Here is a 57671-nt window from a genome sequence, read left to right as displayed (position 1 = left end):
CGAGTTTTTCAATATTTAAAGCTAATTATTCTGCCATCATCGTTTCTGCAACCTTTTTATAGGTGCCATTTTCTAGTTTTTCTCGAATAGCAGAAAATGCTATTATCGTTTCATTTACATCTTCTATAGTATGTCTTGCTGTCGGAATTAATCTTAAAATAATTAACCCTTTTGGTATTACAGGATATACAACTATTGAACAAAATACTCCGTGATTTTCTCTTAAATCATGAACCATTGCCATCGCTTCCGGAATTTCACCTTTTAGATATACTGGTGTTATACACGTTTGAGTTGTACCTAAATCAAATCCTGCATTTTTTAATCCAGATTGAAGAGCATTTGTAATTTCCCACAACTTATCTTTTAATTCTGGCATAGTACGAATCATATCTAAACGTTTCAAAGCTCCTTTTACCATTGGCATTGGTAATGACTTCGCAAACATTTGCGATCTCATATTATATTGTAAATATTGCACTACATCTTTATCACCTGCAAAGAACGCTCCGATTCCTGCCATAGATTTCGCGAAGGTTGCAAAATACACATCTATACCATCTTGAACTCCTTGTTCAAAACCAGTTCCTCTTCCTCCTTCTCCTAAAGTACCAAAACCATGCGCATCATCAACTAATAAACGAAAATTGTATTTTTCTTTTAAAGCTACAATCTCTTTTAATCGACCTTGTTCGCCTCGCATACCAAAAACACCTTCAGAAACTAATAAGATTCCTCCGCCTGTTTTTTCTGCCATTTTAGTAGCTCTCATCAAATTCTTCTCACAACTTTCAATATCGTTATGACGGTACACAAAACGCTTACCTGCATGTAACCGAACACCGTCTATAATACAGGCATGTGTATCCATGTCATATACAATAATATCGTCTTTATTTACCAAAGCGTCAATCGCAGATACCATTCCTTGATAACCAAAGTTTACTAAATATGCAGCTTCTTTATCTACAAACTCTGCGCACTCACGTTCTAATTGTTCATGAAAACTCGTGTGACCAGACATCATACGTGCTCCCATTGGATATGCTAAACCGTCTGAAGCTGCAGATTCTCCATCTACTTTTAAAACTTCAGGATGGTTTGCTAAACCTAAATAATCATTAATACTCCAAGTAACTACTTTCTTCCCATTGAAAGTCATTCGATTGGAAATTGGTCCTTCTAACTTAGGAAACACATAATACCCTTCTGCCTTATCTGCCCATTTACCTAATGGCCCTTTATCTCCTTTAATTCTTTCAAATAAATCTTTTATCATTTGTTACTATGTTTTAAGGTGGCGAAAATACTATTTTTTACAGAGTAAATCAAATTGATTATTTTAATATTATAATTAAATCATCTGTATTTACTAAGGCCCCACTTTTTAATTGAATTTTGTCTATTACTCCTTTTTTTACTGCTGTTACAGTCGTTTCCATTTTCATGGCTTCAATAATAAATAAAGGTTGATTTTCCTTCACCTCTTCACCTTTTTTAACCAACACATTCGACAACAAACCTTGTAAAGGAGCTCCTATTTGTTTATCATTTAAAACATCAACTTTTACATTTTCCTTTTTATCAACTTTGATAGAAGTATCTTTTACTAATACATTTCGCATTTGACCATTGATTTTGAAGAAAATACTCACATTTCCATCTTCATTAGGATCACTTTTTTGCATTAATGAAATTAACACTCTCTTACCCGGTTCTAAATCGATCATAATTTCCTCGCCAACTTCCATTCCGAAGAAGAAATTTTTAGTCGGAATATTCATCACATTTCCGTACTTAATGTGATTATTATAAGCATCGGTAAATACTTTTGGGTAGAGTTTGTACGATAAGAAATCTGTAATTTCTAAATCACGTCCCATTCCTTTTGAAAATTCCTTTTTGAATTCCTGAAATTCTTTATCAAAGTCGATTGGTGCTAAATGAGCATTGGGTCTATCTGTATAAGGTTTTTGATTTTTTAATACAATTTTTTGTAATTTTTTCGGAAATCCACCAACAGGTTGCCCTAAATCTCCTTTAAAAAAACTAATTACCGATTGTGGAAACGAAATTGTTTCTCCTCGTTCCATCACATCTTCGACAGATAAATTATTGCTAATCATATATTGCGCCATATCTCCTACTACTTTAGAACTTGGTGTCACTTTAACAATATCGCCAAACATTTCGTTTACCTTACCATACATTTTGGTTACTTCAGGAAATTTATCTTCTAACCCAAGTGCAATTGCCTGTCCTTTTAAATTAGAATACTGTCCTCCTGGAATTTCGTGATTATACACCTCTCCTGTTCCAGATTTTAATCCGCTTTCGAAAGGATAGTAATAATTACGAACAGTTTCCCAATAATCTGAATACTCTGCTAACTTTTCTGTATTCATTTTATTTTCTCGCTCATGAAATTTTAACATCTCCACAATTGAGTTAAAATTAGGTTGTGATGTTAGTCCCGATAATCCTCCTAAAGCCACATCTATTACATCTACTTCTGCTTCTATCGCTTTTAAATACATCGCTGATTGCACAGAAGATGTGTCGTGTGTATGTAAATGAATTGGAATATTAATTTCAGATTTTAACGCAGAAATCAACTCATAAGCAGCGTTTGGTTTTAATAAACCAGCCATATCTTTTACTCCAAGAATATGTGCTCCCGCGTTTTCAATATCTTTAGCAAGTTGTACATAATATTCTAATGAATATTTTGTTTTCTTCGGATTTAAAATATCTCCCGTATAACAAATTGAAGCCTCTGCTAAACCTTTGGTTCTATTTCGAACATGTTCTATACAAGGAGCAATGGATTTCATCCAGTTTAAAGAATCGAAAATTCTAAAAATATCAACGCCTGTTTCCCAAGATTTCTCTACAAATTTTTCAATTAAATTATCTGGATACGCAGTATACCCTACTCCGTTAGACCCACGAATTAACATTTGTAATAACACATTGGGCATCGCTTTTCTTAACAATGCTAAACGCTCCCATGGGTTTTCTTGTAAAAAACGTAAACAAACATCAAACGTTGCTCCTCCCCAAACTTCCATACTAAAGATTTCTGGATTGTTTTTAGCATATCCTTCTGCAACTTTTAGCATATCAACAGTTCGCATTCGAGTGGCTAATAAACTTTGATGTGCATCTCGCATTGTCGTATCTGTAAAATGGACTTTTTTCTCATTCTTTAACCACGCCGCAAATTTTTCTGATCCTAATTCGGTTAACAAATCTTTAGTTCCCTTCGGATAATTGTCCATTACAGGAAAACTTGGAACTTTTGGTTTTACAAATGTTTGATTTGGTATAATTTTCTTTACATCAGGATTTCCGTTAACAATGGTTTCTCCCAAGAAATTAATCAATTTATTCGCACGATTTCTTGGTTCAACGAACTTAAATAATGAAGGTTCGTTTTTAATAAAGTTTACTGTTACTTTTCCTTCTCTAAAAGTAGGATGCAGTAAAATATTATCTACAAAAGCGATATTCGTTTTTACCCCTCGAATTCTAAATTCAGCCAAAGCCCTTCTCACCTTTCTACAGGCTCCATCTAAAGTTCTACTTTGCCCAGAAACTTTTACTAACATTGAGTCAAAAAACGGAGAAATAGTAACGCCTTGGTAAATACTACCTGCGTCTAATCTAATTCCGAAGCCAGAAGCACTTCTATAAGTGGTAACTGTACCATAATCTGGTTTAAAATCATTAGCAGGGTCTTCAGTTGTTACTCGACACTGCAACGCATAACCAGTTATTTTAACGGACTCTTGATTTGGTATTTTGATTTGAGTATCCGATAATTTATATCCTCCTGCAATAAATAATTGTGCTTTTACCAAATCGATATTTGTTATCATTTCGGTAACTGTATGTTCTACTTGAATTCTTGGGTTTACTTCAATAAAATAAATACTTACATCGTCATCTACCAAAAATTCTACAGTCCCAATATTATTATAATCCACTGCCTTACAAATAGCAATCGCATATTTATATAAACTATTTTTTATCTCTTCGGATAACCCAAACGACGGAGCAAATTCGATTACTTTTTGATAGCGTCTTTGCACCGAACAATCTCGTTCGAATAAATGGACAATATTTCCATGTGTATCGGCTACAATTTGTATTTCGATATGTTTTGGATTTTCAACAAACTTTTCTAAAAACACAGTATCATCGCCAAAAGCATTTAATGCTTCTCTACGTGCTTCTGGAAATGCTTTTTGTAAATCTTTATCACTTCTGATTACTCGCATACCTCTTCCGCCACCACCTGATGCTGCTTTTAGCATAATAGGATATCCTATTTTTTTAGCCTCGATAAGCGCTATATTCATTGAAGTTAAATCTTCCTGACTACTTTGAATAATAGGAATGTTATTAGCTACTGCAACTTCTTTTGCTGTAATTTTATCTCCTAACGCTTTTAAAACCGAAACTTTCGGACCTATAAAAATGATTCCATTATCCTCACACTTTTGAGCAAATTCTGCATTTTCTGATAAAAATCCATAACCAGGATGTATTGCATCTACATTATTATCTTTAGCAACTTTTATAATTGCATCTATATTTAAATACGGTTTTAATGGGGCATTATCCTCTCCTATTTGATAACATTCATCAGCTTTATAACGATGTAAAGAATAACGATCTTCATAGGTATAAATTCCTACTGTTTTAATTCCGATTTCTACACAGGCTCTGAATACGCGAATAGCAATTTCTCCTCGATTCGCAACGAGTACTTTTTTAATTTTCATTGATAGTTTGTATGTGTTGTTAAAAATACTATGCGCGCATAGTATTTCTCAAAAATAAGAATAATTAACAATTATTTATTATAAATGATTATATAATAATAAATCTTTTAAAAAATAATCAATTTTATAATTTTATTGTTTAAAATAAAAAAAGCACTCAAAAAGAGTGCTTCTAATTTTTATCCTTCTATTTTTTCTGAATTTAAATATTTTTCAAAAGGTTGATGGTATAATCGTTTTCCTATAGCTTTATGGATCGCATTCGCTACTGCACCAGCAGCAGGAGGTAAACCAGGTTCTCCTAATCCGGATGGTGATAATTCATTTTGAATAAAATGTACCTCAACTTTTGGAGTTTCATTGATTCTAATCAACCTATAAGTATCAAAATTTTTATTGATAGGTTTTCCTCCTTCAAAGGAAAAATCACCATACATTGCGTGACCAATTCCGTCCAGCACTCCCCCTTGAACTTGATTGATAGCACCTGTTGGATTAACTACAATACCACAATCTACAGCAGCTACTACCTTAGTTACCACTGGTAAACCATCTTTCAATTCAACCTCAGCAACTTCTGCGACATGAGTGTTATGACTATAATATGCTGAAAAACCTTGATAAACTCCTTCTTTAGCATTTCCCCAATTCCCTTTTTCAGCAGCAAGCTTGATAGTGTTTTCCATTCGCTCGCCTGAATATTGAATTCTCTCATCTGTAGTTCCTTTTACATATTGTAATAATTCTAACCGAAGTTGAACCGGATCTTTTCGTAATTCTTCAGCAAGCTCATCAAAGAAACTTTGTTCTGCATAACCTAAAAAGTTAGTATACGGTGCTCTCCACGCTCCCGTAGTAACGTCACTTTTATAATTTTGAGTAGAAACTTTAAAGTTTGGAATACATCCTGCAGGAAAAAAGTGTGGAATCAACCCATACATATTATCATTTATTGCAGCTTCTTTTAAATGATACCCTGTAATTTTCCCATCTTTTATAGATGCAGCAATTCGATATTTTATAGCTGGACGATAAATACCTGTTGTCATATCATCTTCTCTAGTTGATATCACTTTTACAGGCTTTTTGAGCTTATCCGAAATTTCTGCAGCTTCATAAACAAAATCTCCATATAATCGACGACCAAATCCGCCGCCCATCCTCGTCATATCAACTTGAATTTCATTTATATCCCGCTCTAACATATCTGCAACAACAATAGCTGCATATTCTGGAGTTTGCACTGGTCCTGCTAAATGAACTTTTTCATCAGTAACATTAGCGTAAAAATTCATTGGTTCTAAACAGTTGTGTGGTAAAAAAGGAGAATGATACGTTCTTTCAATCACTTTATCTGCTTGAGCAAATGCTTTTTTTACATTACCATCTTCTCTACGTATATCAAACTTATTTCCATCCAAAATTTTATTTAAAACATCATTTTGATATTCTGTATTTTCTAACTCTTTATTTGATTTCCATTTAGCTTGTATTGCTTTTTTACCTTTAATTGCAGCCCAAGTATTTTCTGCTACTACAACTACTTTATCTGTTCCAGAAAGCTTAAAAGTCCAATTAGACTTCCCTTTATCTAAAAAACTTCTTACTTTATCTCCAATAGTAATTACATCTATAACACCTTGTACTTTTTTAGCTTCTGAAGCATCAAACGATTCTAAAATTTGTCCAAATGCTGGTGGTCTTAAAACCGAAGCATACAACATTCCTTCTTCTTTATAGTCTAATCCGAAGAGAGGTTTACCTGTTACTATTTCATCTAAATCTACATTTATAGCATTTGTTCCTATGATTGAAAACTCAGAAGGCTTTTTTAACGTTGCATTTTCAGGAATTTCAAGTGATGCTGCTTCTTTAACCACATCTCCATACCCTAGTTTATCTCCATTTTCATTAATTATAACTCCTTGTGAAGCTTTACACGTGGCTGCATCAACTCCCCATTTTACAGCAGCTGCGTTAACAAGCATTTGTTTTGCAGTAGCACCAGTTTGACGCAATGCATCCCACCCTAATCTAATAGATTGACTACCTCCAGCTAATTGTCTTTTATAACTTTTAGTGTCTAATGAAGCTTGTACTACATGAACTTTATCCCACTCAACATCTAATTCTTCAGCAATAATCATTGGCATTGATGTTTTTACTCCTTGACCAATTTCTGGATTTGGAGAATAAATAGTTACATAACCATTATCAGCAATTTTAATGAATGCATTAAAATCATTAAAATTTAAATTTTCAATATCTACAGATGGTTTTACATTAGGTTTACAAGCTGTGAATAAATTAAACCCAATCATTATTCCTCCACCAGCAATAGCAGAAGTTCTTAAAAAATTTCTTCTACTAAACGTATATGTGTTTTTTGTTGTACTCATGACTGTAAATTTTAAGACATTTTTTCCGCAGCTATCGCTACTGCTTTTTCAATTCTGTTGTACGAAGCACATCTACATAAATTACCATGCATTGCTTCTCGAATTTCTTGTTCTGTAGGATTTGGATTGTCTTTTAAAAATGAAGCAGCCGTCATTATTTGTCCTGCTTGACAATATCCGCATTGAGGAACATCAACTTCTTTCCACGCTTGTTGTAGTGGATGATCCCCTTTCTCTGACAATCCTTCTATAGTAGTAATTTCTATGTCTTGTGCCATAGAAACTTGTAGTTGACAACTTCTAATTGCAGTTCCATCAGCATGTACAGTACAAGCTCCACATTGGCTAATTCCACAACCAAACTTGGTACCTACCATGTTAAGTTCATCTCGTAGCACCCATAATAACGGAGTGTCTGCATCGGCAGTTACATTTACCGATTTTTTATTAATTTTTAGTGTGTAAGTTGGCATTTTGAAGTGATTTTAAGAAGTGTATAAGATACGAAAAAAACAAATGCCTATTTTTTTACAACTCTTTTTTTAGAAAAATTTAAACTTCATTACACCTTAAAAAATGTATAAACTCAATATGGATGTTACTTAACCATCGCTTGGTTCTTTGTATCTTTTGGCAATTTCTGTAATTTAATATTACCTTATTTATTATTTACAAATTAATTTTTTCTTGATTATTTTTTAATATTTAAATAATATAAACTTTTAATAGTATCTCTAGTTTTATTCGAATATATAAAGCTATATTAATGTTTTTACAGAAAAAAAATAAAATAATAATTTTTGTTTCATTCTCTGCTATCGTTCTAATTATATTTTCATTTGCCACAAAATCTGAAGTAGATGATTACATTCCTATTTCAAAGCGATTTGAAGCATATAACAAAGAATTTAACCTTGCAGTAATCTCTTTAAATAATACAGCTAATGCTTTTAAAAGAAATGAAATCAGCATCGATTCACTTAAAAACGAAGTTAACAAAACAAGATTGGCTTATAAAAAAATAGAATTTTACTTAGCTTTTTACCATAACGAATATGTAAATGCCCATATAAATGGAGCACCTTTATTGGGTATTGAAAGAACTGGTACTTTACCAGAAATTACAAAGCTTGAAGGATTACAAGTTTTAGATGAATTAATCTATTCTGATGACGTCGAAAAAGAGCGCAATCAAATTTCTTATTTAACTACAAAATTACGCAATAGCAATGGTTTGCTTTATGAAAGTTTAAAAACCCAAAACGTTTTCAATGATTCAGAAATAACAGCAATGTGTTTAGAGCTGGTTAGAATTTTTACTTTAGGCTTAACCGGTTTTGACACACCAGGATCTTTAAACGTTTTGCAAGAGACAGAAACGGCCTTGCAAGCGATGTTGGGTTTTCTTGAAGACAATCAACAAAGAAATAAAAAATCTGCTGTTGCAATAGATTTGTTTAAAGAAGCTATTGTCTATTTAAAGCAGCCTGTCTCTTTTAATGATTTTGATAGACTTACTTTTTTTAAACAATATTTAGATCCTTTATATAAAGAGTTAGGTAAGCTTCAATCTAAACACAAGAATCCAGATTTCCTTAAGTACACATCTGCTTGGAATACCGAGAGTGTTTCCATTTTTTCCAATGATTTTTTAAATCCTTATTATTTTACTGAAATTCAAAAAGAAGAAAACAGCCCAGAAATGACTGCTTTAGGAAAGCAACTTTTTTACGATCCTGTTTTAAGTAATAATGAAAAAATAAGCTGTGCTTCTTGCCATAATCCAGCAAAGGCTTTCACAGATGGTGAGCAGAAATCATTAAGCAATGTTCAAGGAAAAACAGTATTAAGAAATGCACCTACTTTAGTAAATGCTGTTTATGCAGACCGATATTTTTATGATTTAAGAGCGTTTACATTAGAACAACAGGCTGAACACGTTATTTTCAATTCGGCAGAATTTAATACGTCTTACAGTTCTATCTTGAAAAAATTAAACGAAAAGGAAGCCTATAAAAAACAATTTAAAACCGTTTTTAAAGAAGAAGAACTTACAAGAGGAAATCTGTCAAAAGCCTTGGCGTCTTACGTTATTTCTTTAAGTTCTTTTAATAGTTCCTTTGATAAATATGTGCGTGGAGAAACGTCGAGTATAGATGCTGAAATAAAAGATGGATTTAATCTGTTTATGGGAAAAGCTAATTGTGCAACTTGCCATTTTGCACCCACTTTTTCTGGCTTGGTTCCTCCTTTTTATAGTGAAAGCGAAAGCGAAATACTAGGTGTGCTGGAAAACCCTAATGCACAAAACATTAAACTAGATTTAGATGAAGGTCGTATTACGAATCAAATCACAAGTGAAAGTGCTTGGATTTATGAAAAATCATTTAAAACAACAACTGTAAGAAATGCAGAATTAACAGCACCTTATTTTCATAATGGCGCTTACAAAACTTTAGAGGAGGTTATCGATTTTTATAATTATGGAGGAGGAGAAGGCTTAGGACTTACAGTAAAAAATCAAACGTTGCCACCAGATCCATTAGATTTATCAGAGTATGAAAAAACAGCTCTAATTGCATTTATGAGATCATTAACAGATGTTTCTTCTTTAAAATAAGCTTTTTTATAACGCACTAAAAAAATTGAAAAAATGCTACTAAAGAAATTGTCTTTCGTTTTTATCCCTATTCTTTTTACCGTATTGTTTAACATAAATTTTTCGTCTAGAAAACAAACAAATGACTATCAGGACATTCAAGATTTTAAGCAAATAATAGATAACAATATAAATGTATTTAAAAATGAAATAGACCTCTTGAACAGCGACGCTTTAGTATTTCAAAATGACATTAAAAGTATTTCAGAATTACAGTCGCAACTTCTAAAAACACGAAAGGCATATAAAAAAGTAGAATATATTTTAGAATATTTTTACCCAGAACATATTAAAGCATATATAAATGGCGCTCCACTTGCTCATGTAGACCCAAATCCAGTTAAAGAAGAATATAATGTAAAAAGCTACTATACAGCTACACCAAAAGAGTATGGTAAAAATATGCCTCTGGATTATAGGGATAAAAATCATTTTAGAGGTGAAGCAAAAGTGCTTCTTCCTGTGGGCTTACAAGTATTGGACGAACTTATTTTTTCCGATGATATAGCGAATGAAAAAGAAGCGATTTTAAATCTAACTAAACAGCTGGAAACAGATTTTTTTGCTGTTGAAAGTGCCATTAAAAAACGACAATATTTAGAAGACTTTGAAATTATTGAAGCTTCAAGACTTGAATTAATTAGAATTTTCACTTTAGGAATTACTGGTTATGACACGCCGGGTTCTTTAAATGCAATAGAAGAAGCATCAACCTCTTTAGAAGCGCTTCAAGAAGTGTTAAATCCATTATTATTGAAATCTGATTCTTCTAATCGTAAAAGGGTGCATGCTCTTTTTGAAGAAGCTATAATCTATTTAAAAAAGAATACTGATTTCAATACATTTGATAGGCTTACTTTTTTAACCCAATCTATTAATCCACTATACGAAAAGCTGTTGGATGTTCAAAAAGGTCTGAGTATACCATCTTCAGCTGAAAAATATAAAAATCTAGCGTCTTGGAATGCAAGTAGCACTAATCTCTTTTCTGATGATTTCTTAAATCCATACTATTATAGTTTATTAACTGAAGATGACGATAATTCAACGTTACGCCAATTGGGCAAGACCCTTTTTTATGATGAAAATATGAGTAGCAGTGGTACTATGAGTTGTGTAAGCTGTCACAAACCAGAATTGGCATTTACAGATGGACGACCAAAATCTATGGCCAGTATTGATGGCAAAACATTATTAAGAAATTCCCCAACACTTATAAATGCTGTGTTTTCTGATAGGTATTTTTATGATTTACGCGCATACGATTTGGAAGAGCAAGCAGAACACGTTATTGAAAACCATTTAGAGTTTAACACAAACTTTTCAGAAATTGTAAAAAAAATAAATGAAGATGAAACATATTTAAATCTCTTTAAAAAAGCTTTTAATAATGAAGATGAAGAAATAACGAGGTATCAATTTTCTTCAGCATTATCTTCTTATGTACTTTCGTTACAGTCCTTCAATAGTCTTTTTGATCAATTTGTTTTGAGGAAAACAAGCAAACTTTCCAAAAAAGTAAAACGTGGTTTTAATTTGTTTATGGGAAAAGCGAATTGTGCCACTTGTCATTTTGCGCCTACTTTTAGCGGTTTGGTTCCTCCTTTATATCGAGAAAATGAAAGTGAAGTCTTAGGAATATTAAAAACACCAGACGTTTTAGAAGTGGATGCCGATCTTGGTCGTATAGACAATAACATACCACTGGATAATTATAATATCTACAAGAATTCCTTTAAAACCACAACGATTAGAAATGCAAAGCTTACTGCTCCTTACTTTCATAATGGTGCTTATAACACATTAGAGCAGGTTATTGATTTTTATAACCAAGGAGGAGCTGTTGGAATGGGCTTGTCATATGAAGTGACAAATCAAACCTTGCCTCCAGATAAACTGGATTTAAGCAAAAGAGAAATTGAAGATTTAATAGCTTTTATTGAATCGCTTACAGATAATCCTTTTTAGTTAAAAATAGATTTTACAATTAGGTAATTCCTTTTTAATTCTTTCTTTTTCTTTTTGGGAGATTGGGTTTCCTATTAGAATAAGTGTTTTTAAGTTGGTTAAGTTTTTTAAATTATTTGGCAATTGATGTAGTTTATTATTAGACACAATAAGCAATTCTAAGTTTTGTAAATGAGTTACTGTTTCAGGAAGCTCTGTTAGTCTGTTATTGTTTAATATAAGTGTCTTTAGATGTTGAAGCATTTGTATTCTGAAAGGAAATTTTTGAAGTTGATTGTATTCTAAATTCAACACTTCCAAGGCTTCTAATTGTGTCCATTTTTCGTCAACTTCATTAAATTGATTGTAGCCTAAATCTAATACTTTTAGTTTTGAGAGTTTAGAAATAGAAGCAGGCAAATAACTAAGCTGATTATTGTCCAGTTCCAAGACTTCCAACGCTTTACAATTCCCTATTGTTTCAGGAATTGATGTTATTGTATTTATTGAAAGGTGTAAAAATCTAATGTTTTTGAGTTCTCCCAACGTTTTTGGAACATACGATATTTCATTACTTGTGAGATTAAGCCTGACCAGTTTGTTTAAATTTCCCAATTCATCTGGTATATATTTTAAGGCATTCTGTTTTAAATTCAATACCTCAAGTTTTTTCAACGTAAGAATGGAAGCGTCCCATTTCTCTAAATGGTTTCTCATTAAATTTAAAAATTGCAACTCTTTAAGTTTTTCTATTTCTTTTGAAACATAAAACAAATCATGATCTCGTAAATTGAGTTGTCTTGCATTTTTATCTTTTAAAGCCTTTTTAATGCTGCCATAAACGGGAGCGTCTAATGGATTCGCATTTTGTGCTACAGATAGCGGAATTGATAAACTCCAAAAAAAGAGTGATGTTACTACAATCTTATTCATTAAAATCTATTAATAGGCTTCATAATTAACAAAAATAGCCCTTCCTAAAAAAGCTTAGATTAAATTATCATTAAATAAAAAAAGGATTGGTAAATTAATACCAATCCTTTTAAGAGTATAAAAAGTGTAGACTATTTTTTAGTAAGCACTTTAAATTGTTGTGTTTTATTTCCAACTTGTACTTGAAGCAATAAAACTTGATTTCCTCGAACTACAGAGGATAAGTCCAGTGGAATTTGCTGTTGTCCACCTCCAGTAGTTTCCATTCCGGTAAATTGAAGAAGATCTCTTCCCAATAAATCATATACTTTTATAGAAATTTCTTCTCCAGATTGTTGCATATTTAATGACAACGTTACTAATCCATTTGTTGGATTTGGATATAAACTTATTCCATTTTCTACCATTGTAACAGGATCTAATCCTAATGTTCCTAAGTTTTCCTCTAAAGAGAACACTACAGTAGATGATGCATTGAAAGTCACATCATTTTCGGTAGCATCTTGTTGAGGAGCATTACTTCCACTTGGATGTTGAACAGAGAAGAATCCGTATTTGTAATCTGGCGTAAATGTAAGACCAGTTGGCTCAGAACCTGATGGCATTGAAGCGAACAACTTAACATTCGGATTACTTTGTGTATGATCTGGACGAACAACCCAAATGTAGTTGTTACCACCATCTTCGCAAACCCAAAGGTTTCCTTTGTCATCAAACACTAAATTATCATTTCCATCACTCCAAGGCTCAGAAACTGTTCCGCTATTGGTTGTTATATCGTATGATTTTCCTCCAACAAACGTTTCAAATTCAGACACTGTAGTTCCGTTATCTTTAAATCTGTACACACGGTTTCTACCTTTAGCTGCAAAATATATTTTTCCATCATAAGGATTAATTTCACAATCTTCAACACCGTTAAAATTTGTTCCACCTAAAGCTGAAGCTACTGTGTTTAAGTTATTGCGATCAGATTGTGTGTCGTTTGGAACTTCGATCCATTGTGCGGTTGAAGAACTTGGATCGTTACCTGATAATGCTAAATCCAACTTCAATACATATACAGTTCCTGCAGATAAGTTACCAGGAGTGTCCATTATATATTTATAAACACAATGTGTTCCACCGTCTTCACCATAATAAGCTGTAGTTCCATCTGCCGATACGACTACATTTTCGTGGTTCATTCTTCCCATTGCCCATAATTTTTCCTGGCCACTTCCATAATCCATCACTTGAGCAGTAACAGGATCTATTTCTACCAACCAACCCACATCTTCGTAACCATCACTATTCACATCTCCAGAGTTTGTAGATTCCTCAGCAGTAACTACTGTTCCCCAAGGAGTAGTGCCTCCTGAACAGTTTCTAGTTGTTGTTACCAATGCAGCATTATATAAATCTACTGCTTCGCTATCATCTACAACCCAAAGTTTAGCCGTGGTATCTAAATGTAGATCTACAATAGACACTCCTCCTGGTGTATTTTCATGATTTACAGAAAGATGACCAAGTTCACTGCTTCCACTCGTTGGAACATAAGCAGTATAGTCATTGTTTCCAGGTACGTTTCCTGATCCAATTGTATAAGCATCTCCTTCTTTAAAGATTAATTGGAATTGGTGCTCATTAGAAATAATTAAATTATTTGTTTGACCTGTTGGCTCTATTGATGTAAAGCATCCTATATGAGTAGCAGCGCAATCTACTTCTAGATCATCAATGTTTTTGATATACATATCAAAACGAAGATCAGAACTTGTACCCGATTGTTGGTGTATTTCAACAGCAATTCTGTTAACACCACTTACAAATGCCGTTTTAGGAACCTCGGCAATAAAATAGATGTTTTCATCAATACCACCCATAGCAGTTGGAGCTGTTGTTAAATAATCTGTAGCACCATCAGGTAAATTCATTCTGAAAACTTCAACACCATTCACATAAACAATACCAGCATCATCTCTTCTAAGACCAAACTCAACCATATCTGTAAGGTTGCTTACATCTACATTGATGTCTTTTGTAAAGTATGATGTGATATATTTATTATTGGCATCTGGCCCATAAGAAATTTCTGTATTTACAGGATCTCCATATCCAAAAGGAGCAAAACCTCTATCCCAAGTTAAGTTATCGTAAGCTACATCAGACCAACTTTCTGCATCCAAACTTGTGCCTTGATCAAAATAATACCATTCTTGGTCTTTTGGTAAAGGATAATCTGTTACTTCAATAGCAGGTAATTGATAGTCTACTTGCATGTCAAAACGAAGATCAGAACTGTTTCCTCCAGCTTGATGTAACTCAACCGCAATCACATTTTCACCATCTTGTAATAAGTTAGCTGTTGAAATTTCGTTCCAGATTTCTTCATCTGAACCTCCAATTGCTGAAGAAGCATAGGTGTTATATGTAATAGCACCATCTGGCATATTCATTCTGAATGCTTCCGTACCATTCACATATACTACAACACCGTCATCTTTCAACACGCTGAAAAGTAAATTTCCATATTGAGACGCATCGTCTACATCAAAAGTGTGTCTTAAATAATAGGTTGGGTATTTGTTACCCGCATCAGAACCATAATCTAAGGTTGTGCTTTCAATACCATCACCATATCCTAAAATAGCATTTCCGAAAAACCAAGCGCTGTCATCATATGCATTATTTTTCCAATCTGTTCCTAAATCAACTCCTGTATCATTAAACTTCCAAAGACCTTGAGATGCAATTGGGAATGTTCCGTTTTGATATTCAGCAATGTTTTCCCAAGCTAAATACACGATGGTATCTTCTAATGGAATTTCTGTAAAAGTGACAATGTTACTGTCTTTTGTTCCAGTAGCTATAATGTTTAATGTAGTTGAAGGATCTCCTGTTAATAAGAAATAATTTGATGCAATTAGATCGATATCATTAAGATTATCAAATATTTTGGTAAGATCTACTTTAGGTGTTCCGTTTTCAAGGAATAACGGATCAAACTTCCAACGACTATTTAAATATAAGGTGTCATTTTCTTGTTGACCTAAAACGTGTTCTATTGTTCCTGTAACTTCTTTTCCAATTACGACGTTAGTGTTGTAATCTGTAAGTGTTTCACCAATGTACATTCCGTTAGCATTATCATTCATAATACTCCAGTTTCCTCTTACTTCATTTCTAAAAGGAGCTTCTACATCTCTGATTGGACCAGTAGCAGGAATAATACTTGCATTTGTATACGCAACTTCAACTAATGTAGAACCTAAGTTTACTAAAAACCCACTGTCATCCTGATTGAAGGTGTAGTTATATGCTAAATCTGTAGTTGGATCTGTAATATTAAGATACATATTCTCTTGGATTTCTTCCTGAGTTTTAGCAGTTGTCCAAATTCTAAATTCATCTATTGTAGCATCTGTAGGAGCGTTATTGGCAATGTTTTTACCTAAAGCTAAATTATTAGCACATTCATAGAACAATCCAACAGGCATACTATCCATCAATTCACCATTAATATAAAATTTGAATTCTCCATTCGGCACAAAAGTTACCGCCACGTGATTCCATTCGCCCAAATTCCATACGTGAGTAGAATTTAATGAATTCCAACCTCCCGTAGGGCCTTTTCCTGTAATGGTTTGCAAGGTTTGATTGTTTAGGAATTCCATTTCCCATCCAAATTCACCGCCGCCAAAATTGGTGAATCCAACCAATTTAGTATTGCCTCCAGCAGGACTATCTAATCGCGCCCAAAGTTCAATTGTAAAGTCTCCAGAAAGTGCAGCATTAACACCTTCTTTAGGAATATATACTTCGTGGCCATCAGCAAGATTTATAGCTCCACCTTGTTCGTTAATTGCTGCAGCAGTATCTATTTCGTATACTAAATAATAGTTTCCTAAATCTAAAGCAATATCTGTAAAGGTTACTATACCATTAGCTTCTGTTCCTGTACTAACAATTTCGTAGCTAGTTGTTGGGTCTCCTTTAATTAGCATATATTGTGCAACTGTTGAATTAACATAGTCAACATTGTCAAAAATATTTGATAGTACAACATTAATAGATGCCACATCCATATTTTGAGCATTCAAGTGCCATCCACCTGATACATAATACGTGTCTTCTAGGGTACCTAGTGGTAAAACTTCATTATTTATATTATGACCAACAACCGTATTTTCTATAAAACTAGAAATTGAATTGCTGATATATAATCCTCCATCAGTTTCGTTTGTAACACTCCAATTTCCTGTAATAACATCAGAAAAATCTTGGAGGGCTTCACTAACAGGGCTAGTGGCATCTATGATTTGAGCATTGGTGTAGTTTACAATATCTGTGTTGCTTCCAGAATTGATTAATGTTCCATCATCATCTTGGTCAAAAGTATAATTAAAGACTAAATCTGTACCTGATGTAATTGTACTATGCATTTGAGCAACAATTTCTTCTTGCGTTTTAATATGTGACCAAATACGGAATTCATCCATTATTGAATTTGATTCTCCTCCGTAATTGATGCTTTTTCCTAAAGCAAAATCCCAAGTGCTATTAGGAGCGTAAGCATTATATGTACCGGAATTTTTTAATTCTCCATTTACATATAGCTTAATCATATCTCCAGGAGAAGCTGTAACAGCAATATGATTCCATTCTCCTACAATTAAAGCATCTCCAGAATTTATAGCATTCCAAGGCGAACCACCTGTCCCAAATACAGCAGAAACTGAGTTGTTGTCTGGCATCTCTAATGTGAATCCTGTTGAATTACCGTTAATCCTACCGTGATTTGAAACCAAAGGGGCGTTGTTTCCAGGATCTTGAGATAGATCAACCCAAAATTCTAATGTAAAATCCCCAGAGAAGATAGGTTCTATGGTTGATGAAGAAATTTGTGCTTGATGCCCACCAGTAAGTGATAAAGCGCCTCCTCTTCCTGGGACAAAGATTCCTTCTTCCCAAGCTAAATAATAAACCCCTTCTTTTAGATTTGCATTATAGAATGTTACATTTGAACCATCAAACGCCCCGTCTGTTACAACATTAAAATCATTGGTTACCTCATCTTGTTTTAATAAATAATATTGCCCAGCAATATTAGAAATAGAATCGGCTGCTGTTGTTAAGTTTTCTTGTAAATTAATTTTTACCGTTGCAAATGGGCTATTTAAAGGGTCGATTTTCCAGCCACCATTTGCATAAAACATTCCACTTAGACCAGGTACAGCTTCTAAGTCTGTATCTGCTTTTTTACCTATTACAATATTACTGTTATAAGCAGTAATGGCCTCTGGAAATATTAATCCAGTGTTATTTAGATTATTATTTTTACTCCATTTTCCAGAAACTTCTTGTTGATAATCCAAACCAATGTTTCCAATTGGAGATGTTGCTGTTACTAATTCACCGCCATTTAAAGGCATATCATAAGTTACAGAACCTTCACTGATGATGTTAGTATCTGTTTCTGTTACTGGTGTAAAATCGTAATAAACAGCTAAATCAGTCTCATCACCAACTAAAGGGTAATGCATATGTTCAACGATTTCATTAGTAGTTAAAGTACGTTGCCAAATACGAATATCATCTAATTCACCTTGAACAGGGCTATTATAAGATGGACTATATCCAAAACCTAATCCCCAAGAATTTGGGATATAGCCACCATAGGCGCCTTCTGCGATTAAATTTCCATTTTGGTAATATTTAATAGTTCCATTTGTGTTAGACACTACTAAAGCAATATGATTCCATTCCCCAACATTCCAAGGATCACCTTGATCTGAAATAACATTCCATCCAGAACCATTAACTCCAAAAACTACATTTAGTTTATTACTGTCTGGAAACTCAAAAGACAATCCTGTAGAATTTCCATTAACTCTACCATTACTTGACAATATCTTGTAATTCGTTCCAGGGTCTGAATTTAATTTCCCCCAAAACTCTATAGTGAAATCATCACTTAACACAGGATTAATCACATCACCTGGAATAGCCATTTGACTACTTGTAACTTTTAAAACACCTCCTCTGTTGGTTTGAATATCTGCTTCAGCTAAAATATCTTCATCTGAAATTAATCTTCCATAAAGTGATAATTCATCTAAAAGACCAATAAATTGTTTGCCTTCAAAATTGTTTCCTATTGTGATATCTCTACTAGATTCAATTGGAGAAACAACATTTGTCCAGTTCTGAATCAAGAAACCATTATAATATAATGCTAGTTTTCTTTTTACATTGTCATATTTCCAAGTGATATACGACCACGAGTTTTGTAAAAGGCTATAGTTGCTTTCATAAGTTGTTGCTAGAGCATGATCTGTATATGTTAAATGTCCTTCTGACGAAACACCGAATGAAATTCCAGCACCATTCTCACCATTTGATAAAATAGTAGCTCCATTTCCTGAAAGTGTAGTTGGATTTACCCAAAATGTTAAACTAAAAGGACGATTATGAAAGTTTAATGAATTCTCTGTTGGTATTTGTACCGATGTGTTGGTACTAAACACCATTGCTTCGTTAGCTTCATCATTTCTGTTATTTGTAAATGCATAGTTAGATACATTGATTGTATGTGTATAATCTGAAGCATCTACAATATCATTATTGATATTTAAACCCAATTTATATGCATCAGCATTTTGGCTTGTAAGCATATCTTCATGAATAATTTCTTCAAAATATGGTTGCCCTGTTGCATCTACATATTCAACTTTCATTCTTCGATCATCTATATCACCATATACATTAATGCGTAAATAGGTTTGTTTTACACCGTGAAGCACATAGTCATTATCATAGTTAATATTGTAACTGCCATTACCAACATCTGAATTTATATTTCCAGACAGTATATCATATAACGGATATTTGGTATCTGCATCTCGTACCATAAAACGTTGCTCATGAATATCTGCACTCAAAGAAAGAACACCATTGATATTATTATCTTGTATAAAATTAAAAAGCTCCCCTGCTTGATTACTTACACTAAAGTTTCTTCCTCCTACTGGTGTAAATGTTGGCGTACCATTAATAATAACTTTAAAGGTTGCTGTGGAATTTAATAGACCTTGTTTAAGCCATTCTAGTTGCTCAGGTCCAAAATGATCAGCAGTACCATCTCTAAAACTACGATTATCGGTAAGGAAGTATTCAACATCTTTATATACATATGAAGAAAATAAACCTTGTCCTTCGGATGTAGAATTATATTCAGGGTTTGGCCACCATTCCATAAAAACCTCTCTGGTTTTTGCTATAGTAGGCATATTTTTATTGAATTCATTTGGTCCTAAATCATGATTATCAGTAATAGCTAATTGCGGCATTGCCACAGTTAGGCTATCGTGATAATCCCTTTGAAAACGGTACCTATCAAATGCCATATCCTTATTAGCCCAATCATCTACTCCATCTGGGCATTGTCCCATAGCATGCTGTAATCCTAAAAGATATACTGCATCACCTAACCAGACCATCATATCACTGTCTTCATTAGCCATAACATTAAACATCTCTGGAGTTCCATTCACATGAAATTCTGATTCAGGGATATCTATACATCTGGTTAAATCATAAATTCGACCACATCCTCCGGATAGAAATTCAAAATCATCAATAATTTCGTTTTCATTGGTAATAGTAGCAACACGTAATGATGGTGTAGCATTGACTAATAATTTTGCTGAATACATTTCTCCAGGTGTTAACCCTGTATATTCATACGATCGTAAACTATAACCCAACCTGTCATCTGAGTTATAAATTGTTCCTGTTAATTCAGTAGCTGGTGATCCAGCTCCTGTTAAAGATAAAGAGAGAGCATCTCCAGATCCTGTATTGTTCTTAGTAAGCACCCAAGCCCTTACTGAATTGTTGTAAACAGGACTAAACATAGGCCCATACACAAGAGAGTCTCCAGGTATGGTAGTTTGAGCCTGAGTCAAAAAGCTTATGCTTAGAGAAAGCAATAAGCTTAAAAAAAATAATTTTTTAGACATGGTTTATACTGAGTTTATGTTGTTTGTCTAACAAAATTACTTTTTAAAAGGTTCTTAAGAATATTCTAAAGAGTTACTATTTGTTTACTAAAATGTTATGTATGTCAAAAAATTGTTAATTAATATTTCTATAACTATTTTTACTATAACCAATTGATTTTAAAATCACTTTAATTGAATTACTTAAAATTAAAAGTTCTTTTATTGACAATAAATGTGACCTTTTCATAATTATTAATTGATTTTCACAGATAAATAAATCAAATACTTACATCCTATTAACTTTTAAGTCATAATAAATAAAAATAATTTTAACCTTATTAAGCTGTCATTATTTAGAATGAACACAAATGTGTATTTAAGAAAAACTGTACTTTACAAGAGGCCTTAATTATCATTTTCCCCTTTTCATACTCTTCTCTTTAATACGTACATAAATTAATTTCGAACGTCCTTTAGAATCTTCCCTTCTTTCTATTTCAAAGTTTGGAATGGATTTAATTAGTGGCATTAATTTTTGAAATCCGTAGTTTCTAGAATCAAAGTTAGGTTGTTTTTTTTGCAATAAACTTCCTACATCACCCAGAAAAGCCCATCCATCATCATCTGCTAGATCTGAAATAGTATGTGAAATAAATTTAATTTCTTTGGCTGTAATTTTATCAATATTGTCTTTTGAAGAAGGCTTTTCATCTACAGATTCTGACTCGTCTTCTTCTGCTTGATTTTTAAGAATTTCTATATAAATAAATTTATCGCAAGCCACAATAAATGGATTTGGTGTTTTCTTCTCTCCTATACCAAAAACTTGCATACCAGCCTCGCGAAGTCGAGTCGCTAGCCTTGTAAAATCACTATCACTAGAAACCAAACAGAAGCCGTCTACTTTTTGTGAATAGAGAATGTCCATAGCATCAATAATCATTGCAGAGTCTGTCGCATTTTTTCCTTTTGTGTACCCGTATTGCTGTATTGGTGTTATGGCATTTTCTAAAAGTACTACTTTCCATTTTGAAAGGTCTGGCTTCGTCCAATCTCCATAAATACGTTTAATAGTAGGATTACCATATTTTGCGATCTCTTCCATCATCTCTTTTACGTAAGCTGAAGGAATATTATCTCCGTCGATTAATACCGCTAATTTTATATCCATTAATTAATTATTTTTGTTTTGCATTCGTGATTAAGTGTTTGTTGAAACTTCTCATAAAGAGCGACTCATGAAAGTACAACCTTTTGTTTATAAAAAGGAATGCCTAAATATTAAATTTCAATTTTTGCTCCCATGATTTTTAAAAATTCTCTAATAAAGCTTGGATGTGCTGGCCATGCGGGAGAAGTAACCAAATTACCATCTACATAAGCTTCATCTACAGCAATATCTTGAAAATCTCCACCTGCTAAAGTCACTTCTGGTCCCACTGCTGGATAGGCCGTTAGTTTTCTTCCTTTTACAACATTAGCTGCTGTTAATATTTGTATACCGTGACAAATGGCAGCAACGGGTTTATTGGTTTTAAAAAAATGTTTTACTATTTCTATTACTTTAGGATTAAGCCTTAAATATTCTGGTGCTCTTCCTCCTGCTATTACCAATCCGTCATAATTATCAACCTCTACTTGGTTAAAACTATAATTCAATGTGAAATTATGCCCAGGTTTTTCACTATAGGTTTGATCTCCTTCAAAATCGTGAATCGCTGTTTTTATAGTGTCCCCCTTCTTTTTATCCGGACAAACGGCGTGCACTTTGTAACCTACCATTTCTAACATTTGAAATGGTACCATTGTTTCATAATCTTCTGTAAAATCTCCCGTTAAGAATAGTATTTTTTTCATGAGTTTTTATTTTAAAAATTATTAATATTTACCCTTTTCCTTACACCTATTAAATTTACGAAAAAAACTAACATATAACTTAAATTACAAAAACTAAACAATATCATAACATATTGATTTTTAGATTATCCAAATAAAAAAAGCATCCTAAAATTAGGATGCTTTTTTTATTTGTTATGTGCCGTTTACTATAACTCTCTTTTTACAGGAACTAAAGCACTCTTTTTTAATTGAATAAAATTTAATTTATCTAATACAACCATTATATAGTATGTGATATCTATTTCGTACCATCTTACTCCGCCGAAATTAGCTCTACCCCCATGTTTATGGTGATTGTTATGATATCCTTCTCCCATCATTAAAAAATCGAATGGTAATAAATTTTTAGAGGTATCACTTACTTTAAAATTTACGTAGCCATAAATATGAGCAAACCAATTAATAATAACTCCATGAATTGGCGCCATTAAAAAAGCGACTGGTAAAAAAAGCCATTGCCACCAAGCTGTAGCGAATACCACGAAGAAAGCGGTATACAATGCTCCCCAAGCTAATCTAGATAGTTTTGAACTAGCAAAAGCATCAAAACGCTCCCATTGTGGTACGTTTTTGGTGAATTTTTCATCTACTTTAATTCGCTTTTTATTAATGTCTTGATACGTATTTTTAGTACGCCACATCATCGTAAAAATATTACTATCATATTTTGGAGAATGTGGGTCTTTTTCGGTATCGGCATATGCATGATGCAATCTATGCATAACTCCGTAACCATAAGCACTCAAGTAATTTGAGCCTTGAAAAATCCATGTTAAAAAGAAACATACTTTTTCGGCAAATTTTGACATGGTAAATGTTTGATGTGCAGCATATCTATGCAAAAAAAAGGTTTGAAAAAACAACCCTGAATACCACAAGATTATCATTAATACTATTACTTTCATTTTTCTTTACTTTTTTCTACCGCAAAGAACCAATGATTTATACTATTATAAAATGAACTTAAGTTAAGAAATCCGCTTGCGAATTCTACTTAATGCTTGTGCTGTAACTCCAATATAGGATGCAATATATTTTAATGGTATTTCCTTTATTAAATTTGGACGATCGGTAAATAGTTTAAGATACCTTTCTTCTGCAGTATCATTTAATAAAGACTGCTCTCTTTTTGATTTTATTAAAAACAACCTTTCTGTTGAAAGACGTCCAATTACATTACCCACAAAACTCTGGGTATAAACTTCTTGTAAATCGCTATAAGAAATGCTCCACATAGACACATCCGATAAAGCCTCTAGCTGATATAATGATGGTGTTCGTGTTAAAAATGAATCGTAAGCACTTACAAATTCATTCTCAAAACAGAAACCGAAAGTAACTTCTTTTTCTTTGTCTTCTTTTGGTATTAGAAAACGTACAATTCCTTTCTCTATAAAAGAAATATAATTTTCAATTTCACCAATATTTAACAATATGCTTTTTTTAGAAAACACTCTCTTTTTTAATTTAGAAGAAAATAGTTGCCAATCCTTTTCATCTACAGCGATTGTTTTTTCAATATACTCCCTAATTTTTTCCATACTTGCCTCCTATACTACACAAAATTAAGTATTACAATCCACTTTACTCTGTCTTTTCTCTAAGTTGTTTTAGTAAATTCTTTAAAAAGAACAACAAAACTATATTTATTTAGCGCAAAAGATGATATAACTCATAAACTATCTTTCCTTTTTTACATAAATTGCTGTTATGAATACTATTGCTGAACGTATATATGATTTTCTAAAACAGTACCCTCCATTTAGCATGCTCTCTAGAGAGCAGTTGTTATCTATTTGCGAGGCAGTAGATGTTCACTATTTAGAGAAAGGAAATTACCTATTTGAAACAGGAAAATCTGTAAAAGATGAATTTTATGTAGTTAAAGATGGAGCTATAGGTATCTTTAGAACGGAAACCAATACCTTAATTGATGAATGCGACGAAGGTGATATTTTTGGTTTACGTGCTTTAATGAGAAAAGACAGTTACAAGTTAAGTGCTAAAGCAATTGAAGAAAGTATTGTGTATAGTGTTTCATCTTCTTTGTTTGAAAAATATATTACCACCAACCCAGAAGCAAGTTCATTTTTAATGACAAGCTTTGTAACCAATACAAGAAGTTCTTATATAGAATCTAAAGAAATCAAACAAAAAACTACTAAACTACACGATTTTTCAGATGAACAATCTGCCGATTATTCTAAAAACCCAATTCATTGTGAAGCCTATACAAGTATAAAAGCTGCTGCCAAATTAATGACAAAAAACCAAGTAGGATCTATTATTATTACTGAAGATAATAAACCTATAGGTATTATTACAGATAAAGATTTACGTATAAAAATTGCCACAGGAAACATATCTATTAATGAAAATGTTACAAAAGTTATGTCTTCCCCAGTTATTACTTTTCCTGAAAACATTACGGTTTCTGAAGCTCAAATTGCTATGCTTAAACATAAAATAACACATTTATGTATTACAAAAGATGGTACAACAAATTCTGAACTGACGGGAATACTTTCAGAACATGACATTATTGTTATTCGAGAAAACAATGCCTCTGCATTAATAAAAGAAGTAAAACGGGCAAAAACTCCGGAATATTTACATCAAATAAGACAACGTGCACAGTATTTATTGGAACGTTATATCGAGCAAAAAATTCCCATTACGTTTATTACAAAAATAATTTCAGCAATAAACGATAGTATTACTGAAAAAATTATTGATTTAGCTATTAGGGAAATGCCGACACTACCTCCAACAACTTTTGCGTGGTTAGCCATTGGCAGTCAAGGAAGGCAAGAGCAATTATTACTTACCGACCAAGACAACGCTCTGGTTTTTGACAATGTTTCGGAAACGCAATACGAAACGACAAAGCAATATTTTTTATCACTCTCAAAAAAAATAAATGAAGGTTTAAACACTGTTGGTTTTGAATTTTGTCCTGCAGATATGATGGCAAGTAATCCTAAATGGTGTTTATCTGTTTCTGAATGGAAAAATCAGTTTGAAAGATGGATTAAAAGTCCAGATCAAGACAACTTAATGCTTTGTACCATTTTCTTCGATTTTGAATATGTCTTTGGAAATAGAGATTTAGTAAGTAAAATGTCTGAAGATATTTTTGAATCTATCGATTCTTATGAAATATTTTTAAATTATTTAGGATTGAATGCGTTGAAAAATCCGCCACCAATAAGCTTCTTTAGACAGTTCTTAGTAGAGCAAAGTGGTGAACATAAAGATCAATTTGATATAAAAGCACGGGCAATGATGCCTCTGGTTGATGCAGCTCGTTTACTAATCCTTTCAAAAAACATAAAAGCGCATAATAATACCATAGTTCGTTTTACAAAACTTGCAGAATTAGAACCACAAAACAAAGAGCTTTATGAAGATTGTTCTGAGGCTTTTAAAAACTTATTACGTTTCAGAACTGAGCAAGGTCTTACCAATAACGATTCTGGTCGGTTCATAGATTTAAAATCTCTAAGCAAAGCAAATAGATTAGAATTAAAACGTTGTTTTAAAGCAGTAAAAGAAATTCAAGAACTCATTCAAGTTCGTTTTAACCTTTCTCATTTCTTATAATATGAATTGGTTTACAAAAACATCGTACCCAGAATTTTGGAACACGTATTCGAAACATTTTAAAAACAAACAAGAAACCGATTTAGGTTCCATCAGATTTGTAGTTTTTGATACAGAAACCACAGGTTTAAATCCAAATCAGGATCGAATTTTATCAATAGGGACTGTTGGTATATTTCAAAACACAATTAAGGTTTCCGATAGTTTTGAATGTTACCTAAAACAAGATTTATTTAAGGCTGAAACCGTAAAAATCCACGGTTTATTAAAGGGAGGAAAAAACATAAAAATAGATGAAAAAACAGCAATTATTCAATTTTTAGAACATATTAAAAATTCGGTTTTAGTAGCTCATAATGCATCATTTGATGTTACTATGATTAATAAAGCACTTAAAAGACTAGAATTACCGAAACTCAAAAACATTGTTTTAGATACTAAAAACATATTTAACAAAACAAATTTAGATAAGACTACTAAAACAAACTTTAGCCTCGACGAATTATCTGAACGTTTTAAAATACCTCAGCACGACAGACATACAGCTTCTGGTGATGCATTTATTACTGCTCTTTTGTTTGTAAAGTTAATATCACATCTAAAAAAAGAAAAGAAAATAACACTTAATGATATAAAAAGTCCGAAAGAAAGAATTGGTTTGTTATAAAAAAAGAGCATCAGTTTTGATGCTCTTTTTATTTGTAAAACTTATAATGCATTGTCCATAATATCTTGCACTACTTCAGGATTCAATAATGTACTTGTATCTCCTAAGTTACTCGTGTCTTTATGGGCTATTTTACGTAAAATACGTCTCATGATTTTACCTGAACGTGTTTTTGGTAACCCATTTGTGAACTGAATTTTATCCAGTTTAGCAATGGGACCTATTTGTTCTGTAATTATCTGATTAATTTCTTTACGTAAATTATCTTGATTTCTCGATTCTCCTGTATCTTTCAAAATAACATAACCGTATAATGCATTTCCTTTTACATCATGTGGAAAACCAACTATCGCAGATTCGGCAACTGCTGGATGTTCATTAATTGCATCTTCAATAGGCGCGGTTCCTAAATTATGACCCGATACAATAATAACATCATCTACACGACCTGTAATTCTATAATATCCAACCTCATCACGTAAAGCTCCATCACCTGTAAAATATTTATTTTCAAAAGCGGTAAAATACGTATCTCTATATCGCTGATGATTCCCCCAAATTGTTCTTGCCATGGATGGCCAAGGGAATTTTATACACAAACGTCCATCTACTTGGTTCCCTTTTATTTCTTTACCATTTTCATCCATTAAAGCAGGTTGAATTCCAGGAAATGGTAAAGTTGCATAGGTTGGTTTTGTTGGTGTTGCAAAAGGAATTGGGGTAATCATAATTCCTCCTGTTTCTGTTTGCCACCAAGTATCTACAATCGGACTCTTCTTTTTACCAATATTATCATCATACCAATGCCACGCCTCTTCGTTAATTGGTTCCCCCACTGTTCCTAAAACTTTTAAAGATGATAAATCGTGTGCTTCTACATGACCAACACCTTCTTTTGCTAAAGCTCTAATGGCTGTTGGCGCCGTATAAAACTGATTTATTTTATGCTTCTCAACAATATCCCAAAAACGACCATAATCAGGATAACTTGGCACTCCTTCAAACATTACAGTTGTAGCCCCGTTAGCTAGAGGACCATACACGATGTAACTATGACCTGTAATCCATCCAATATCTGCTGTACACCAATACACATCTTCTTCTTTATATTGAAAAACATTTTTAAATGTATATGCCGTGTACACCATATAACCCGCTGTGGTATGTACCATTCCTTTTGGCTTTCCGGTAGAACCAGAGGTATATAATATGAATAAAGGATCTTCAGCATCCATAATTTCAGGAACACATACGTTATCTGCTTTGTCTAACAAAGGTTGCAACCATTTGTCACGACCTTCTTTCATTTTTATATCTGATTTGATGCGCTTTGCTACTAAAACAGTTTCTACTCCGGGACATTCTTCCAAAGCATCATCTACAATTCCTTTTAAATCTATGGTTTTTGCACCACGATAAGATCCATCACTGGTAATTACCATTTTACAATCACAATCGTTAATTCTTGTTGCTAAAGCTGTTGAAGAAAATCCTGCAAATACCACAGAATGGATTGCTCCTATTCTTGCACACGCTAAAACTGAGATTGCTAATTCAGGAATCATTGGTAAATAAATACAAACACGATCTCCCTTTTTTACACCTTGTGCTTTTAATACATTAGAAAACTTACAAACTTTTTCGTGCAACTGTTTGTAACTAATATGTTCTGCTTTTTCTTTTGGATCATTAGGTTCAAAAATAATGGCTGTTTTATCTCCTCTTGTATACAAATGTCTATCTATACAATTTTCCGTGATGTTTAATTTAGCTCCCTCAAACCATTTTACTTCTGGTTTTGAAAAATCCCAACTTAATACATTATTCCATTTTTTACGCCACAGGAAATGTTCTTCGGCTATTTCTTCCCAAAAAACTTCTGGATTCCTGACAGATTTTCGATATACTTGATAATACTCTTCTAAATGTTTTATATGATAGTTACTCATTTCAGTTTAGTTTTAAAAATTAGATTATTTATTTTTCTTAGGTTTAAAAAGTCCGAACCAATTAGGATTTAGAATTTTTAATTTGATTAAAGACCAAATTATTACAACGAATGATGCACCAATAACTATAGAGTTTATGGGACCTACATCCGTTTTACTTTCAAAATAAAAACGGAAAAATAACGACACAAGAATATATATACAGATAAAGATATCCGATACTAGTGGTGATAGTTGTAATTTCATTTTAATAACTTATTAACTTTAAAAATTAGTTTGTTTGCACACAAAACCAAGTTTTAATCTAATAGTTCATTAATTTCTGAAACTATTTTTTTTACTGAAAACGGCTTTGTTAAATATTTATCTGCTCCAAGTTTAAGCCCTTTTTCAATATCTGAAGCTTTATTTTTTGCAGTTAAAAATACCACTTTAGTATTTTTTAAACTGTCTTTCTTTTTAATATAATTTAATGTTTGATAACCATCTACGTTAGGCATCATAATATCTAATAACACAACATCTGGCGCATTAGTTTCTAAAATCTGTAACGCCTCACTTCCATCTCTTGCTATAAACACTTCAAAATCTTGTTTTTTAAATGTATATTCCAAGGTCATTACAATGTTAGGTTCATCGTCTACAATTAAAATTTTCTTCCCCATATCAAAACGAGTACAATTTAATTAAAAGGTAGCTTAAAAACAAAGGTTGCCCCACTTTTATTACCTCTTTTTGCCCAAATTTTCCCACTATGCTGCTCAATTATTTGTTTACTAATCGCTAAGCCTAATCCACTTCCTTCTGGTTTTATTGTATTTTGATTCATTGATTGATAAAATTTATCAAAAATGTAATCAAAATCTTCCTCTGGAATTACTTTTCCATTATCAATTACATAGATTTCAATGAAGTTATTGATCATCTTATATTCAACAATTATTTTTCCTTTTTTAGGTTCTGTAAACTTGATAGAGTTTGATAATAAGTTTGTTAGTACTTGTAAAATTCTATCTTCATCATAATGAAATTGAAAATCAACTAAATTATCGTTTATAATAGTTATTTCTTTGTTTGAAGCAATGTGCTGAACACTGTTAATAGCGTGTTTTATTGTTTTTTTTATACTATTTAACTCTAAATTTAATGTTTGACGCCCCGTTGACAGTTTTTCGAAATCTAGGATATCGTTAATAAGTCTTGATAACCTATCGGAATCTTGAAGCATATTTTTCAAAAACTGTTCTTTTATTTCATTTGGCATTTCTCCATTTTCATCTATTAATAATTCTGTTGCTGCACGTATGCCTGTAATTGGTGTTTTTAATTCGTGGGCAACTGTATCTAAAAACTCATCTTTTTGCTTGTCTTTCGTCCTTAAATCTTCATTGGCTTGTTTTAACTGATTTGTTAAACTTATTAACTGTTTAGACTTTTCTCGAAGCAATTTATTTCTTGCATTTGTTTCTTTTGATTCTTCAAGAATTTTTAGCACTTCTATCAAACTTATTTCTTCTTCTTTAATAACACTTGCTATTAAAATTTTAGCTGAAGCACTTCCGATGCTTCCTGTAAGAAGCTTTTCTGAAAAATTAATTAATCTAGCATCTGCCATTTGTGTGTCTTGTGGCAATTTATACTTTGTAAAGAAAATATTTAAAGCTCGTTGTGTATGTTTTTCTCCTAAAAATTTATTCAAAACATTTTTAATATCAGCTACATATGCCTCTCCTTTCCAAACCAAAGCACTGTCTTGAAGAGAAGAATAATTACTGCTATCTACAAACATTTCTGCATAATTACGCTCTCTATAATCTCCTTTAGATGTCAATGAAAATATAAGATAACACAAGGTATTAGACGTTAAGCTCCATAAAAACGCATGTGAATGTGGATTTAAAAAATCAATACCAAAAAGCGCATATGGTTTTAATGAAGTTATACCAAATAATCCATTCTGAGTAAAACTGTTTGACCCTGTAAAAGCTTCTATTGAAAAAGGAAGAATTAACGTGTAACTTGTAATTAAAAACCCAATAATTATACCAATAATTGCTCCTTTTGAAGAACCTCTATTCCAAAATAACCCAATAAAAAAAGAAGGTGCTAATTGAGATATAATAACGAAAGAAATAAGTCCTATAGAAATTAAAGGCAATTCAATCGAAAAATTATAATAAAAACCATACGCTAAAACGATAATACTAAAAATTGAAATTCGTCTAATACTCTTAATATAAAAAGCATTTTTCTCCGGATGGTTTTTAACAAACTTATCTAAAAACCCATAAGGAATAATTAAATTATTACTCACCATTGTAGACAAAGCTAAAGTAGAAACAACTACCATTGAAATCACAGCAGAAAACCCTCCAAGAAAAACCAATAACGCTAAAAATATATTGTTGTTTTGAAGAGGTAACAATAAGGCAAAGTATTCTCCATTAACCTCTCTACTAAAACTTAATTTTCCTGCCCAACCTATAAAAATTACAAATAGATTAAATAGTAATAAGTACAAAGGAAACAACCATATCGCTTTTTTCAAATGTTTCTCTCTATTATTCTCTAAAACAGATACTTGAAATTGTCTTGGTAATAAAAAAATTGCCATAAAGGACAGCATAATCATAAAAAACCAATTAAACCCCTCTTCTAATCCGTTTAATTTTATTAAATTTTCAAAATTTTCTGTCTGTGAAATTTTATTATAAATATCTTCTGTTCCATCAAACAAAAAGTAAGTTACGTATACTCCTATAATTAAAAAGAATACTAATTTTAATATGGATTCAAAAGCTACAGAAGCTACAATCCCTTTATGTTTTTCTGATGCATCAGTTGTTTGGGTTCCAAAAAAAGTAGCAAATATTGCTAGTAATAATGCTATGTAAAAGGTAGAGTCTCCTAATATACTTGTTGAAACATAATTTGACTTTTCTGTCATAATTTCAAAAGTTTCTGAAACAGCTTTTAATTGAAGTGAAATATAAGGAACTGTTCCAAACGCGCATATAATTGTTATTAAAGCTCCTAAAAATCGGTTATTTCCATACCTAAGTGATATAAAATCTGCTATAGATGATATTTTATGTTGTTTTGAAATTCTTATAATTTTCCTAAGTACGACAATCCATAGAGGTACTGCTATTACAGGACCTAAATAAATCGTTAAAAAACTAATTCCGGAATTTGCGGCAATACCAACACTACCATAATAAGTCCAAGCCGAACAATATACTGCCAATGATAAGCTATAAATATATGGGTTATTTATCCATTTACTTTTTGCTTTTTTTTCTGCTAAATAGGCAATGTAAAACAATACCGATAAGTATAAAATAATAATTATGATTAAAGAATAATTACTCATAATACCACTTTAAAATAATATAGGATACAATTATTGATATCAGCCAAATAGAAAATATTGAAAAATATAGTGTTGGAAACCCGAACACTACTCCATTTGTATTAAAAACTAATAAAAAAGGAATGTTAAACACTAACAGAAGTGCTATTGATAATATGATAAGCTTTTGCTCGTGCCTTTTTTTCATTCAAAAAATATTCAGTTTTAAATATAAGAAAAACAACATTACAAAATGCAATGTTGTTTCTCATCAACTAATTCTTCTTCTGAGTTTTTACACTTTTAAGAAGACAAAACAATATTTTATAAAAATATTTTAAATTAATGTCCTGCTCCAGCTTCTCCTGCTCCAGAAGGAATTCTTATACTTTCTACAATTTCCTGTACATTTTCTGGTGGTGGAGATGTCATCCTAGAAACAATTACTGAAACTATTACGTTTACAATCATCGCTATAGTACCAAAACCTTCAGGAGATGTTCCAAACCACCATTCACTTGCTGGTCGTGGACTCATAACTCCGATTAAACCAGTTTTGTAACGTATCATATAAAATAACATTAAAGTAATTCCTACTACCATACCTGCAATAGCACCTTCTTTGTTCATTCGCTTATCAAATATTCCCAATATAATTGCAGGGAAAAATGAAGCTGCTGCTAAACCAAAAGCTAGCGCGACGACTGCTGCGACAAATCCCGGAGGATAAATACCAAAAATACCTGCGATAATAATAGCTACTAAAATTGAAATACGGGCAGCCATTAATTCTCCTTTTTCTGAAATATTTGGTTTTATTTGTTTTTTAATTAAATCGTGAGAAATAGAGGTTGAAATAACTAATAATAGCCCTGCTGCTGTAGACAAGGCTGCAGCTAAACCACCGGCAGCAACCAATGCAATTACCCAGTTAGGTAGGTTTGCAATTTCAGGGTTTGCTAACACCATAATATCTCTATCAACATAAAGTTCATTTGCTGAGGCATTTGAATTAGAAACTAAACGCTCTCCATTAACTCCTCTATCAGCAGTAAATTTAGGCTTTCCGTCTAATGCATTTCCTGCTACATATTGAATTTTACCATCATTATTTTTATCAGACCAAGCGATTAACCCTGTGTTTTCCCAATTTTTAAACCACTCAGGAATTTCTGAATAAGACTTATTGCTTACCGTTTCAATTAGGTTTGTTCTTGCAAAAACTGCAATTGCTGGAGCAGTTGTATATAAAATTGCAATAAATAATAATGCTAAACCTGCAGATTTACGCGCATCTTTTACTTTAGGCACTGTAAAGAAACGAACAATTACGTGTGGTAATCCTGCTGTACCTACCATTAATGCTAATGTAATCGCAAAAACATCCCAAGTAGATTTTGTTCCGCTTGTATATTCTTTAAATCCAAGTTGTGTGTGCAAAGTATCTAACTTATCTAATAAATACGCACCTCCTTCAACCTTTCCTCCCATTCCTAATTGTGGAATTGGATTTCCTGTCATTTGCATTGATATAAAAAATGCTGGTACCATAAATGCAAATATTAAAACACAATATTGTGCTACTTGTGTATATGTAATCCCTTTCATTCCTCCTAAAAAAGCAAAAACTAATACAACAGCCATACCTATAATAACTCCCATATTAATATCTACTTGTAAGAATTGCGAAAACACAATACCCACACCACGCATTTGTCCTGCCACATATGTAAATGACACGATTAATGCACAAATTACCGCTACAGTTCTTGCCGTATTTGAATAATATCTATCTCCAATAAAATCGGGTACTGTAAACTTTCCAAATTTTCTTAAATAGGGCGCTAAGAGTAATGCCAATAGCACATAACCTCCTGTCCATCCCATGAGATACACCGAACCATCATATCCTGCAAAGGAAATGATTCCTGCCATTGAGATAAATGACGCCGCACTCATCCAATCGGCTGCTGTTGCCATTCCGTTTGCTAAAGGAGAAACTCCTCCTCCTGCAACGTAAAACTCTTTAGTTGAACCAGCTCTGGCCCATATTGCTATTCCGAAATAAAGGGTAAAAGTTAACCCTACTAAAATCCATGTCCATGTTTGAACGCTCATAATATTATATTTTTTGGTTAGTAATTAGGGTTACTCATCGAAACCGTACTTTTTATCTAATTTGTTCATTAATCTTACGTACACAAAAATGAGTACTACAAATACATAAATTGATCCTTGCTGAGCAAACCAAAAACCTAGTTTGAAACCTCCTAATCGAATACTATTTAAAGCCTCTCTAAACAATATTCCTGCGCCATAAGAAACTAAAAACCAAATCGTTAATAAGATTATTAAATATTTAAGATTTTCTTTCCAGTACGCTGATGCGTGTTTTTGTTTTTCTGTCATGTTTTAATTTTTATAGATAAATCATTGCTTGTAATGTTATTGATCCTGAGTCATTATTACCAAAACTTTCGTTTTTATACTCTAAAGTTAGTTTTGAATTATGACCACTCATATAGGCATTAACACCAAGACCGAAAATATTTCTACTATCATCTACCGCATCATAACTATTGGATGCAAAAGAAGCATAAGGTTGATATCTTGTTTTTGCCTTATCACCAGAAAACACATAGCCTACATGACCATAAACCATACTTCCTGTTCCATAAGCACTATAAAGATAATCTGTACCATAATCATTACTTTGAAATGTTGCATACGCGGTAATAGCACTTCCATCATCTCCAAGTGGCGCATCATAAAAAGCATCAATAGCAAAAAGGCTAACATCCTCTCCTTTTAAGTCACCGTTTGTATCTGTAAAAACAGAACCATTTGGATGTAAAAAGAAACCAGCACCAATATTAAACACTTCTTTTCCACCAAGATAACTACCTACTTTATAAGGTAAAAAGTTTGATTCTTCATCTAAAAAATGATAATCAAAATAACCTGCATACGCTTTACCTGCATCAGCAGAACCTAAGAGTCTTTTACCTCCATAAACAGCACCTATATAATTAGGGTCATTGGAATCTGTAATACCATTAGGAACTCTTCCATCTAAACCATTGGTTATAGCATCGTTAATAGCAATTCTATATTGTAAACGATCTAATTTTCCTTTAGCAAAAACTCCTATATGTCTTGCAAATTGATCTGATAAACCGATAGTAGCCCAAGATTGACGGTTATTATCTAAGGTCATCATATTAAGCGTACTTTGGTTATTAAGCCTAGAAATTCCATTAAAATAATGTAATCCTGCACCAACAGCATGGTCTTTACCAATACTGTATTGCGCCCATACATCATGAAAAAATAATTGAGAGCCCTCTCCTTTTCCTGTAGGACTTAGTGTGCTGCTATTTAAGCTATTTAATCCGAAATGAGCAAGAATTAAGAAATCCTTATTTATTTGTGAGAACATTAAAACACGAGCACGTCGTAAATTGAAATTCAATTTACTGTTTTCGTTTCCATTTGCATCGAAACTATCATCCGTATTATAAGTAGCTTGAACTTGAGCCCAAGAAATTATTCGAAGGTATTTTTTCCCTTCTTCGTCAAATTTAACTTTTAGCCCTCCTGTATAATCTGGAGAACCTTGCGCATAAAATAATTGTGTGGAGAATAGTACTCCGCACAACAAAAACAGTAGTTTTTTCATTCTTTTTAAAGATTAGTTAATTAATAATTTGGTTTTGTGTGCAGCACTAATCTCTAAAAAAGTTGTTGTTAACAAAAAGTTAACATACTTATTTGGTAATTTACTATATCTAGTTTCTAAAACGTTCCCATTTTATAAGCATAAATTTATCTCCCAACTCAGTAACGAGTACTCCTGCCCCAGAAATATTACTCTTATTTTGAAAAAATTTCGCCAATTCTTCCGCATTATATATCTTATAAGTTGGATGATAATCAACATTATAAGGCCTCTTAATATTGTATTTTTTTACCCAGTTCATAATAGAAACATGAGAAACACCTAAAATACGTTCAATCTCCCTATAAGTTAAACCTTCTAGATATAATTGTAATGCTTTATTAACATAATAATCATCTATCTTTTTACCTAGCTTATTCACTGTAAAATTATACTTACAATCCTTACACTTATAGCGTTGTCTATTATTAATGATCCCGCTTTTAATTATCTTTTCTGAATTACAGTTTGGGCATAGTTTTAACTTCATATATATTAATTTAGCATAAATATATTAATTTAGCGTTAAAAATACAATTTAAAAAGTGATTTATTAGTAAAAACTCAATAAGCATAAGTAAAATTTAAGTATTTAACAAAACGCCAGCAAACTATTCTTAATATATTAAAAAACCAGTTTTGTTACTTATGTAAGAAAAGTTGATTATTTTTTTGAATTGAAAAAGATTTCTTCTTCTTCATTTAATAACCTTGAATGAATTATAAAACGGAAACCTAATGGAATTTCTAAAGAGAAACTAGAACCTCTCCCTTGGGTAATATCTACTGTTAAATGAGTATGTTTCCAATATTCAAATTGATCTTGATTCATATAAAAATTAACACCTTCTATAGTTCCTAGTAAAATATCACTTTCATCAAGATACATATCTTCTTTTAATAAAAGCATAGGTGAAGAACCATCGCAACAACCTCCACTTTGATGAAAAATAAGATCACCATATTTATCTTTCAACTCTTTTACTATGTTTGCAGCTGCCTCTGTAATTGCTATTCTTTTCATATTTAAAGGTATTAAAAAAGGCTGAATTATTTAAAACCCAGCCTTTACTATTAATTGTTAACTATTAAAAAAAGCCTAACTTATTTTTATCATAAGAAATAAGCATATTTTTAGTTTGACGGTAATGGTTCATCATCATTAAGTGATTCTCTCTACCAAATCCTGATTTTTTATATCCCCCAAATGGTGCATGTGCTGGATATGCATGATAGCAATTCACCCATACCCTACCAGCTTTTATAGCCCTTGGTATTTGATATAATTGATGCGCATCGCGAGTCCAAACTCCAGCACCTAAACCATAAAGTGTATCGTTTGCAATTTCTAGAGCTTCAGCTTCGTCTTTAAATTTAGTAACACAAACTACAGGTCCAAAAATCTCTTCTTGAAAAACGCGCATTTTGTTATGCCCTTCTAAAATCGTCGGTTTAATATAAAAACCATTTGCCAAATTTCCACTTAATTTATTTGCAGATCCTCCAGCAAGCACTTTTGCTCCTTCTTCAACTCCAATTTTTAAATACGATTGAATTTTTTCATATTGATCATTTGATGCTTGAGCACCAACTTGCGTGTTTACATCATAAGGATTATCTTGAATTATAGCATTCGTTCTTGCTATAACCCGATCCATAAACTTATCGTAAATATCTTCTTGGACTAATAATCTTGACGGACATGTACATACTTCTCCTTGATTAAAAGCAAATAAAACAGCACCTTCTATCGCTTTGTCCAAATAAGCATCGTCAGCATCCATAACACTGTTAAAGAAAATATTAGGAGACTTTCCACCTAATTCCATCGTAACAGGATTTAAGTTTTTTGAAGCGTATTGCATTATTAGCTGCCCCGTGGTTGTTTCTCCTGTAAAAGCAACTTTATCAATTTTAGAACTCGAAGCTAAGGGCTTTCCTGCTTCTGGTCCAAAGCCATGAACTACATTCACTACTCCCGGAGGAAATACATCTGCTATTTTCTCCATTAACAATGTTGCTGTTGACGGTGTTTGTTCTGCTGGTTTTAAAACCACACAATTACCTGTTGCCAAAGCTGGAGGCAATTTCCAAGACAACATTAATAATGGAAAATTCCAAGGAATAATTTGCCCAACCACTCCAAGAGGTTCTTTAATGTTCATTGACAAAGTATTCGCGTCTAATTCTGATGCAGAACCTTCTTCTGCTCTAATACATGCTGCAAAATAGCGCCAATGATCTACAGACAAAGGTACATCTGCATTAAGGGTCTCACGTATCGGTTTACCATTATCACACGTTTCTACTAATGCAAACTCCTCAAGATTCTCTTCAATAATATCTGCTACCTTATTTAATAAAGCCGCCCGCTCTATAGCTGAGGTATTCCCCCAAGCTTCTTTAGCAGCATTTGCAGCATTAACAGCCAGTTCTACATCTTCTTTTTGTGATCTAGGATATTTTGCAATTAAACTATTATCTATTGGTGATGTGTTGTCAAAATACTGACCTTCAATAGGTGCTACAAATTTTCCATTTATAAAATTGGAATATTTTTCTTTAAATTTTGGTTTTGAGTAACTCATTGTATCTTTTTAAATTATTGGTTATTACACATTTTTAAAAGCTAAAAATTATGCATTGTTTAATTTTTATAAAGATATTTTATCAAATTACAATTAAGTTGAACATATTTATTATTATATTGAACGTATCTATCATTCCAGAATAACAAACTAATGTTTTTGTATTATTGTATATGAACCCGTTACTAAGCCATCATAAAAACCATAGAAAACTTACTACTTTAGTTGAAAATAAAACAACTTATAGTGCTGAATATGCAGAGTTAAATATATATGAAACTCATGCTTTTGCTGAAAAAGTGAAATTAGTTTTTGATTTTCCTATTATAGCTAGTATGCTTACTGGAAAAAAGGTAATGCATCTTGATGAAATTCCTGCTTTTGATTTTTTTCCTGGTGAATCAGTAGTTATGCCAGCTCGAAAAGAAATGGTTATAGATTTTCCTCTAGCTACAGAGAACACCCCTACACAATGTTTAGCCTTAGGAATTGATACAACCAAAATTCAAGAAGTAATAAAAAATTTTAATCGTATTGTTGCTATTGAAAATGAAAACAATAATTGGAATTTAGACGAAAATGCTTCTCATTTAATTAACAATAAAGATGTAAACCACTTAGTGGAACGATTAACTTACACATTTACCAACAATAATAAATCTAAAGAGGTTTTGTTAGATTTAATGATACAAGAACTTATTGTAAGACTTTTACAAACAAAAGCAAAATCGTTGATACTTAATAATGAAAACAATGTTTTTAATGATACTAGAATAGGTACTGTTATTAAGTACATTAAAGACAACTTAACGAATAAAGATATTAGTGTAGATGTATTAGCTAAAAAAGCATACATGAGTACATCTCATTTTCACAAACAATTTAAAAACACACTTGGTGTTTCTCCTATTGATTATATTAATTCTGAAAAAATTAAATTCTCAAAAAAATTAATTAAGGAATCTAAAAATTTAAGAATTTCTGAAATTGCCTTTAAATCTGGATTTAACAATACCAGTTATTTTAATAGACAGTTTAAAAAAATGGAGTTAATGACACCTCAGCAATTTAAAACATCTATAAATAAGCCTTAAAGCATGTCTTTTCTATGCCTTGCTTTTATTCTTTAAAAAATTAGTTACGTTTTTTTCTATACGCTCCAAAATATTTGTAGTATTTCCTTTTATAAAAGCTTCTCCAGTTATTTGTTCATACAGTTCAATGTAACGATTGGAGATTTCAATTATTTTTTCGTCGCTCATTTCTGGAATTTCCTGACCTTCTTTTCCTTGAAAACCATTCGCTATTAACCACTGACGCACAAATTCTTTAGATAATTGTTTTTGCTTTTCTCCTTTTTCTTGTCGCTCTTTATACCCTTCATTATAAAAATAACGAGAAGAATCAGGTGTGTGAATTTCATCTATTAAAACAATCTTCCCGTCTTTCGTTTTACCAAACTCATATTTAGTATCCACCAAAATCAAACCTCTTTTAGCCGCTATTTCAGTTCCTCTTTCGAATAATTTTCGAGTATAATCTTCTAAGACTAAATAATCTTCTTTCGAAACAATTCCTTTTGCTAAAATTTCTTCACGAGAAATATCTTCGTCATGCTCACCATTTGCTGCCTTTGTTGAAGGTGTAATAATTGGTGTTGGAAATTTATCATTCTCTTGCATCCCTTCAGGCATCAAAACACCACAAAGCATTCTTTTTCCTGATAGATATTCTCGTGCAGCATGCCCCGATAAATAACCACGAATTACCATTTCTACTTTAAATGGTTCACATAAATGGCCTACAGCTACATTTTCATCTGGATTTGCAATTAACCAATTCGGAACAATATCTTTAGTGTCGTTCATCATTTTGGTTGCTATTTGGTTCAGAATTTGTCCTTTAAAAGGAATTTGACGTGGCATAATCACATCAAAAGCTGACAAACGATCGGAAGCGATCATCACTAACAGTTCATCATTAATATTGTATACCTCTCTGACTTTTCCTTTATAAACAGATTTTTGCTCTGGAAAGTTAAAGTTGGTTTCGTTAATTGTATTCATTTATGTTGTGTTGTTGTAGCGCAAAAGTAAGTTAAACACTTTTTATGAACAACTTAATTTATTCTGTTTCTATACTTTTATATGCTGAAATAATTCTCTTAACCAATCGGTGACGAATTACATCTTTATCATCTAAATATACCATTGCAATTCCTTCAATATCTTTTAATGCTAATAAAGATTCTTTTAAACCAGAAACTTGTTTACGAGGTAAATCTATTTGACCAGGATCTCCTGTAATAATAAACTTCGCTTGTCTTCCCATACGTGTTAAAAACATTTTCATTTGAGCGTGCGTCGTATTTTGAGCTTCATCTAAAATTACAAAAGCATCGTCTAATGTACGTCCACGCATAAAAGCTAATGGCGCAATTTGAATGGTTCCGTTTTCTAAATACGCTTCTAACTTCTCATGAGAGATCATGTCTCGTAAGCCATCATATAAAGGTTGCATATACGGATCTAATTTTTCTTTTAAATCTCCTGGAAGAAATCCTAAATTTTCACCCGATTCTACAGCTGGTCGGGTTAAGATAATTCTTCTTACTTCTTTTTCTTTTAACGCTTTTACTGCCAATGCTACAGCTGTATATGTTTTACCCGTTCCCGCAGGACCTACCGCAAAAAGCATATCATTAGTCTGCATTAAATCGACCATTTTACGCTGATTTTGAGTTTGAGCTTTAACGATTTTACCGTTTACGCCATGTACCAAAGTATCATCTTCCTTACCCGATTTTCTTATCTCTTCTTCTTTACCAGTTGATGTTAATATACGTTCAATACTGTTTTCATCTAACTTATTATATCTATTAAAGTACTTGATAAGCATATTTATACGCTTTTCAAATTCATCTAAAAGTTCGGGTTCTCCATAAATTTTAAGTTTATTTCCTCGAGCAACAATTTTAATTTTAGGGAAGTACGTTTTTAATTGAGTTATTGTACTGTTTTGTGCTCCAAAGAAATCGTTCGGGTTAATTTCTGTAAGTTCAATAATACGTTCGTTCAAATGATAATGGTTTTAAGATTAAGGTCTTTGACCGTTCAGTTAATAATACCCATGAAATTTAGCGTTATTTTTTATAGAAATGTTTAGTTTTGTGTAAAATTTTAGTGTAGTTTTTCACAAATTAATTAACAGTCAGTTATAAATGTCTCTTATTACGTTAACAACAGATTTTGGTACCAAAGATCACTTTGTAGGAGCTGTTAAAGGGGCTATTTATTCTGAACTTCCTGATGCTAAAATTGTTGATATTACACATCATATTTCTCCTTTTAGCATTACAGAAACTGCTTATATTTTAAAAAACACCTATAAAAGTTTTCCGAAAGGAACGATACATATTATTGGTGTTGATTCTGAATTAAGTATAGAAAATAAACATATTGCACTAATATTAGATGAACATTATTTTATTTGTCCAGATAACGGATTAATATCTATGATTGCTTCCGAAGTAAATCCTACCAGAATTTTTGAAATTAATATTCACGACCGCATAGAGAGTTCGTTTCCTGTATTAGATATTTTTGTGAAAGTAGCTACACATATAGCTCGTGGTGGAAGTTTAAGTGTTATTGGGAAAGAAATTCAATCTTATAAAAAGACGATTGAAATTCAACCAAAAGTGAATCAAGCACAAACTATTATTTCTGGAGGAGTTATATATATAGATAATTATGGAAATGTAATTACCAACATTAGCAAAAAAATATTTAATGAAATTGGTAAAGGGCGTGATTTTAAAATTACTGCTAGAAGATATACTTTTGATAAAATTTTAAATAAATATAATGAAATTGTTAATTTCGACTCTAACGACATTCGTCAGTTCGACGGAAATAAATTAGCTCTTTTTAATTCCGCAGGATTTATAGAAATTGCCATTTATAGAAGTAATTTAAAAACTGTTGGAGGCGCTTCTTCATTATTAGGTTTAGATTATAGAGACACTGTGACAGTTGAATTTTTTAATGAATTGAAACCTGAATTTACCACCTTAAACTAATCAAATTATGTTTGTCCGTATTGTAAAAATGAGCTTTCAGCCAGAAAAAATAAATACTTTTTTAGCAAATTTCGATTCAAAAAAAGGATTTATACGAAACTCTCCTGGATGCCGTTTATTAGAATTGTACAGAGATAAAACCAATCCGAATATCTTTTTTACTTACAGCTATTGGGATACTGAACAAGATTTAGAAAACTACAAAAACTCCGATTTATTTAAAGGTGTTTGGGCAGAAACCAAAATATTCTTTAACGACAAACCTTCAGCGTGGAGTGTAGATAAAATGGTAAGTTTACAATAATATGTTAGCAATACTAAAAAAAGAATTCAACGCATTTTTTGCCTCTCCCGTTGCCTATTTGGTAATTGGAATATTTCTACTCGTAAACGGATTGTTTTTATGGGTATTTAAAGATAATTTTAATATCTTAAACGCTGGTTTTGCCGATTTAAACTCGTTTTTTTATTTAGCTCCGTGGTTGTTTTTATTTTTAATACCAGCAATTACCATGAAAAGTTTTGCAGATGAATTTAACAGCGGAACTATCGAAATTTTAAAAACCAAACCACTTAGTGATTGGCAAATTGTATTGGGCAAGTTTATTGCATCATTATTATTAGTCGTGATCGCATTAATTCCAACCTTTACTTATGTGTACACAATTTACCAATTAGGAAACCCTGTTGGAAATTTAGATGTTGGTAGCACAATAGGTTCGTATTTAGGATTGTTATTTTTAGCAGCTACCTACACTTCGGTTGGATTGTTTACTTCTACCCTATCTAAAAACCAAATTGTTGCATTCATTTTAAGCGTTTTTATTACTTTTTTCTTGTTTTATGGATTTGATGCTATCGCTAATTTATTTGGAAATTTAAGTTATACCGTAAAACAATTGGGTATTAACGAACACTTTAAAAGTATAAGCCGTGGCGTTATCGATACAAGAGATCTTATCTACTTTGTTTCTGTAACATTCTTCTTTTTATTCATCACTAAATTACAATTAGAAAATGAATAAAAAGTTACAACATATAACACTCGTTTTCTTCGGAATTGTTTTATTAAATTTTGTTGGAGGTAAGATCTTTAAACGATTCGATTTAACTCAAGATAAACGTTACACCTTATCGGCTGTTTCAAAAAAACTAATTAATAAAATTGATAATTCACTCCTTATAAAAGTATATTTAGAAGGTGATTTTCCTTCAGAATTTTTGAGATTACAAATAGAAACACGTCAGTTTTTAGAAGAATTACAGGCCAAAAATTCAAACATAAGGATACAATTTATCAATCCAGATAACATTAGAGAACGTTTGATAAAACAAGGCATGATGCCAAGTCAATTAACGGTAGAAGAGAACGGAAAATTATCTGAAGCTATTATTTTTCCTTGGGCAGAAATCAGTTATGGAGAAAAAGTAGAACTCGTTTCACTACTACCAAACTCAATGGCTGCATCACAAGAAGAACAATTGCAAAATGCAATTTCTTCTTTAGAATTTTCTTTTGCAAATAGCTTAAATACTGTTACTCAAAATGAACAAAAAAAAGTAGCTGTTTTATCTGGAAACGGAGAATTACAAGACATTAAATTATATAGTCTTTTAACCGAGATCGGAAAAAAATATCGCTTGGCGAAATTTACCTTAGATTCTGTAGCCAAAAATCCACAGAAAACATTAGAAGGTTTATCAGAATTTGACCTAGCAATCATTGCTAAACCAACAGAAAGATTTACGGCTGAAGAAAAATTAACCTTAGATCAATTTATTACTAACGGCGGAAAAACACTTTGGATGCTAGATAATGTGCAAGCAGACACCGATAGTTTATACAATGCTGGTGAAATGTTGGCATATGCTCGCGATTTAAATTTAACCGATTTATTATTTAGTTACGGAGTACGTATTAATAACAGATTAGTAGAAGATTTATATGCTGCAAAAATTCCGTTAGCCACAGGAAATGTTGGAAATCAACCTCAGTTTCAAAATTTAGATTGGTTTTATCATCCTTTAGTTGGTGGTAACCCAAATCACCCAATTACCAAAAACATCTTACCTGTTCGTTTTCAATTTACCACACAAATCGATACATTAAAAAACAACATTAAGAAAACACCTCTTTTAATGAGTTCTGTATTAACAAAACTAATCGGAGTTCCTAAAATTATTGAGCTTTCTAGTATTGCAAACGAACCTAAGCAAGAAGAATATAGTAACGGAAATCAATTGTTAGCCGTTTTATTGGAAGGTGAATTTTCTTCAGCATATAAAAACAGAACAAAGCCTTATGAGATTGAAAACTTCAAATCTAAATCTGTAAAAAATCAAATGATTATTATTTCTGATGGTGATTTAGGAAAAAATCAAATTTTAAAAGGGAAACCCTACGATTTAAGTATCGATAAATGGACCAATCAACGTTTTGGAAACAAAGATTTTTTAATAAATGCTGTTGATTATCTATTAGATGATAGCGGATTGATTAACCTTAGAAACAAATCACTTCAACTAAACACACTAAATAAACAAAAAGCGTACGCTGAAAAAAGTTTTTGGCAATTTTTTAATATCGTTTTACCTCTTTTACTTTTGTTTGGTTTTGGTTTTGGTTTTGGTTACTACCGTAAAAAGAAGTATTCTTAAATATTAAGCAAATCGTTATGTTTAAAACGATAACCCAATCTAGTTTCTAACTTTTTTGGACTAATAATTTTATATTTTAAAGGTTGAGAATCGTCAAACACGGGCGGTTCCATTCCAATACTCTTTTTAGCATTTGTATAAAATGCTTCTCTCGTAGGATGATGATTAGAACAGGCGTTAAATGTTTCGTTCCAAACATCTTGTTTAATTATTTTCTCAATAATAGCAATACAATCCTCTCTATGAATCATATTCACATACCCTTTGGGATGTGGTACTTTTTTATTTCGAAACCAATTTCCTGGTTTTCTATCTCCACCAAACAAGCCTGCAAAACGGATAATCGTTGTTTTAAAATTAGTATTGTTTCTGAATATATTTTCTACCTTGGCTAATAAGGAATCGATTGTATCATCTTCTTCTGTAATTACTTTATTTAAGCTTGGATAAACCGATGTTGAACTGATAAAAACTACTTTTTTTACTGAAGCCTTTTCTATTTGGCTAACTAAATACTCATATGCATTTATATCTTTAGAAGTAATCGCTATAATTAACACTTCGGCATCTAAAAATTCTTGATAGTCTCCTTCTTTTTCGATATCAACTAAATACGATGTTATTTTATATTTCTTTAATTTTTCTAACTTATCTACTGAAGTGCTAGAGCCCTTAATACAAATACCTTTACTAATAAATTGAGTTGCCAAAGGCAAACCTAACCAACCACAACCTAAAATACTATATGTTTTCATCAGCTAAAATTAACAACTACTATCACAACAATTGTCATCTTTAACTAACTTGCAGGTTGTCACCGCAAGAATAGCTCCTAAAACTGGTGCTAATAAATACAACCATAAATGTTCTAAATGACCAGAAACCAATGCCGGGGCTATAGAACGAGCAGGGTTCATAGAAGCTTTGGTAATTGGGCCTGCAAACATCGCTTCTAACAGTACTACTCCTCCAATAGCAATTCCTGCTATTACGCCTACTTCTTTACTTCCTGTAGAAACATTTATAATCGTTAGCATTAAAAAGAACGTTAACAATAACTCTAATACAAATGCTCGCATAGCGTCTGTTGCTGGTATTGTAGCTCCATAAAACTCGCTTGTAGGAAATAAAAACCACAATATTAAACTAGCAAAAAGAGCCCCTAAAACTTGAGCCACTATATACTTCGGAACTTCTTTCCAAGAAAACTTCTTTGCATAGGCAAATGCTATAGAAACTGCCGGATTAAAATGAGCTCCAGAAATGTCTCCAAAGGCATAAATCATTGCCATTACAATAAAACCCCAAGTAATTGCAATACCAACATGGGTTACATCTCCACCTGTAACTTCATTAATGGTCATTGCTCCTGTACCACAAAATATCATGGCAAAAGTGCCAATGAATTCAGAAATATATTTTTTCATGAGTTCAAAGATACAATTAGCTTTTTTAAGTTTTTGTTAACATTTAACCTTCTTTTTCATTGTAATTTTATGAACAATTAAAAACTAAGTATTATGAAAAAAATATTATTAAGTTTATTAGTAATCGCTGGTTCGCTTACGGTAAACTCTCAAGTAAAAACTCCTGCACCAAGCCCTTCGTCTAAAATTGAGCAAAAAGTTGGTTTAACAGATGTTACCGTTGAATATTCTAGACCTAGTGCTAAAGGAAGAAAAATTTTCGGAGACTTGGTTCCTTTCGGAAAAGTATGGAGAACAGGTGCAAATGCAAATACCAAAATTACTTTTAGTGATGATGTTATTGTAGGAGGAAAAACCTTAAAAAAAGGAACCTATGCGCTTTTTACAAAACCAAATACTTCTTCTTGGGATGTGTATTTTTATAGCGATGCTACCAATTGGGGAGCACCAAAAGAATGGGACGCTACAAAAGTTGCTGCACAAACTACTGCTAAAGTAGAAACAATGACTATGCCTATAGAAACATTTACTATTTCTTTAGACGATTTAACAAGCGGATCTGCAGTATTAGGTATTTTATGGGAAAACACTTATGTGGGTGTTAAATTTGAAGTTCCTACTGAAAAAATAGTTTCTGAAAGTATTACAAAAATAATGGCGGGGCCGGATGCTGGAGATTATTATTCTTCTGCTTCATATTATCTTCAAGAAGGTAAAGATATTAACCAAGCTAAAGAATGGATTGATAAAGCGGTTGAAATGACCAAAAATGATCCTCATTTTTGGTATTTGCGTAAACAATCATTAATTCATGCTAAGGCAGGTGATAAAAAAGGAGCTATTAAAGCTGCTAAAGAATCTTTAAAGCTTGCTGAAAAAGCAGGAAATGCTGATTACGTAAAAATGAACAAAGAATCTTTAAAAGAATGGGGAGCATAAAATCCCGCCTTTTTATATACAAGAAAACTCGGGCTAGTTTCCCGAGTTTTTTATTATTGAATTCCTAAGTGAATTATCCTTCCTCCTGATTGATTAACAGGATTTACGCTTTTACCCACTATAATACCTTCTTCAGGAGCGTAATACTTTTTAATAATGTTTCCAAAAACATCCCGTAACGTTGCTATATGTTCTTCCTTTTTTACAAAATCTCTCAAATCGACATGTACTGTAAGCAACCCTCCTTCATCTGTATAAAGCCAGTATGATTTTTTACATAAAACGGTACCATTTTTAGATTCTTCAATTTCATCAGGTATAATGCCGAGATACGACAATACGTTATGTACTCCCGTCACTCCACTTTTAATAATTTTCTTTTGAAAACTATGTGGATTTCCCACTTCTATAGTTATAGAAGGAATACCCAATTCCTCGGCCGCTCCTCTTAATGTTCCGTCTGATGGTGGAGTGTGTACAATAATTTCTGCTCCTTGTAACAATGCAAATTGCTTTGTCATTGGTTTACTCATATCACTTCTGATATAAAATGAGTTTACTCGCCCAAAACTAGCAGTATGCAAATCTAAAAGATAATCAACTTTCTTTATTATTTTATTAATAAATCGATTTGAATAAACCTCACTAGCATTTCCATTTATTTTACCTGGCATAATCCTGTTAATATCTATACCGTCATTAAAAACTCTTTCTCCCATAATAAAAGATGGAATATTAACAACTGGAACTCCTACAATAGTTCCCTTCATGCTATCGGTATCTAAATCTTTAAAAAGTCTTTGTATTACCGATATTCCATTCAATTCATTACCATGTACCGCAGCAGTTAGTCCTAAAACAGGTCCTTCTTCCTTTCCTCTAGCAACCATTATAGGAATACTAATAGCTTCTCCTAAAGCATTTGATGTTAACTTCAACCAATAACATTGAATAGAATTCTTTAATGTATCTTCAATATTTAGTTCATTAATGTATTTAATAGTATTATTCATAGTCTAATTTTAATAAATTTCATTTAATAATGTACTATCATTGTTTAACGAAGTAAATAATTTTTTCTTAAATTTCTTTTTAGGATCTATTAAATTAACACACATTTTATCGATAGCAATCGTAGAAAGAACAGTTTGAATAAACGTTTCTATTAAATCGTCTATACCTAAACCTAGTTTGTTATAATCTCTTCTATCCATAATCATAAGTCTGTTAGTATCAGATGTCCATTGATTATCTCCTAATTTTACAGACAAGTTTGTACCTAATATATCCCAAGACTCTTTACTATCTTTTAAATTATCCACTAATGGTAATAAGGCTCTTCTAGAATACATACATAGAGGCTTTATTCCTTCTTTAGTACTACTTACCATCATTCTAAAATCGGCAACAAAAGTTTCTCCTTTTTGATTTGGCATTGTACCCACATGATAATACTTGCCTTTTTTACTTATCGAACTCCAGTTGTAGTTACCTATTAAACTTTGAACAATAAAACGTTCATATTCCATTTCTGTGTTCATAAATTCATCTAATTCTTGCTGATTTACAATTGTATAAACACCTTGACCTGCATTACTATAAGGCACTTTAATTACCGCTTGTCCTCCTAATTTTTGTACCCATAACGGAATTTCATTTTTACTCACATCCCAAATAGTATCCGGGGTATTTATTCGCATTCCGTACTCTTCTAATTCGGTATTGTAAATATCATACGCCTTCGCTGCTACCATTTTATTTCTTCCTCCTGCTAAACAAGTTATGATAGGGTTTAAAATTTTAGTTTTAGAGCTTATCGGAAAACGATTCCAAGGTTTTTGAGTTACATATCTAAAAATAGCTTTTAAGGGTACCCACTCATTTTCTTGCAATAAATAAAAAATACCATCTTCTATTTTAACATGCTCATTTTCTTGATTCGAAAAATAAGGAACTAAAAAAACATCCTCCTTAAAAACATCTGCAATAACAGCTGCATATCCAGAAGTTTCCATATAATTTTTATCATAAAAAACAGCTAATCTTCCATCTTTAACTTGATTCTTTCCTTTATTTACATACGTTTTAAAAGTACGTTCTACAAACAATCGATAAGAACCATCTTCTTTATTATCATCCAATAAAGGCATGGATTTTTGACCTGAAGGACATGAATTATTTTCTATAATAACCATGTTCTTATCTCCATCGGCCGACGTAGAATTAATTAAATCGGCTCCACCCCATAAAAAATATTTACACTCGTACGATAAGATTTCGTACAATTTTTCTTTATCAACTTTTGGATGTAGATGACAATATCTTGTTACAATTCTTTCTTTATCTAAGTTAAGAAAAAAGTTTACCATTGGATGAATAGTTGCATTCAAAGCCTTTGGATACCAGTGATTTTCACTATTAAAAGTGTTCGGTTTTACAACCTCAGTTTGTTTCATTTTACTTTTAATTAAAATTTTAAAAATACATCCACAAAGATAATTTATACAATATCTAAAAGATTTTAATTTAAGTACTATTTTTAATTAAAGCTAATAAAAAATGACTTGAGAATATTTTTTTAAGCATTACTATTGGTTAATATCTACAATTAAAACAGTGGAATATTTTTACCCGATAGTGAAAACTCATTATAAAATTAAAAATCCGGAAAGTTTACACTCCCCGGATTTTCCTCCCTTTAAACAAACACTATAAAAATTATTTAGCGTTTAATCTTAATTTTATTATTGCTTTTCAAATACTAGTACAAACTCATTATTAGTACTGTCGTTAACATAATGTAATTCTATTCTTGTACTGGTAACCTCAGTGATATACCAATCGTCATCCATTTGCCAATAAGGGAAAGTTCCTAAGTAATCTATTACAAAACGAAGCTTACCACTTTGGTCTCTAACTACATTCCAATGAAGTGTAGATGATATTTGATCATTGTTATTAAACCCAACTAAATCAGTATTACTTTGGAAATCGAAATCTATACTATAGTAATCTGCTGTAATATCTACACTATCTTCCAAAGCATAAGTAATCGACCAATTTCCGTCTGTCATCCATTCTTTTATTTGAACAACATCTTCATCTGGAGTAGAATTATCGCAATTTCTAACCAGTTTTAATTCTTTGTTTCCGCTCTCAAAAATAATTACTTCATTTGTTATACTTTTTACAACATAATAATCACCTAGAGTAGAATTATTAAAAATAGATAGCAATACTACCAATTGATCATTTGATGTAGATTCTGCAGTAAGGCTTCCATAAGAAATAACATCTCCGTTTGAAGCAATTGCAAATTCATTTTCATAGAAAGTAAATAAGAAAGGATTATTGTCTGTAAAATCAACACCATCTACAATTAAGCTATTTACCTTCCATTGGCATTCTAAAGCCGCATTAAAAAGTTCTTCTTCTGTGTAACAATTTTGTCGCTCTACAATGAAATAACCTCCGTTGTTATTAATAAATTTCATTCTGTTTTCAGCACATTGATAAACTTTCCACGTCCCGTTAATTGCTTGAATATTTGCTCCTGCAATATTTGATAATTCTACCTCAACATCGTTCGTAGCTGACATAGATATACTCCAGTTAGCTGTTGTTGATTGCCCATTTCCCGTTACAGAGAATGTTCCGTCTAAATCAAAACTTAAATCGTACTCTAACAAATCATTACTTCCATTAAAATCTACCACATTCCAAACACAATAATTTAAGTAATTTTTAACCTCTTCTTCGGTGCAATCGGGACTCGTCTGACATTCTTTTTCCATAACCATTTCAACACTGTCTTTTACAAAAACAAAACGACCATACTCACTACAATCAGTTACAGACCATTGACCATTTAAATCTTCATGTGTTCCTCCTCCTAATTGAGAAATCTCTACACTTACTGTGTTTGCTGTACTTTGAGAAGTTGACCAAACACCTTCAAATTGAACTCCATTTCCTGTTACTAATAGCTGTTGGTTTTCTTTAAAGTAAACATCATAATCCGTCAATTGATTATCTCCATTATACGATACAGCTACCCAATGACATTTCATTAACAATTCATCTACATACGTTTCTGTACAATCAGAATCATCATCATTGTAATCATAGTCATCATCTTCATCGCATGCTTCATCAGCATTACTCAAAGCTTCATCTAATTCTTGATTACTAGCCACTTCAATGATTTCGCCAGAAGGATTAATTAAAGAAACAGGAAAGTTTAGACTTGCCAAAATAGCCCCATCAAGTGATTCCATAAAATGATACAATTCACTATCATTATTAATTGTTTTTGTCTCAATAATTTGAAAACTAGTATTGTAAATTGAAAAAGAAATTGGATACTTAAAATCAATACATTCAATATCATCATCTTCTTCATTTTCACCCACACAGCCTTCAATTGCTTGATTTAATTCTTCTTGACTATTTAAAACAATTTCTGTGTAATTATTTAAAGTAACATGTATAGGAAAAGTAATTGCTACCTCATCATTATCATTCGTAAATTCATCAAGAATTCCTTCTAAAACACTGTAATCTGTTATACTTTCGATAGTAACTGTTATTCCGTTTGCAGTAACTGTCACTGGTAAGATGATTTCTAAACAATTAGCATTATCAATAATATTATCAACAGAACCATCGTTTGTAGCTGTTCTGCTCATTAAAGTTGCCGTAGTTGAGTTGTTTTTAATAATTGATTCTTCTGTAGGGTTTACAATATTAACTTCCTCCTTTTGACAGGATGTTAATAAGGCAAAAACCATTAAGGGCAAAAAAAATAACTTTTTAAATTGTCTCATAATATTTACTCTATTTAATTAGTTTTTATTTGATTCTTTTCTTTTTCAAAAGCTTTTTCCCGCTTTTCAGTAATAGAACAATTCAGTCTTAAAAATTCCTACCTTGACTTTAAAAAAAAATTATCGCTATTTTGCAATACACTAATTTAAATCCTCTTAATGCCTAAAGATCTACATAAAAATATTTGCCAACAATCTCTATTTGAAGCGTTTTTTAAAAAACATTCAAAAAATTTATACAGCTTTTTATATTATAAATATGGAGAACGTTTAAATCCTCAAGATAAAATGCAAGAAGCGTTTATAAAACTTTGGGAAAACTGTAAAAAAGTAACTCCAGAAAAAGCTAAAAGTTTTGTTTATACGATCGCTAATAATTTAATGCTAAATGAGGTTGCGCATCAAAAGGTAGTTTTGAAGCATCAAAAAATACAACCTAAAGAGCACACCAACGAATCTCCAGAGTTTTTAATGCAAGAAAAGGAGTATTTAAAAAAACTGGAAAATGCCATTTCAAATTTAACAGAAGCCGAACGTGTTGCATTTTTAATGAACAGAACAGAAGGAAAACGTTTTAAAGAAATTGCGGAGATATTAAATATTAGCACAAAAGCGGTAGAAAAAAGAATTTACGGAGCTTTAAAAAAACTACGTGAAGAAATAAAAGAATTATAAAATCTAAAAAATAGGTAGGAGTTTTTACAACTCAACTGTTATATAATTGATAATCGTAAGATGAATAAAGAAGAATTAATAAAAAAATGGTTAGACAATAACCTTAATCCTGAAGAGCAAAAAGCTTTTGAGGCATTAGAGGATTATAACGACCTCATCAAACTTTCTAATTACAGTAAAGGTTTTAAAGCTCCTGAATTTAATTCAGATGAAGCTTTACAAACTGTTTTAGAAGTTACTAACTCTAAAAAACAGCCAAAACAAAATTGGTTGTACAAAGCTATGCAAGTAGCTGCTGTCTTGGTAATTGGTTTGGGTACTTACTTTTATTCTATTAACCGAAATACAAACTACATCACTAGTTTTGCAGAGAAAACAGAGATTTCGTTGCCTGATAATTCTATTGTTAATCTAAACGCTCAATCAAAACTTTCATTTAAAAAGCATAAATGGAATACTAAAAGAAATCTTAAGCTTGAGGGTGAAGCTTTTTTTAAGGTAGAAAAAGGAAGCACTTTTAATGTTATTACTTCTTCAGGAACCGTAACCGTTTTAGGTACACAGTTTAATGTAAAACAACGCAACAATTATTTTGAGGTAATTTGTTATGAAGGCTCTGTGCAAGTAGCTTATAAAAATAAATACACTAAATTAAAACCTGGTCAATCCTTTTTAGTAATCAACAATACCATTACGAATACCTCAACTGCTAACAAACAACCTCTTTGGTTAGACAATACTAGTGAATTTAAAAGTATTCCGTTTAAAGAAGTTATTGCAGAGTTTGAAAGACAATTTAATGTAAATATTAACACCGAAAATGTGGATATTAATCAATTATTTACAGGAAAATTCTCTCATAACAATATTAATATAGCTATACAATCGATAACACAACCGTTACAATTAAAATACGAACAAACTAATAAAACCATAACTCTTAAGCGTGAATAAACCTTTAAAAGTTACGCTACTTTTATTCTTATTTTTTTTAGGTAGATTTTTAGTAAATGCACAAACTAAAAGTCAACCTTTAAGATTATTATTGCCCACTATTGAAAAGCAATACAATGTTAGTTTTTCGTATGCAGATAATACCATTAACGGTGTTTATGTAAATTTAGATTTTACCAACTTATTATTAACCGAAGTATTAAGCGCTATTGAAAGTAAAACGCAACTTCGTTTTAATCAATTAAATGATACTTTTATAACTATTCGTAAGAAAACCGCTTCTGATAATTTTGTATTTCAAGAACTAGAAGAAGTTGTGGTAAATAACTATTTAACTTCTGGTATTTATAAAAACAATACGGGTAGCATTACGATAAAACCAGTTCAATTTGAAATTTTACCTGGGCTAACCGAGCCCGATGTTTTACAAATTATACAAGCACTTCCTGGAGTTATTAGTGTAGATGAAACCGTTTCTAACATTAATATTCGTGGCGGAACACACGATCAAAACCTGCTTCTTTACGATGGTATACGAATGTATCAATCGGGACATTTTTTTGGGTTAATTTCAGCATTTAATCCTTATTTAACCAAACATGTTTCTGTAATAAAAAATGGTTCGAGTGCTAAATATGGAGAAAGTATTTCTGGAATTATAGATTTAAAATTAGATGATGAAATTAGCCATAAACAAGAATTTGGTGTTGGTATCGATTTAATTAGTGTAGATGGTTTTGCGATTCTTCCTTTAGGTAAAAAAACAGCCTTACAAATAGCAGCAAGACGCTCTATAACCGATTTTGCAAACACACCAACCTACGACCAATATTTTAAACGTGTATTCCAAGATTCTGATTTAACCAATACAAACAGTGCTTCAATTTCTAAAAATGAAGACTTTTATTTTTACGATACTTATTTAAAATTTCTATACGATATTTCTGAAAGAGATAAGCTCCGTATTAACTTTTTATCTATTTACAACAGGTTAAATTATCAAGAAGAAGCCACTATAAATACCGTTAATGAAGCTTCCGATAGTGAATTAAAACAAAAAAGTTTAGCTGGTGGAATTTCTTATCTACGTAACTGGAACGACAAGCTAACTACAAATGCGCAGGTTTATGTATCTAAGTACAATTTAAATGCAACGAACTACGATATTTTAAACGATCAACGGTTAATACAAGAAAATGTAGTTATTGATGACGGAATTAAGTTTGATGTAAATTATAGTATAAATTCCACCTTACAACTAAACACAGGGCTACAATTTGCAGAGGTTGGTATTAGCAATTTAGAAGACGTTAATAATCCGTTATTTAGTAGTTATATTAAACGTGTGTTGCAAACCTATGCTATTTATACCGAAGGAGTTTTTCAACCCAAAAATAAAAATTCAATCGTTAAATTTGGGGTAAGACACAATTATTTTGAAAAATTTGACTTGCACTTAACAGAACCGCGCTTACATGTAAGTCAGCGTTTTTTGAATCATTTTAAAGCAGAACTTTCCGCAGAATTAAAAAGTCAAAGCACTTCTCAAATTATAGATTTACAAAACGATTTTTTAGGGATTGAAAAACGTCGTTGGGTATTAGCAAATAATTCAACCATTCCTGTTTTAAAAAGCAAACAAGCTAGTTTTGGTATTAGCTTCGACAAAAACAAGCTACTTTTAAGTGCGGAAACGTATATAAAAAAAGTAGATGGTATTACCACGCGTAGTCAAGGTTTTCAAAACCAATATCAGTTTGTAAATGCAACGGGGAGTTACCTTGTAAAAGGAATTGATGTTTTAATAAACAAACGTTTTCAGAATTTCAGTACGTGGCTAAGTTATTCGTACAGTGATAATAATTACACGTTTAACACATTAAACTCAGGAGATTCTTTTCCGAATAACTTTGATATTACGCATGTTGTTAATTTCGCTGGTACTTATCAAATTAATAAATTTAAAATCGCTTTGGGTTTAAATTGGCATTCCGGAAAACCCTACACGCAGCCCGAAAATATGGATAGCAATACTATTGTTTACCAAATACCAAACAGTAGCAGATTAGAGGATTATTTAAAAGTAGGCTTCTCTTCTTCCTATCAATTTAATTTAGGGAAACACAAAGCGCATTTAGGACTTTCTATCTGGAATGTCTTAGACAAAAAAAACATCATTAACACTTACTATACCAATACAGGTGATATGATTTCTAAAATTGAAAACCAATCGCTCGGTTTTACTCCTAATCTAAATTTTAGAGTTCGTTTTTAATTTAGTTTGCTTCTTACTATATTTTTATTGAACTTCGCTATCGGTGAATATCCACAATTAAAACAGATGGATATTCTTTCACACGTTGTGTACAATTTGAGAAAATGACATCTAAAAAAATAATCTATTTCATATTTTTAATATCCTTCAACTTATTTTTTTTAGGATGTGCTAGTTTTTCAAAAGACTTGACTTCAGACGGAACTGATTTAAAAAGTCAGACAGAATTTAATAAGATAAACGGAAAATATAGAATTTATAGCAAAACTGACTCATTGAATAAGAACAATATCTTTGAAAGCCTTACTGGAATTTGGTGGAAATCAGAAAAAAATAAATTAGAATTAAGTAACAGTAAAGAGAGTTTTGCGAAATTGACCATCATTAATGAAAAAGAATTAAAACTCGATATTTTTCAAAACAACGAAAGAATAAAAAGTGATACCTTAAATGGCATATTAAGAAATGGAATATTCTATTTAAATCAAAACTTAAGTATTTCTGGATTGCCTTATATTTTTGGAACATTTACAAATGACAAAAAACGAATTATTGTAAAAGACAATTCAATCCTAATAGATAGAATTAAACACGAATTTGGAGCTGTTGCAATAATTTTTCCAGCTGGATTTAGAAATTCAAGCGTATTAGAATATGAACGAATAAAATAAAACTGTACACAACATTGGTTGTATGCAATTTGAGAAAAACCCGAACAGTTAGAATTATGGTTAAAAAAATCCTTATTTTATTGCTTTTGCCTTTATTCTTGACTTGTTGTATTGGATATCATAGAATACCAAAAGACAACAATGGAGAACCTATTCTAAACGAAAAAGTGAATTACAAATTTGCAAAAATTCCTAACGAGAAAGATTTAACTAAAATTGATACTTCGGCATATTATGTTCAAATTTTTGAGGGTAGATATTATAATGATAACGAAAAAAAGAATCCTCAAATTTTGATTTTCCACAATGACGGATTTTTTAAAAAGACTTCTACTCTTTATTACTTGAAATACGACTCTCGAAATAAAAAATCTGTTTATTATGGCGGAAAATATAAAATAAAAGAGAACACAATTGAATTGGAACAGTTTTATCCATCTCGAGGTGGAAAAACGAATTATTATTCGAGAAATATTACGAAAGGGGAAATAAATGGAGATAAATTAATTTTTGATAATGGACCATCTCTTTTTACGATTTATGAAAAAAAGTATAACCTGAATTAAAAACTGCACACAACAAAGAACTGAGGTAAAAAACAAGTAAATTTTACACTTTTTTAAACCAAAGTACTTTTATAATTTGCATCATAAGGCAATCCGCTTTTTACAAT

41 protein-coding genes are annotated in these 57671 nt (G+C 31.7%); 15 read left to right on the top strand and 26 right to left on the bottom strand.

Features of this window, described 5'->3' with window-relative positions:
* Positions 1-25: 25 nt before the first annotated feature.
* The 4 genes from C7447_RS14280 to C7447_RS14265 form a co-directional block, all read right to left on the bottom strand.
* Complete coding sequence (locus tag C7447_RS14280) at positions 26-1276, bottom strand: aminotransferase class I/II-fold pyridoxal phosphate-dependent enzyme (protein WP_170246058.1); 1251 nt, start codon at positions 1274-1276, stop codon at positions 26-28.
* A gap of 61 nt (positions 1277-1337) precedes the next feature.
* Positions 1338-4790, bottom strand: a complete 3453-nt coding sequence (locus C7447_RS14275) for a pyruvate carboxylase (protein WP_148871200.1) — start codon at positions 4788-4790, stop codon at positions 1338-1340.
* A 179-nt stretch (positions 4791-4969) separates the two neighbouring features.
* On the bottom strand, positions 4970-7189 hold the full coding sequence (locus C7447_RS14270; RefSeq protein WP_148871199.1) for a xanthine dehydrogenase family protein molybdopterin-binding subunit: 2220 nt from the start codon (positions 7187-7189) through the stop codon (positions 4970-4972).
* Positions 7190-7200: 11 nt separating this feature from the next.
* Positions 7201-7662, bottom strand: a complete 462-nt coding sequence (locus C7447_RS14265; RefSeq protein ID WP_148871198.1) for a (2Fe-2S)-binding protein — start codon at positions 7660-7662, stop codon at positions 7201-7203.
* Between the two features lie 293 nt (positions 7663-7955).
* Between C7447_RS14265 and C7447_RS14260 the strand changes: the two genes are divergently transcribed.
* Positions 7956-9809: a cytochrome-c peroxidase gene (locus tag C7447_RS14260; RefSeq protein ID WP_148871197.1), complete on the top strand. Its 1854-nt coding sequence runs from the start codon at positions 7956-7958 to the stop codon at positions 9807-9809.
* Between the two features lie 33 nt (positions 9810-9842).
* Positions 9843-11816, top strand: a complete 1974-nt coding sequence (locus C7447_RS14255; RefSeq protein WP_148871196.1) for a cytochrome-c peroxidase — start codon at positions 9843-9845, stop codon at positions 11814-11816.
* Here the strand turns inward: C7447_RS14255 and C7447_RS14250 are convergent, their stop codons facing one another.
* The 6 genes from C7447_RS14250 to C7447_RS14225 all read right to left on the bottom strand — a co-directional run bounded on the left by C7447_RS14250 (position 11817) and on the right by C7447_RS14225 (position 24156).
* On the bottom strand, positions 11817-12728 hold the full coding sequence (locus C7447_RS14250) for a leucine-rich repeat domain-containing protein (RefSeq protein WP_148871195.1): 912 nt from the start codon (positions 12726-12728) through the stop codon (positions 11817-11819). It abuts the gene before it with no gap.
* A 131-nt stretch (positions 12729-12859) separates the two neighbouring features.
* Positions 12860-20680 (bottom strand): LamG-like jellyroll fold domain-containing protein, encoded by a 7821-nt coding sequence (locus C7447_RS14245; protein WP_170246056.1) that lies wholly within the window; start codon positions 20678-20680, stop codon positions 12860-12862.
* A 448-nt stretch (positions 20681-21128) separates the two neighbouring features.
* Positions 21129-21887, bottom strand: coding sequence for an NYN domain-containing protein (locus C7447_RS14240; protein ID WP_148871193.1), 759 nt, complete (start codon positions 21885-21887; stop codon positions 21129-21131).
* A 110-nt stretch (positions 21888-21997) separates the two neighbouring features.
* Positions 21998-22573: a DJ-1/PfpI family protein gene (locus C7447_RS14235; protein WP_148871192.1), complete on the bottom strand. Its 576-nt coding sequence runs from the start codon at positions 22571-22573 to the stop codon at positions 21998-22000.
* A 188-nt stretch (positions 22574-22761) separates the two neighbouring features.
* Entirely contained in the window at positions 22762-23520 is a 759-nt protein-coding gene (locus tag C7447_RS14230) for an acyl-CoA desaturase (RefSeq protein WP_148871191.1), read from the bottom strand.
* Between the two features lie 63 nt (positions 23521-23583).
* Positions 23584-24156 (bottom strand): Crp/Fnr family transcriptional regulator, encoded by a 573-nt coding sequence (locus C7447_RS14225; RefSeq protein WP_148871190.1) that lies wholly within the window; start codon positions 24154-24156, stop codon positions 23584-23586.
* A gap of 169 nt (positions 24157-24325) precedes the next feature.
* Here C7447_RS14225 and C7447_RS14220 point away from each other — a divergent pair, with 169 nt between their 5' ends.
* Positions 24326-26218, top strand: a complete 1893-nt coding sequence (locus tag C7447_RS14220; protein ID WP_148871189.1) for a DUF294 nucleotidyltransferase-like domain-containing protein — start codon at positions 24326-24328, stop codon at positions 26216-26218.
* A 1-nt stretch (position 26219) separates the two neighbouring features.
* A complete protein-coding gene (locus C7447_RS14215) occupies positions 26220-26885 on the top strand; it encodes a 3'-5' exonuclease (RefSeq protein WP_148871188.1) in 666 nt (221 codons plus the stop codon).
* A gap of 41 nt (positions 26886-26926) precedes the next feature.
* On the opposite strand, the gene acs is transcribed toward C7447_RS14215, so the two are convergent.
* From acs to C7447_RS14160, 9 genes are all read right to left on the bottom strand, one after another.
* Positions 26927-28834, bottom strand: a complete 1908-nt coding sequence (acs, locus tag C7447_RS14210) for an acetate--CoA ligase (protein ID WP_148871187.1) — start codon at positions 28832-28834, stop codon at positions 26927-26929.
* 299 nt (positions 28835-29133) lie between these two features.
* The gene (locus C7447_RS14200) at positions 29134-29499 is read right to left on the bottom strand and encodes a response regulator transcription factor (RefSeq protein WP_148871185.1); all 366 of its coding nucleotides are present in this window, start codon (positions 29497-29499) and stop codon (positions 29134-29136) included.
* 17 nt (positions 29500-29516) lie between these two features.
* Positions 29517-32207, bottom strand: a complete 2691-nt coding sequence (locus C7447_RS14195; RefSeq protein ID WP_148871184.1) for a sensor histidine kinase — start codon at positions 32205-32207, stop codon at positions 29517-29519.
* A 321-nt stretch (positions 32208-32528) separates the two neighbouring features.
* Entirely contained in the window at positions 32529-34304 is a 1776-nt protein-coding gene (locus C7447_RS14185; protein ID WP_148871182.1) for a sodium:solute symporter family protein, read from the bottom strand.
* 30 nt (positions 34305-34334) lie between these two features.
* Positions 34335-34595 (bottom strand): DUF4212 domain-containing protein, encoded by a 261-nt coding sequence (locus C7447_RS14180; protein ID WP_148871181.1) that lies wholly within the window; start codon positions 34593-34595, stop codon positions 34335-34337.
* Positions 34596-34605: 10 nt separating this feature from the next.
* Positions 34606-35865: a hypothetical protein gene (locus C7447_RS14175; protein ID WP_148871180.1), complete on the bottom strand. Its 1260-nt coding sequence runs from the start codon at positions 35863-35865 to the stop codon at positions 34606-34608.
* A 109-nt stretch (positions 35866-35974) separates the two neighbouring features.
* Positions 35975-36394, bottom strand: coding sequence for an IS1/IS1595 family N-terminal zinc-binding domain-containing protein (locus C7447_RS14170; protein WP_148871179.1), 420 nt, complete (start codon positions 36392-36394; stop codon positions 35975-35977).
* Between the two features lie 174 nt (positions 36395-36568).
* Positions 36569-36928: a DUF779 domain-containing protein gene (locus C7447_RS14165; RefSeq protein WP_148871178.1), complete on the bottom strand. Its 360-nt coding sequence runs from the start codon at positions 36926-36928 to the stop codon at positions 36569-36571.
* A gap of 64 nt (positions 36929-36992) precedes the next feature.
* Positions 36993-38492, bottom strand: a complete 1500-nt coding sequence (locus C7447_RS14160; RefSeq protein ID WP_148871177.1) for an aldehyde dehydrogenase family protein — start codon at positions 38490-38492, stop codon at positions 36993-36995.
* Positions 38493-38665: 173 nt separating this feature from the next.
* On the opposite strand from C7447_RS14160, the gene C7447_RS14155 reads away from it, so the two are divergent.
* Positions 38666-39586, top strand: coding sequence for an AraC family transcriptional regulator (locus C7447_RS14155; protein ID WP_148871176.1), 921 nt, complete (start codon positions 38666-38668; stop codon positions 39584-39586).
* Positions 39587-39598: 12 nt separating this feature from the next.
* On the opposite strand, the gene C7447_RS14150 is transcribed toward C7447_RS14155, so the two are convergent.
* Positions 39599-40558, bottom strand: a complete 960-nt coding sequence (locus tag C7447_RS14150) for a phosphoribosylaminoimidazolesuccinocarboxamide synthase (protein ID WP_148871175.1) — start codon at positions 40556-40558, stop codon at positions 39599-39601.
* 58 nt (positions 40559-40616) lie between these two features.
* The gene (locus tag C7447_RS14145; protein ID WP_148871174.1) at positions 40617-41570 is read right to left on the bottom strand and encodes a PhoH family protein; all 954 of its coding nucleotides are present in this window, start codon (positions 41568-41570) and stop codon (positions 40617-40619) included.
* A 142-nt stretch (positions 41571-41712) separates the two neighbouring features.
* Here C7447_RS14145 and C7447_RS14140 point away from each other — a divergent pair, with 142 nt between their 5' ends.
* Genes C7447_RS14140 through gldG form a run of 4 tightly spaced genes read left to right on the top strand, consistent with a single transcriptional unit; the run spans position 41713 to position 45231 of the window.
* Positions 41713-42573, top strand: coding sequence for an SAM hydrolase/SAM-dependent halogenase family protein (locus tag C7447_RS14140; RefSeq protein WP_148871173.1), 861 nt, complete (start codon positions 41713-41715; stop codon positions 42571-42573).
* A gap of 7 nt (positions 42574-42580) precedes the next feature.
* Positions 42581-42877: a putative quinol monooxygenase gene (locus tag C7447_RS14135; RefSeq protein ID WP_148871172.1), complete on the top strand. Its 297-nt coding sequence runs from the start codon at positions 42581-42583 to the stop codon at positions 42875-42877.
* Between the two features lies 1 nt (position 42878).
* The gene (gldF, locus tag C7447_RS14130; protein ID WP_148871171.1) at positions 42879-43598 is read left to right on the top strand and encodes a gliding motility-associated ABC transporter permease subunit GldF; all 720 of its coding nucleotides are present in this window, start codon (positions 42879-42881) and stop codon (positions 43596-43598) included.
* Positions 43591-45231 carry a gliding motility-associated ABC transporter substrate-binding protein GldG gene (gene gldG / locus C7447_RS14125; RefSeq protein WP_148871170.1) on the top strand — a complete coding sequence of 547 codons (1641 nt, stop codon included), beginning with the start codon at positions 43591-43593 and terminating at the stop codon, positions 45229-45231. Before gldF ends, gldG begins: the two co-directional genes overlap by 8 nt.
* Here the strand turns inward: gldG and C7447_RS14120 are convergent.
* Together C7447_RS14120 and C7447_RS14115 are read right to left on the bottom strand one after the other, a co-directional pair.
* The gene (locus tag C7447_RS14120; protein ID WP_148871169.1) at positions 45228-45986 is read right to left on the bottom strand and encodes a Rossmann-fold NAD(P)-binding domain-containing protein; all 759 of its coding nucleotides are present in this window, start codon (positions 45984-45986) and stop codon (positions 45228-45230) included. The genes gldG and C7447_RS14120 overlap by 4 nt on opposite strands.
* Before the next feature lie 9 nt (positions 45987-45995).
* Complete coding sequence (locus tag C7447_RS14115) at positions 45996-46658, bottom strand: MIP family channel protein (RefSeq protein WP_148871168.1); 663 nt, start codon at positions 46656-46658, stop codon at positions 45996-45998.
* A gap of 93 nt (positions 46659-46751) precedes the next feature.
* On the opposite strand from C7447_RS14115, the gene C7447_RS14110 reads away from it, so the two are divergent.
* The gene (locus tag C7447_RS14110) at positions 46752-47597 is read left to right on the top strand and encodes a DUF2911 domain-containing protein (RefSeq protein WP_148871167.1); all 846 of its coding nucleotides are present in this window, start codon (positions 46752-46754) and stop codon (positions 47595-47597) included.
* A 53-nt stretch (positions 47598-47650) separates the two neighbouring features.
* On the opposite strand, the gene C7447_RS14105 is transcribed toward C7447_RS14110, so the two are convergent.
* The 3 genes from C7447_RS14105 to C7447_RS14095 all read right to left on the bottom strand — a co-directional run bounded on the left by C7447_RS14105 (position 47651) and on the right by C7447_RS14095 (position 52423).
* Positions 47651-48610, bottom strand: coding sequence for a succinylglutamate desuccinylase/aspartoacylase family protein (locus C7447_RS14105; RefSeq protein WP_148871166.1), 960 nt, complete (start codon positions 48608-48610; stop codon positions 47651-47653).
* Positions 48611-48619: 9 nt separating this feature from the next.
* The gene (locus tag C7447_RS14100; RefSeq protein WP_148871165.1) at positions 48620-50053 is read right to left on the bottom strand and encodes an ATP-grasp domain-containing protein; all 1434 of its coding nucleotides are present in this window, start codon (positions 50051-50053) and stop codon (positions 48620-48622) included.
* 288 nt (positions 50054-50341) lie between these two features.
* A complete protein-coding gene (locus C7447_RS14095; protein ID WP_148871164.1) occupies positions 50342-52423 on the bottom strand; it encodes a hypothetical protein in 2082 nt (693 codons plus the stop codon).
* Positions 52424-52582: 159 nt separating this feature from the next.
* On the opposite strand from C7447_RS14095, the gene C7447_RS14090 reads away from it, so the two are divergent.
* From C7447_RS14090 to C7447_RS14070, 5 genes are all read left to right on the top strand, one after another.
* On the top strand, positions 52583-53098 hold the full coding sequence (locus tag C7447_RS14090; protein ID WP_148871163.1) for an RNA polymerase sigma factor: 516 nt from the start codon (positions 52583-52585) through the stop codon (positions 53096-53098).
* Between the two features lie 60 nt (positions 53099-53158).
* Positions 53159-54052, top strand: a complete 894-nt coding sequence (locus C7447_RS14085; RefSeq protein ID WP_148871162.1) for a FecR family protein — start codon at positions 53159-53161, stop codon at positions 54050-54052.
* Positions 54045-56327, top strand: coding sequence for a TonB-dependent receptor plug domain-containing protein (locus C7447_RS14080; RefSeq protein ID WP_148871161.1), 2283 nt, complete (start codon positions 54045-54047; stop codon positions 56325-56327). Before C7447_RS14085 ends, C7447_RS14080 begins: the two co-directional genes overlap by 8 nt.
* 104 nt (positions 56328-56431) lie before the next feature.
* Complete coding sequence (locus tag C7447_RS14075) at positions 56432-56998, top strand: hypothetical protein (RefSeq protein ID WP_148871160.1); 567 nt, start codon at positions 56432-56434, stop codon at positions 56996-56998.
* Between the two features lie 56 nt (positions 56999-57054).
* Positions 57055-57564: a hypothetical protein gene (locus C7447_RS14070; RefSeq protein WP_148871159.1), complete on the top strand. Its 510-nt coding sequence runs from the start codon at positions 57055-57057 to the stop codon at positions 57562-57564.
* Positions 57565-57671: the final 107 nt, after the last annotated feature.

It is taken from the genome of Tenacibaculum adriaticum (genome assembly GCF_008124875.1).
GTDB lineage: Bacteria > Bacteroidota > Bacteroidia > Flavobacteriales > Flavobacteriaceae > Polaribacter > Polaribacter adriaticus.
This window is presented reverse-complemented; position numbering and strand designations above follow the sequence as displayed.

Bases quoted from the DNA above. Each gene is read 5' to 3' on its own strand.
- C7447_RS14165 (WP_148871178.1), bottom strand. From the start codon at position 36,928: ATGAAAAGAATAGCAATTACAGAGGCAGCTGCAAACATAGTAAAAGAG.
- gldF (WP_148871171.1), top strand. From the start codon at position 42,879: ATGTTAGCAATACTAAAAAAAGAATTCAACGCATTTTTTGCCTCTCCC.
- C7447_RS14120 (WP_148871169.1), bottom strand. From the start codon at position 45,986: ATGAAAACATATAGTATTTTAGGTTGTGGTTGGTTAGGTTTGCCTTTG.
- C7447_RS14070 (WP_148871159.1), top strand. From the start codon at position 57,055: ATGGTTAAAAAAATCCTTATTTTATTGCTTTTGCCTTTATTCTTGACT.
- C7447_RS14110 (WP_148871167.1), top strand. From the start codon at position 46,752: ATGAAAAAAATATTATTAAGTTTATTAGTAATCGCTGGTTCGCTTACG.
- C7447_RS14265 (WP_148871198.1), bottom strand. From the start codon at position 7,662: ATGCCAACTTACACACTAAAAATTAATAAAAAATCGGTAAATGTAACT.
- C7447_RS14075 (WP_148871160.1), top strand. From the start codon at position 56,432: ATGACATCTAAAAAAATAATCTATTTCATATTTTTAATATCCTTCAAC.
- C7447_RS14270 (WP_148871199.1), bottom strand. From the start codon at position 7,189: ATGAGTACAACAAAAAACACATATACGTTTAGTAGAAGAAATTTTTTA.
- C7447_RS14115 (WP_148871168.1), bottom strand. From the start codon at position 46,658: ATGAAAAAATATATTTCTGAATTCATTGGCACTTTTGCCATGATATTT.
- C7447_RS14170 (WP_148871179.1), bottom strand. From the start codon at position 36,394: ATGAAGTTAAAACTATGCCCAAACTGTAATTCAGAAAAGATAATTAAA.
- C7447_RS14220 (WP_148871189.1), top strand. From the start codon at position 24,326: ATGAATACTATTGCTGAACGTATATATGATTTTCTAAAACAGTACCCT.
- C7447_RS14105 (WP_148871166.1), bottom strand. From the start codon at position 48,610: ATGAATAATACTATTAAATACATTAATGAACTAAATATTGAAGATACA.
- C7447_RS14250 (WP_148871195.1), bottom strand. From the start codon at position 12,728: ATGAATAAGATTGTAGTAACATCACTCTTTTTTTGGAGTTTATCAATT.
- C7447_RS14225 (WP_148871190.1), bottom strand. From the start codon at position 24,156: ATGGAAAAAATTAGGGAGTATATTGAAAAAACAATCGCTGTAGATGAA.
- C7447_RS14230 (WP_148871191.1), bottom strand. From the start codon at position 23,520: ATGAAAGTAATAGTATTAATGATAATCTTGTGGTATTCAGGGTTGTTT.
- C7447_RS14175 (WP_148871180.1), bottom strand. From the start codon at position 35,865: ATGAAAAAACTACTGTTTTTGTTGTGCGGAGTACTATTCTCCACACAA.
- C7447_RS14155 (WP_148871176.1), top strand. From the start codon at position 38,666: ATGAACCCGTTACTAAGCCATCATAAAAACCATAGAAAACTTACTACT.
- C7447_RS14090 (WP_148871163.1), top strand. From the start codon at position 52,583: ATGCCTAAAGATCTACATAAAAATATTTGCCAACAATCTCTATTTGAA.
- C7447_RS14085 (WP_148871162.1), top strand. From the start codon at position 53,159: ATGAATAAAGAAGAATTAATAAAAAAATGGTTAGACAATAACCTTAAT.
- C7447_RS14255 (WP_148871196.1), top strand. From the start codon at position 9,843: ATGCTACTAAAGAAATTGTCTTTCGTTTTTATCCCTATTCTTTTTACC.
- C7447_RS14275 (WP_148871200.1), bottom strand. From the start codon at position 4,790: ATGAAAATTAAAAAAGTACTCGTTGCGAATCGAGGAGAAATTGCTATT.
- C7447_RS14180 (WP_148871181.1), bottom strand. From the start codon at position 34,595: ATGACAGAAAAACAAAAACACGCATCAGCGTACTGGAAAGAAAATCTT.
- C7447_RS14235 (WP_148871192.1), bottom strand. From the start codon at position 22,573: ATGAAAAAAATACTATTCTTAACGGGAGATTTTACAGAAGATTATGAA.
- C7447_RS14100 (WP_148871165.1), bottom strand. From the start codon at position 50,053: ATGAAACAAACTGAGGTTGTAAAACCGAACACTTTTAATAGTGAAAAT.
- C7447_RS14140 (WP_148871173.1), top strand. From the start codon at position 41,713: ATGTCTCTTATTACGTTAACAACAGATTTTGGTACCAAAGATCACTTT.
- gldG (WP_148871170.1), top strand. From the start codon at position 43,591: ATGAATAAAAAGTTACAACATATAACACTCGTTTTCTTCGGAATTGTT.
- C7447_RS14160 (WP_148871177.1), bottom strand. From the start codon at position 38,492: ATGAGTTACTCAAAACCAAAATTTAAAGAAAAATATTCCAATTTTATA.
- C7447_RS14240 (WP_148871193.1), bottom strand. From the start codon at position 21,887: ATGGATATAAAATTAGCGGTATTAATCGACGGAGATAATATTCCTTCA.
- C7447_RS14200 (WP_148871185.1), bottom strand. From the start codon at position 29,499: ATGGGGAAGAAAATTTTAATTGTAGACGATGAACCTAACATTGTAATG.
- C7447_RS14195 (WP_148871184.1), bottom strand. From the start codon at position 32,207: ATGAGTAATTATTCTTTAATCATAATTATTATTTTATACTTATCGGTA.
- C7447_RS14215 (WP_148871188.1), top strand. From the start codon at position 26,220: ATGAATTGGTTTACAAAAACATCGTACCCAGAATTTTGGAACACGTAT.
- C7447_RS14095 (WP_148871164.1), bottom strand. From the start codon at position 52,423: ATGAGACAATTTAAAAAGTTATTTTTTTTGCCCTTAATGGTTTTTGCC.
- C7447_RS14150 (WP_148871175.1), bottom strand. From the start codon at position 40,558: ATGAATACAATTAACGAAACCAACTTTAACTTTCCAGAGCAAAAATCT.
- C7447_RS14135 (WP_148871172.1), top strand. From the start codon at position 42,581: ATGTTTGTCCGTATTGTAAAAATGAGCTTTCAGCCAGAAAAAATAAAT.
- acs (WP_148871187.1), bottom strand. From the start codon at position 28,834: ATGAGTAACTATCATATAAAACATTTAGAAGAGTATTATCAAGTATAT.
- C7447_RS14185 (WP_148871182.1), bottom strand. From the start codon at position 34,304: ATGAGCGTTCAAACATGGACATGGATTTTAGTAGGGTTAACTTTTACC.
- C7447_RS14260 (WP_148871197.1), top strand. From the start codon at position 7,956: ATGTTTTTACAGAAAAAAAATAAAATAATAATTTTTGTTTCATTCTCT.